Annotated in this window: 70 protein-coding genes (2 of these 70 cut by a window edge); 64 read left to right on the plus strand and 6 right to left on the minus strand. The window is 66.4% G+C overall.

The window, feature by feature from the left end; all coding sequences use genetic code 11:
- From E3O39_RS05930 to E3O39_RS06100, 34 genes are all read left to right on the plus strand, one after another.
- Positions 1-519, plus strand: partial view of a hypothetical protein gene (locus E3O39_RS05930; RefSeq protein WP_134449877.1) — the 3' portion only. It extends 147 nt beyond the left edge of the window; only the last 519 of its 666 coding nucleotides appear in the window; its start codon lies beyond the left edge, outside the window; it ends in the stop codon at positions 517-519.
- Between the two features lie 2 nt (positions 520-521).
- Positions 522-1,250: a hypothetical protein gene (locus E3O39_RS05935; protein ID WP_134449878.1), complete on the plus strand. Its 729-nt coding sequence runs from the start codon at positions 522-524 to the stop codon at positions 1,248-1,250.
- Between the two features lie 119 nt (positions 1,251-1,369).
- Complete coding sequence (locus tag E3O39_RS05940) at positions 1,370-2,311, plus strand: hypothetical protein (protein WP_134449879.1); 942 nt, start codon at positions 1,370-1,372, stop codon at positions 2,309-2,311.
- Positions 2,312-2,388: 77 nt separating this feature from the next.
- The gene (locus E3O39_RS05945; RefSeq protein ID WP_134449880.1) at positions 2,389-2,877 is read left to right on the plus strand and encodes a DUF6121 family protein; all 489 of its coding nucleotides are present in this window, start codon (positions 2,389-2,391) and stop codon (positions 2,875-2,877) included.
- Between the two features lie 50 nt (positions 2,878-2,927).
- Complete coding sequence (locus E3O39_RS05950) at positions 2,928-3,584, plus strand: spermidine/putrescine ABC transporter substrate-binding protein (RefSeq protein ID WP_134449881.1); 657 nt, start codon at positions 2,928-2,930, stop codon at positions 3,582-3,584.
- A gap of 366 nt (positions 3,585-3,950) precedes the next feature.
- Positions 3,951-4,325 (plus strand): 30S ribosomal protein S12, encoded by a 375-nt coding sequence (gene rpsL, locus E3O39_RS05955; RefSeq protein ID WP_055787040.1) that lies wholly within the window; start codon positions 3,951-3,953, stop codon positions 4,323-4,325.
- The gene (gene rpsG, locus E3O39_RS05960; RefSeq protein WP_066597688.1) at positions 4,325-4,795 is read left to right on the plus strand and encodes a 30S ribosomal protein S7; all 471 of its coding nucleotides are present in this window, start codon (positions 4,325-4,327) and stop codon (positions 4,793-4,795) included. Before rpsL ends, rpsG begins: the two co-directional genes overlap by 1 nt.
- Positions 4,796-4,897: 102 nt before the next feature.
- The gene (gene fusA, locus E3O39_RS05965) at positions 4,898-7,012 is read left to right on the plus strand and encodes an elongation factor G (protein ID WP_134449882.1); all 2,115 of its coding nucleotides are present in this window, start codon (positions 4,898-4,900) and stop codon (positions 7,010-7,012) included.
- Positions 7,013-7,156: 144 nt separating this feature from the next.
- Positions 7,157-8,350 carry an elongation factor Tu gene (gene tuf / locus E3O39_RS05970; RefSeq protein ID WP_134449883.1) on the plus strand — a complete coding sequence of 398 codons (1,194 nt, stop codon included), beginning with the start codon at positions 7,157-7,159 and terminating at the stop codon, positions 8,348-8,350.
- A 142-nt stretch (positions 8,351-8,492) separates the two neighbouring features.
- Positions 8,493-8,702, plus strand: a complete 210-nt coding sequence (locus E3O39_RS05975) for an Rv0909 family putative TA system antitoxin (protein WP_174774565.1) — start codon at positions 8,493-8,495, stop codon at positions 8,700-8,702.
- A gap of 1,083 nt (positions 8,703-9,785) precedes the next feature.
- Positions 9,786-10,094: a 30S ribosomal protein S10 gene (gene rpsJ, locus E3O39_RS05985; protein ID WP_035834607.1), complete on the plus strand. Its 309-nt coding sequence runs from the start codon at positions 9,786-9,788 to the stop codon at positions 10,092-10,094.
- An 8-nt stretch (positions 10,095-10,102) separates the two neighbouring features.
- Complete coding sequence (rplC, locus tag E3O39_RS05990) at positions 10,103-10,762, plus strand: 50S ribosomal protein L3 (protein WP_134449885.1); 660 nt, start codon at positions 10,103-10,105, stop codon at positions 10,760-10,762.
- A gap of 4 nt (positions 10,763-10,766) precedes the next feature.
- Positions 10,767-11,417, plus strand: coding sequence for a 50S ribosomal protein L4 (gene rplD, locus E3O39_RS05995; protein ID WP_134449886.1), 651 nt, complete (start codon positions 10,767-10,769; stop codon positions 11,415-11,417).
- Positions 11,417-11,719, plus strand: coding sequence for a 50S ribosomal protein L23 (gene rplW, locus E3O39_RS06000; protein ID WP_104100968.1), 303 nt, complete (start codon positions 11,417-11,419; stop codon positions 11,717-11,719). The genes rplD and rplW overlap by 1 nt, the downstream gene beginning before the upstream one ends.
- Before the next feature lie 25 nt (positions 11,720-11,744).
- The gene (rplB, locus tag E3O39_RS06005; protein WP_134449887.1) at positions 11,745-12,584 is read left to right on the plus strand and encodes a 50S ribosomal protein L2; all 840 of its coding nucleotides are present in this window, start codon (positions 11,745-11,747) and stop codon (positions 12,582-12,584) included.
- A 9-nt stretch (positions 12,585-12,593) separates the two neighbouring features.
- Complete coding sequence (rpsS, locus tag E3O39_RS06010) at positions 12,594-12,875, plus strand: 30S ribosomal protein S19 (protein ID WP_134449888.1); 282 nt, start codon at positions 12,594-12,596, stop codon at positions 12,873-12,875.
- A 26-nt stretch (positions 12,876-12,901) separates the two neighbouring features.
- Entirely contained in the window at positions 12,902-13,267 is a 366-nt protein-coding gene (gene rplV / locus E3O39_RS06015) for a 50S ribosomal protein L22 (RefSeq protein WP_134449889.1), read from the plus strand.
- Entirely contained in the window at positions 13,267-14,028 is a 762-nt protein-coding gene (rpsC, locus tag E3O39_RS06020) for a 30S ribosomal protein S3 (RefSeq protein WP_134449890.1), read from the plus strand. Before rplV ends, rpsC begins: the two co-directional genes overlap by 1 nt.
- A gap of 2 nt (positions 14,029-14,030) precedes the next feature.
- Complete coding sequence (gene rplP, locus E3O39_RS06025; RefSeq protein ID WP_134449891.1) at positions 14,031-14,450, plus strand: 50S ribosomal protein L16; 420 nt, start codon at positions 14,031-14,033, stop codon at positions 14,448-14,450.
- Positions 14,450-14,794 carry a 50S ribosomal protein L29 gene (gene rpmC / locus E3O39_RS19745; protein ID WP_134449892.1) on the plus strand — a complete coding sequence of 115 codons (345 nt, stop codon included), beginning with the start codon at positions 14,450-14,452 and terminating at the stop codon, positions 14,792-14,794. The genes rplP and rpmC overlap by 1 nt, the downstream gene beginning before the upstream one ends.
- A gap of 2 nt (positions 14,795-14,796) precedes the next feature.
- On the plus strand, positions 14,797-15,096 hold the full coding sequence (gene rpsQ, locus E3O39_RS06035) for a 30S ribosomal protein S17 (RefSeq protein WP_134449893.1): 300 nt from the start codon (positions 14,797-14,799) through the stop codon (positions 15,094-15,096).
- 33 nt (positions 15,097-15,129) lie between these two features.
- A complete protein-coding gene (rplN, locus tag E3O39_RS06040) occupies positions 15,130-15,498 on the plus strand; it encodes a 50S ribosomal protein L14 (RefSeq protein WP_134449894.1) in 369 nt (122 codons plus the stop codon).
- Between the two features lie 3 nt (positions 15,499-15,501).
- Entirely contained in the window at positions 15,502-15,861 is a 360-nt protein-coding gene (gene rplX, locus E3O39_RS06045) for a 50S ribosomal protein L24 (protein WP_134449895.1), read from the plus strand.
- On the plus strand, positions 15,861-16,460 hold the full coding sequence (rplE, locus tag E3O39_RS06050; RefSeq protein WP_134449896.1) for a 50S ribosomal protein L5: 600 nt from the start codon (positions 15,861-15,863) through the stop codon (positions 16,458-16,460). Before rplX ends, rplE begins: the two co-directional genes overlap by 1 nt.
- Before the next feature lie 108 nt (positions 16,461-16,568).
- Complete coding sequence (gene rpsH / locus E3O39_RS06055; protein WP_066597609.1) at positions 16,569-16,967, plus strand: 30S ribosomal protein S8; 399 nt, start codon at positions 16,569-16,571, stop codon at positions 16,965-16,967.
- Positions 16,968-16,973: 6 nt separating this feature from the next.
- Positions 16,974-17,510 (plus strand): 50S ribosomal protein L6, encoded by a 537-nt coding sequence (gene rplF / locus E3O39_RS06060; protein WP_134449897.1) that lies wholly within the window; start codon positions 16,974-16,976, stop codon positions 17,508-17,510.
- A 2-nt stretch (positions 17,511-17,512) separates the two neighbouring features.
- A complete protein-coding gene (gene rplR, locus E3O39_RS06065; protein WP_134449898.1) occupies positions 17,513-17,884 on the plus strand; it encodes a 50S ribosomal protein L18 in 372 nt (123 codons plus the stop codon).
- Between the two features lie 35 nt (positions 17,885-17,919).
- Entirely contained in the window at positions 17,920-18,591 is a 672-nt protein-coding gene (gene rpsE, locus E3O39_RS06070; protein WP_104101028.1) for a 30S ribosomal protein S5, read from the plus strand.
- Complete coding sequence (gene rpmD / locus E3O39_RS06075) at positions 18,591-18,773, plus strand: 50S ribosomal protein L30 (protein ID WP_174774564.1); 183 nt, start codon at positions 18,591-18,593, stop codon at positions 18,771-18,773. Before rpsE ends, rpmD begins: the two co-directional genes overlap by 1 nt.
- Positions 18,773-19,318, plus strand: coding sequence for a 50S ribosomal protein L15 (gene rplO, locus E3O39_RS06080; protein WP_134449899.1), 546 nt, complete (start codon positions 18,773-18,775; stop codon positions 19,316-19,318). Before rpmD ends, rplO begins: the two co-directional genes overlap by 1 nt.
- A 94-nt stretch (positions 19,319-19,412) precedes the next feature.
- Positions 19,413-20,735, plus strand: coding sequence for a preprotein translocase subunit SecY (secY, locus tag E3O39_RS06085; RefSeq protein ID WP_134449900.1), 1,323 nt, complete (start codon positions 19,413-19,415; stop codon positions 20,733-20,735).
- A complete protein-coding gene (locus E3O39_RS06090) occupies positions 20,732-21,346 on the plus strand; it encodes an adenylate kinase (protein WP_174774563.1) in 615 nt (204 codons plus the stop codon). The genes secY and E3O39_RS06090 overlap by 4 nt, the downstream gene beginning before the upstream one ends.
- A 22-nt stretch (positions 21,347-21,368) precedes the next feature.
- Complete coding sequence (gene map / locus E3O39_RS06095) at positions 21,369-22,199, plus strand: type I methionyl aminopeptidase (RefSeq protein WP_134449901.1); 831 nt, start codon at positions 21,369-21,371, stop codon at positions 22,197-22,199.
- Positions 22,200-22,397: 198 nt separating this feature from the next.
- Positions 22,398-22,727 carry a PTS sugar transporter subunit IIB gene (locus tag E3O39_RS06100; protein WP_166787418.1) on the plus strand — a complete coding sequence of 110 codons (330 nt, stop codon included), beginning with the start codon at positions 22,398-22,400 and terminating at the stop codon, positions 22,725-22,727.
- A gap of 20 nt (positions 22,728-22,747) precedes the next feature.
- Here the strand turns inward: E3O39_RS06100 and E3O39_RS06105 are convergent, their stop codons facing one another.
- Positions 22,748-24,658, minus strand: a complete 1,911-nt coding sequence (locus E3O39_RS06105; RefSeq protein WP_134449903.1) for a BglG family transcription antiterminator — start codon at positions 24,656-24,658, stop codon at positions 22,748-22,750.
- 154 nt (positions 24,659-24,812) lie between these two features.
- Here E3O39_RS06105 and E3O39_RS06110 point away from each other — a divergent pair, with 154 nt between their 5' ends.
- The 12 genes from E3O39_RS06110 (at position 24,813) to rplQ (ending at position 33,639) form a co-directional block, all read left to right on the plus strand.
- On the plus strand, positions 24,813-25,115 hold the full coding sequence (locus E3O39_RS06110; protein WP_134449904.1) for a PTS sugar transporter subunit IIB: 303 nt from the start codon (positions 24,813-24,815) through the stop codon (positions 25,113-25,115).
- 42 nt (positions 25,116-25,157) lie between these two features.
- The gene (locus tag E3O39_RS06115) at positions 25,158-25,466 is read left to right on the plus strand and encodes an HPr family phosphocarrier protein (RefSeq protein ID WP_134449905.1); all 309 of its coding nucleotides are present in this window, start codon (positions 25,158-25,160) and stop codon (positions 25,464-25,466) included.
- Positions 25,463-27,163 carry a phosphoenolpyruvate--protein phosphotransferase gene (gene ptsP, locus E3O39_RS06120; RefSeq protein ID WP_134449906.1) on the plus strand — a complete coding sequence of 567 codons (1,701 nt, stop codon included), beginning with the start codon at positions 25,463-25,465 and terminating at the stop codon, positions 27,161-27,163. Before E3O39_RS06115 ends, ptsP begins: the two co-directional genes overlap by 4 nt.
- Positions 27,164-27,228: 65 nt before the next feature.
- On the plus strand, positions 27,229-28,719 hold the full coding sequence (locus tag E3O39_RS06125) for a PTS mannitol transporter subunit IICB (RefSeq protein ID WP_134449907.1): 1,491 nt from the start codon (positions 27,229-27,231) through the stop codon (positions 28,717-28,719).
- On the plus strand, positions 28,716-29,156 hold the full coding sequence (locus tag E3O39_RS06130; RefSeq protein WP_134449908.1) for a PTS sugar transporter subunit IIA: 441 nt from the start codon (positions 28,716-28,718) through the stop codon (positions 29,154-29,156). Before E3O39_RS06125 ends, E3O39_RS06130 begins: the two co-directional genes overlap by 4 nt.
- Complete coding sequence (locus tag E3O39_RS06135) at positions 29,153-30,304, plus strand: mannitol-1-phosphate 5-dehydrogenase (RefSeq protein ID WP_134449909.1); 1,152 nt, start codon at positions 29,153-29,155, stop codon at positions 30,302-30,304. The genes E3O39_RS06130 and E3O39_RS06135 overlap by 4 nt, the downstream gene beginning before the upstream one ends.
- A 230-nt stretch (positions 30,305-30,534) precedes the next feature.
- A complete protein-coding gene (gene infA, locus E3O39_RS06140) occupies positions 30,535-30,756 on the plus strand; it encodes a translation initiation factor IF-1 (RefSeq protein ID WP_022883252.1) in 222 nt (73 codons plus the stop codon).
- Between the two features lie 67 nt (positions 30,757-30,823).
- The gene (gene rpmJ / locus E3O39_RS06145) at positions 30,824-30,937 is read left to right on the plus strand and encodes a 50S ribosomal protein L36 (protein WP_035834639.1); all 114 of its coding nucleotides are present in this window, start codon (positions 30,824-30,826) and stop codon (positions 30,935-30,937) included.
- A 160-nt stretch (positions 30,938-31,097) separates the two neighbouring features.
- Positions 31,098-31,472, plus strand: coding sequence for a 30S ribosomal protein S13 (rpsM, locus tag E3O39_RS06150; RefSeq protein ID WP_134449910.1), 375 nt, complete (start codon positions 31,098-31,100; stop codon positions 31,470-31,472).
- Positions 31,473-31,516: 44 nt separating this feature from the next.
- On the plus strand, positions 31,517-31,915 hold the full coding sequence (gene rpsK / locus E3O39_RS06155) for a 30S ribosomal protein S11 (RefSeq protein WP_022883249.1): 399 nt from the start codon (positions 31,517-31,519) through the stop codon (positions 31,913-31,915).
- A 174-nt stretch (positions 31,916-32,089) separates the two neighbouring features.
- A complete protein-coding gene (locus tag E3O39_RS06160) occupies positions 32,090-33,079 on the plus strand; it encodes a DNA-directed RNA polymerase subunit alpha (protein WP_134449911.1) in 990 nt (329 codons plus the stop codon).
- Between the two features lie 47 nt (positions 33,080-33,126).
- The gene (rplQ, locus tag E3O39_RS06165) at positions 33,127-33,639 is read left to right on the plus strand and encodes a 50S ribosomal protein L17 (RefSeq protein ID WP_134449912.1); all 513 of its coding nucleotides are present in this window, start codon (positions 33,127-33,129) and stop codon (positions 33,637-33,639) included.
- A gap of 64 nt (positions 33,640-33,703) precedes the next feature.
- Here the strand turns inward: rplQ and E3O39_RS06170 are convergent, their stop codons facing one another.
- Positions 33,704-35,671, minus strand: coding sequence for an acyltransferase family protein (locus E3O39_RS06170; RefSeq protein WP_134449913.1), 1,968 nt, complete (start codon positions 35,669-35,671; stop codon positions 33,704-33,706).
- A gap of 61 nt (positions 35,672-35,732) precedes the next feature.
- On the opposite strand from E3O39_RS06170, the gene truA reads away from it, so the two are divergent.
- From truA to glmM, 4 genes are all read left to right on the plus strand, one after another.
- Positions 35,733-36,644: a tRNA pseudouridine(38-40) synthase TruA gene (gene truA / locus E3O39_RS06175; protein ID WP_134449914.1), complete on the plus strand. Its 912-nt coding sequence runs from the start codon at positions 35,733-35,735 to the stop codon at positions 36,642-36,644.
- Positions 36,645-36,835: 191 nt separating this feature from the next.
- Positions 36,836-37,282: a 50S ribosomal protein L13 gene (gene rplM, locus E3O39_RS06180; protein WP_134449915.1), complete on the plus strand. Its 447-nt coding sequence runs from the start codon at positions 36,836-36,838 to the stop codon at positions 37,280-37,282.
- Positions 37,283-37,331: 49 nt separating this feature from the next.
- Positions 37,332-37,817, plus strand: coding sequence for a 30S ribosomal protein S9 (gene rpsI, locus E3O39_RS06185; protein WP_134449916.1), 486 nt, complete (start codon positions 37,332-37,334; stop codon positions 37,815-37,817).
- Between the two features lie 19 nt (positions 37,818-37,836).
- Positions 37,837-39,207, plus strand: a complete 1,371-nt coding sequence (glmM, locus tag E3O39_RS06190; RefSeq protein WP_134449917.1) for a phosphoglucosamine mutase — start codon at positions 37,837-37,839, stop codon at positions 39,205-39,207.
- Here glmM and E3O39_RS06195 read toward each other — a convergent pair.
- From E3O39_RS06195 to coaA, 3 genes are all read right to left on the minus strand, one after another.
- Positions 39,204-39,962, minus strand: coding sequence for a membrane protein insertase YidC (locus E3O39_RS06195; RefSeq protein WP_134449918.1), 759 nt, complete (start codon positions 39,960-39,962; stop codon positions 39,204-39,206). The genes glmM and E3O39_RS06195 overlap by 4 nt on opposite strands.
- An 83-nt stretch (positions 39,963-40,045) precedes the next feature.
- On the minus strand, positions 40,046-40,339 hold the full coding sequence (locus tag E3O39_RS06200; protein ID WP_134449919.1) for a DUF6412 domain-containing protein: 294 nt from the start codon (positions 40,337-40,339) through the stop codon (positions 40,046-40,048).
- Positions 40,340-40,512: 173 nt separating this feature from the next.
- Entirely contained in the window at positions 40,513-41,469 is a 957-nt protein-coding gene (gene coaA, locus E3O39_RS06205) for a type I pantothenate kinase (RefSeq protein WP_134449920.1), read from the minus strand.
- A gap of 33 nt (positions 41,470-41,502) precedes the next feature.
- On the opposite strand from coaA, the gene glmS reads away from it, so the two are divergent.
- From glmS to E3O39_RS06255, 10 genes are all read left to right on the plus strand, one after another.
- On the plus strand, positions 41,503-43,353 hold the full coding sequence (gene glmS / locus E3O39_RS06210) for a glutamine--fructose-6-phosphate transaminase (isomerizing) (protein ID WP_134449921.1): 1,851 nt from the start codon (positions 41,503-41,505) through the stop codon (positions 43,351-43,353).
- A 37-nt stretch (positions 43,354-43,390) separates the two neighbouring features.
- Entirely contained in the window at positions 43,391-43,747 is a 357-nt protein-coding gene (locus tag E3O39_RS06215; protein WP_134449922.1) for a holo-ACP synthase, read from the plus strand.
- Positions 43,741-44,904 carry an alanine racemase gene (alr, locus tag E3O39_RS06220; RefSeq protein WP_134449923.1) on the plus strand — a complete coding sequence of 388 codons (1,164 nt, stop codon included), beginning with the start codon at positions 43,741-43,743 and terminating at the stop codon, positions 44,902-44,904. The genes E3O39_RS06215 and alr overlap by 7 nt, the downstream gene beginning before the upstream one ends.
- Entirely contained in the window at positions 44,901-45,443 is a 543-nt protein-coding gene (tsaE, locus tag E3O39_RS06225; protein ID WP_134449924.1) for a tRNA (adenosine(37)-N6)-threonylcarbamoyltransferase complex ATPase subunit type 1 TsaE, read from the plus strand. The genes alr and tsaE overlap by 4 nt, the downstream gene beginning before the upstream one ends.
- A 9-nt stretch (positions 45,444-45,452) precedes the next feature.
- Positions 45,453-46,085 carry a tRNA (adenosine(37)-N6)-threonylcarbamoyltransferase complex dimerization subunit type 1 TsaB gene (tsaB, locus tag E3O39_RS06230; RefSeq protein ID WP_134449925.1) on the plus strand — a complete coding sequence of 211 codons (633 nt, stop codon included), beginning with the start codon at positions 45,453-45,455 and terminating at the stop codon, positions 46,083-46,085.
- A complete protein-coding gene (rimI, locus tag E3O39_RS06235; protein ID WP_166787419.1) occupies positions 46,086-46,625 on the plus strand; it encodes a ribosomal protein S18-alanine N-acetyltransferase in 540 nt (179 codons plus the stop codon).
- Positions 46,622-47,689, plus strand: a complete 1,068-nt coding sequence (gene tsaD, locus E3O39_RS06240) for a tRNA (adenosine(37)-N6)-threonylcarbamoyltransferase complex transferase subunit TsaD (protein WP_134449926.1) — start codon at positions 46,622-46,624, stop codon at positions 47,687-47,689. The genes rimI and tsaD overlap by 4 nt, the downstream gene beginning before the upstream one ends.
- A gap of 143 nt (positions 47,690-47,832) precedes the next feature.
- On the plus strand, positions 47,833-48,306 hold the full coding sequence (locus E3O39_RS06245) for a DUF4190 domain-containing protein (protein WP_134449927.1): 474 nt from the start codon (positions 47,833-47,835) through the stop codon (positions 48,304-48,306).
- 85 nt (positions 48,307-48,391) lie between these two features.
- On the plus strand, positions 48,392-48,979 hold the full coding sequence (locus E3O39_RS06250; RefSeq protein WP_166787420.1) for a hypothetical protein: 588 nt from the start codon (positions 48,392-48,394) through the stop codon (positions 48,977-48,979).
- A 51-nt stretch (positions 48,980-49,030) separates the two neighbouring features.
- Complete coding sequence (locus E3O39_RS06255) at positions 49,031-49,438, plus strand: hypothetical protein (protein WP_134449929.1); 408 nt, start codon at positions 49,031-49,033, stop codon at positions 49,436-49,438.
- 60 nt (positions 49,439-49,498) lie between these two features.
- Here the strand turns inward: E3O39_RS06255 and E3O39_RS06260 are convergent, their stop codons facing one another.
- On the minus strand, positions 49,499-50,713 hold the full coding sequence (locus tag E3O39_RS06260) for a class I SAM-dependent methyltransferase (RefSeq protein ID WP_134449930.1): 1,215 nt from the start codon (positions 50,711-50,713) through the stop codon (positions 49,499-49,501).
- A gap of 150 nt (positions 50,714-50,863) precedes the next feature.
- On the opposite strand from E3O39_RS06260, the gene groES reads away from it, so the two are divergent.
- The 4 genes from groES to E3O39_RS06280 all read left to right on the plus strand — a co-directional run.
- Complete coding sequence (gene groES / locus E3O39_RS06265; protein WP_092339382.1) at positions 50,864-51,160, plus strand: co-chaperone GroES; 297 nt, start codon at positions 50,864-50,866, stop codon at positions 51,158-51,160.
- 161 nt (positions 51,161-51,321) lie between these two features.
- Positions 51,322-52,251, plus strand: coding sequence for an EamA family transporter RarD (rarD, locus tag E3O39_RS06270; RefSeq protein WP_134449931.1), 930 nt, complete (start codon positions 51,322-51,324; stop codon positions 52,249-52,251).
- Between the two features lie 43 nt (positions 52,252-52,294).
- Positions 52,295-53,059, plus strand: a complete 765-nt coding sequence (locus E3O39_RS06275; RefSeq protein ID WP_134449932.1) for a hypothetical protein — start codon at positions 52,295-52,297, stop codon at positions 53,057-53,059.
- A gap of 186 nt (positions 53,060-53,245) precedes the next feature.
- Positions 53,246-54,436, plus strand: the 5' portion of a protein-coding gene (locus tag E3O39_RS06280) for an ABC transporter substrate-binding protein (protein WP_134449933.1). It continues 144 nt past the right edge of the window; only the first 1,191 of its 1,335 coding nucleotides appear in the window; the start codon lies at positions 53,246-53,248; the stop codon falls past the right edge of the window.

Consider the following 54,436-nt stretch of genomic DNA (forward strand, 5'->3'; position numbering starts at 1 on the left):
GCCGTCGGAACCGGCGCCTCGACCGTGCTCGCACTCCAGGCCCAGAGTCAGCTGGCGAACGAACAGGCACGCACCTCGAGTCTCGTCGCCGAGCAAACCAAGTACATCGAAGTTCGATCCGTGCAGGCGAAAGTCACGCTTGTGCAGGCCGCCCAGCAAGTGGGGGTGTCGACGGAAATCGACTGGAAGAAGTACCTCGACAGCGTGCAGGCCACCCTGCCGTCCACCGTTTCGATCGACACGGTGACTCTGGACTTTGCCTCCCCGATATTTGCCTATGCGCAGCCCACTGCGCCGCTTCAGGGCGCCCGCGTCGGTACTGTGAAGTTCACCGCGAAGAGTGCAGTGCTGCCTGACGTCCCCACCTGGCTCAACGCGCTCTCCACTCTGCCGGGATTCGCTGACGCATTGCCCGGGTCTGTGACTCTGGATGCGACCACGAAGACTTACACCGTCGACATCACCATGCACGTCAATGATGCCGCGTACGCCAAGCGCTTCGCGACTGTGGGGAAATGAACATGGACAAGAACAGGATCTGGGTTATCGGGTCAGTCGTCGTCATGGTCGCCGTCCTAGCGATGGGCCTGCTGCTCGGCATCCAACCGCAGCTCGCTGCGGTCGCGACAGCCGATCAGGCGCGCGCCGCCGTGGAGGCGTCGAATGCAGGGCAGGCAGCGGTGCTGGCCAAACTCAAATCCGACTACGCCGGTATCGATGCGCTCAAGGCCGAGCTGGTTCCCCTGCAGGCTTCCGTGCCGAGCGGCACGGAGATGCCGAGTTTTGTCACTCAGCTCGATGCGCTCGCCGGGTCGAAGTCGGTGACTCTGACCGGCATGACCGTGTCCGATGCCGTTCCGTATGCGGCTCCGGCCGCACTCGCTTCAACCGGTACGGATAGCGCCACGACCGGAACGCCCGCGGCCGTCATGCCGGTCACGAACGCGCAGATCACGGCAACGACTTTCGCTTCGCTCGCGGTGTCGATCACGGTCACAGGAAGTTACGCCCATGCCCTCGACTTCATCAGCGGACTTCAGAGCGGTCAGCGGCTCTATTTGGTGACCGGGATCACGACGGCACCTCTCGCCGCGGACTCGACCACCGACTCGAAGACGAGCGCGACAGGGGACATCACGGCCACAATCACCGGCCTCGTCTACGTGCTCGTCCCACCCGCGACTGCGGCGACACCCGCGGCGACTGCGGCCGCGACGCCGACGCCTACCCCGACGCCCGCGGCGAAATAGCCCCGAACGGCCGCCGCACCGAATCACAAATCGCGCGGCCAAGCTCCCGATCGGGGGCCGGGCATGTTGTTATGGTTGCTGCAGAGAGCTACGGCCACCCGGCCCGCGAGGAGTGCAGCATGAGCGACCCGACATCAGACGAGCGCAACACGACCCCCGAGACGGATGCCCCGACGGCCGCGTACGCGCGGTCCGAGACGGACCCGACCGACCAGCCGGCTCCGAGCGAGCCGGCGCACGCCGCCGCAGTGCCCGCTGACGAGTCGGTACCGGCCCCGCTCGCCGAGCCCGCGGCATCCGCCCCCGTCGCCCCTGTCGTCGTCCCCGAGCCGGTCGGCGAGCCGATCTCCTACGAGACCCCCACGGCCGTCTCGGCCGAGGCCGCACATGAGGACGCCCAGGTCGCCACGCAGGACCAGACGGCAGCGGAGCATGCTCCCGTCACCGACTACACCCCCGGCTACACGCCCGCGGTTCCCGTGCAGGCGCCCGCGGGCCCCATCTACATCCAGGCCCCGGCCCCGCCCGTCGACAAGGGCAACCGGGGTGCCGGAGTGCTGCTTGTGCTTCTCGCGACAGTTGTGTACTCCATCGTCTACGCGCTCGTCGCCTTCGGCATCGCCGGGGCCGGCAGCGGCTCGGTCGCCGACGCCGCCGCGAAGTTCACCGACTTCATCGTGCTTCCGGTCTTCTACGTGCCCGCCGTGTTCTTCTTCATCGGGTTCTCCCTGCTCGTGCTGATCGTCAACCGCGGCGGCTGGTGGGCATACGTGCTCTTCGGCTTCCTCGTGGCCGTCATCGTGTACTTCTCCTACATCGGAGCGGCGCTGCTGACCGTGCAGGCCTGGAACTTCACCCCGTCCGAAGCGGTCCGCTTCATCACCGCGCAGTGGCTCAGCCCGTACGCGATCGCCGCCGCCGTCGTCGCCCGCGAGGTGCCGATCTGGTTCGGCGCCTGGATCGCCCGCCGCGGACGCACCGTCACGGCCCGCAACGCCGCCGCCCGCCAGGACTACGACCGCCGCCTCGCCGAAGGGCCGCAGCTCTCCCGTCCGCAGTAATCCCGAACAGTCCGAAGCCGGCCGGCGGAATCGCCGTAGCGGTGCAGCCCCCGCAGCGGGGGAGTGAGGCCTGAGCGATGCGCGACTATCAGCGATACGCGGCCGTCGTCGCCGTGTTCGCGGCCGTGCTCTACGCGGCGCTGCTCGTCGCGGCCTTCGGCATGATCAGCCTGCTCGCCGACATCGAGGTCATCCCGGTGACGGATGCCGGCCCGCTCGTCGGTCCCGGAATGGCGGCGGCGGCCGTGCTGCTGGTTTTCGCTCTCCTGCTGTGGCTCGGGCTGCGGGCATCGCCGCGCCGCCAACGGGTGGCGCTCGGGTACGCGGCCGGAACCGGCATCGCCGCGTTCCTCGGGTTCGTCGCCGCCGGCTCCGTGCTCTATCCCCTGGGAAACGGGCAACTGTTCAGCGGGCTGACCTTCGCCGCGGCGGTGCTGCGCGAGCCGTTCGCGGCGACGACCGGCATCCTCGCCTTCGTCGTCACCCTGCTGTATTCGCTCGTGCTCGCCTCCCGCATCAACGAACACGGCCGTCCGCTGTGGCCCTGGGAACGCCCGGACGAATAGGGCGAAATCTCCCCGCCGAACACCTGCGGCATCGAGTAACCTTAATGTCCATGGATGGTTCCATCGAAGCACGCGTCGGCGATGTCGTCGACGACTGGCTGAGCTGGCTCCCCAAGTGGCGACCCGGCACGCACACCCGCAGGACGCGGCTGTGCCGCACCTGTTTCGGTTCGCCCGTCATCCGCGCCGCCGGCCTCACGACCGATGTCCCGCACGCGGTGCAGCACGCCCTCGCCATGCGCGTGAAGGCTGTGATCGACGGCTCCGTCGACGCGTACACCGAGTCCACCCTCCCGCTGCTCAGCCGGGAGATCCGTGCGAACGAGGAACGCAAGGCCGCCGTGGCGAGCTATCGCCCGGCCGACGGCCTCGACCCCGAGTTCGCCGGCCTCGAGCTCGACCCGCCCGCCGAACGTGAGGCGCCCTACCTCTTCACATTCGCCGAACTCGCCCGCCCCGCCTCCCCGGCCGCGTTCGTCGCCGAACCGGCGCCACTCACCGCGGAGGAGAAGGCGGCAATTCGCGCCGAGCTGCGCCTCGCCGACGAGTACGCGGCCGAGGTCGGCGGCCAGGTCTGCATGGCGTTGTACCGCCATCGTGAGCGGATGCGGGCCGCGGTGAACGAGTTCGTCGAGCCCTGGGTGCAGTCCCTGCTCGCCGATCTCGACAGCACCCTCAACTCCCCGCTCTGGCCTCACGGCCTGTGAGTCGCGGACGAGTGGGGGACAAGCCGCGTGGGCCACGCGCGTGCCCGGCCCGCCGCATCCGCTCGACGGAGGCTCGCCATTTGACCGGGCTACCCGAGGGGAGTTAGTATTTCGGGGTGTGCGCTTCGTCGTGCGCTTGAGTCATGCCATCGCGATCTCGTCGTGCCGCACCTTGGGCGCCCAGACACGGCACGCATGCTGGGTTTGCTCACCGAGCAGCCCCCACGGCATACCCACTGAAACGCGCGGAACTTGTTCCGCGTGCGCCGGCGGGTCCAGATGAACTCGACAAGGACCGGAAACGGAACGAATCGAATGCTAACCATCAATGAGCTGTCACCGTGCAGCAATAACAAGGAGTAATTAGTGCCAACCATTCAGCAGTTGGTCAGGAAGGGCCGCAGCCCCAAGGTCACCAAGACCAAGGCTCCCGCCCTCAAGGCCAACCCGCAGCAGCGCGGCGTGTGCACCCGCGTGTACACCACCACCCCGAAGAAGCCGAACTCGGCTCTCCGCAAGGTCGCCCGCGTCAAGCTGTCGAACGGTACCGAGGTCACCGCCTACATCCCCGGCGAGGGTCACAACCTGCAGGAGCACTCGATGGTGCTCGTGCGTGGCGGTCGCGTGAAGGACCTCCCCGGTGTTCGTTACAAGATCGTTCGCGGCGCACTGGACACCCAGGCTGTCAAGAACCGCAAGCAGGCTCGTAGCCGCTACGGCGCCAAGATGGAGAAGAAGTAATGCCTCGTAAAGGCCCAGCGCCCAAGCGTCCCGTTATCGCTGACCCGGTATACGGCGCCCCCATCGTCTCCCAGCTCGTCAACAAAATCCTCCTCGACGGCAAAAAGGGCCTCGCCGAGCGCATCGTTTACGATGCACTCGAGGGCGTCGTTGCCAAGAACGGTGCGGATGCTGTCGTCACGCTGAAGAAGGCGCTCGACAACGTGCGCCCCACCCTCGAGGTGCGTTCGCGCCGCGTCGGTGGTTCCACCTACCAGGTGCCGGTCGAAGTCAAGCCGCACCGCGCCAACACCCTGGCTCTCCGCTGGTTGACCAGCTACGCCAAGGCCCGTCGCGAGAAGACCATGACCGAGCGCCTCACCAACGAGATCCTCGACGCGTCCAACGGCCTCGGTGCCGCGGTCAAGCGTCGTGAAGACACACACAAGATGGCCGAGGCGAACAAGGCCTTCGCACACTACCGCTGGTAGTCGCGATCCGGTGAGCGAGCGGGGCGGGTCACCCGCCCCGCTCGCCCACCGGCTTGTCTTGTTTCGCCCCACACACCCCCAAAAAACGTCCGGAGGACACCCGTGGCACTTGATGTGCTCACCGACCTGAGCAAGGTCCGCAATATTGGCATCATGGCGCACATTGACGCTGGCAAGACCACCGTCACTGAGCGCATCCTGTACTACACGGGTGTCAACCACAAGATCGGCGAGACCCACGACGGTGCCTCGACCATGGACTGGATGGCGCAGGAGCAGGAACGTGGCATCACGATCACCTCCGCTGCGACGACCTGTTTCTGGGCCGGCAACCAGATCAACATCATCGACACCCCCGGCCACGTGGACTTCACCGTCGAGGTGGAGCGTTCGCTCCGCGTCCTCGACGGCGCGGTTGCCGTGTTCGACGGCAAGGAGGGCGTTGAGCCCCAGTCCGAGACCGTCTGGCGCCAGGCCGACAAGTACGACGTTCCCCGCATCTGCTTCGTCAACAAGATGGACAAGCTCGGCGCGGACTTCTTCTACACCGTCGACACCATCGTCAAGCGCCTCGGCGCGAAGCCGCTCGTCATCCAGCTGCCGATCGGCGCCGAGAACACCTTCGAGGGTGTTGTCGACCTCGTCGAGATGCGTGCACTGACCTGGCGCGGCGACTCCAAGGGTGACGTCGAGATGGGCTCCCACTACGAGATCGAGGTCATCCCGGCCGACCTCGTCGAGCAGGCCGCGGTCTACCGCAAGCTGCTCCTCGAGACCGTCGCCGAGACCGATGACGACCTCATGGAGAAGTACTTCTCCGGCGAAGAGCTCACCGTCTCCGAGATCAAGCACGCGATCCGCAAGCTCACGGTCAACAGCGAGATCTACCCGGTCCTCTGTGGCTCCGCGTTCAAGAACCGCGGCGTCCAGCCGATGCTTGACGCCGTCATCGACTACCTCCCCACCCCGCTCGACGTGCCGGCCATCGAGGCCCACGACGCGCGAGATGAAGAGGTCGTCGTCATGCGTCACTCTGATGCGTCCGAGCCGTTCACGGCCCTCGCGTTCAAGGTCGCGGTGCACCCGTTCTTCGGTCGCCTCACCTACATCCGCGTCTACTCGGGACACCTCGACTCCGGCGGCCAGGTCATCAACTCGACCAAGGGCAAGAAGGAGCGCATCGGCAAGATCTTCCAGATGCACGCCAACAAGGAGAACCCGGTGGCCTTCGTGACCGCCGGTCACATCTACGCGGTCATCGGCCTCAAGGACACCACCACCGGCGACACCCTGTGCGACCCGAACCACCAGGTCGTACTCGAGTCGATGACGTTCCCTGACCCGGTCATCGAGGTTGCGATCGAGCCGAAGACGAAGCAGGACCAGGAAAAGCTGGGTCTCGCGATCCAGAAGCTGGCCGAAGAAGACCCGACCTTCCGTACCGAGCAGAACCAGGAAACTGGCCAGACGGTCATCAAGGGAATGGGTGAACTTCACCTGGACATCCTCGTCGACCGCATGCGTCGCGAGTTCAACGTCGAGGCCAACGTCGGCAAGCCCCAGGTCGCGTACCGCGAGACGATCCGCAAGGCCGTCGAGCGTCACGACTACACCCACAAGAAGCAGACCGGTGGATCCGGCCAGTTCGCGAAGATTCAGATCGCGATCGAGCCGCTTGAAATTACTGCCGAAAAGGGTTACGAGTTCCTGAACAAGGTCACCGGTGGCCGCATCCCCAGGGAATACATCCCCTCGGTCGACGCGGGCATCCAGGACGCCATGCACGTCGGTGTTCTGGCCGGCTACCCGATGGTCGGCGTTCGCGCCAGCCTGCTCGACGGTGCCGCGCACGACGTCGACTCCTCGGAGATGGCGTTCAAGATCGCCGGTTCGATGGGCTTCAAGGAAGCCGTCCGCAAGGCGAACCCTGTTCTTCTCGAGCCGCTCATGAGCGTCGAAGTTCGTACGCCTGAGGAATATATGGGCGACGTCATCGGCGACCTCAACTCCCGCCGTGGTCAGATTCAGACCATGGAAGACGCGAGCGGCGTCAAGGTCATTCGTGCCTTCGTTCCGCTTTCGGAGATGTTCGGTTACATCGGCGACCTGAGGTCCAAGACCTCCGGGCGTGCCGTGTACTCGATGACCTTCGAGAGCTACGCCGAGGTCCCCAAGGCTGTTGCCGAAGAGATCATCCAGAAGAACAAGGGCGAATAGCCTGGGGCCCTCGGGCCTTTTCCGGGCCTTCGGGCCGAATCGCTTCGGCCTCCCGGCCCGAGTAACATAAGTACACAAATCCAGCAGTTTCACCGGCCGCAAACCAGCGGGCGGTGAAGCCGAGAGTCCTGAGGAGGACCCACAGTGGCCAAGGCCAAGTTCGAGCGGACTAAGCCGCACGTAAACATCGGAACGATCGGTCACGTTGACCACGGAAAGACCACGCTGACTGCAGCGATCTCCAAGGTCCTTGCCGACACGTTCCCTTCCAAGACCAACGTTCAGCGCGACTTCGCGTCGATCGACTCGGCTCCGGAAGAACGCCAGCGCGGCATCACGATCAACATCTCCCATGTTGAGTACGAGACCGAAAAGCGTCACTATGCGCACGTCGACGCACCGGGCCACGCTGACTACATCAAGAACATGATCACCGGTGCCGCACAGATGGACGGCGCGATTCTCGTTGTCGCCGCAACTGACGGCCCGATGGCTCAGACCCGTGAGCACGTTCTTCTCGCCAAGCAGGTCGGCGTGCCGTCCCTGCTCGTCGCGCTGAACAAGGCCGACATGGTCGACGACGAAGAGATCCTTGAGCTCGTCGAGCTCGAGGTTCGCGAACTCCTCACCGCCCAGGGCTTTGACGGCGACAACGCTCCTGTTGTCCGCGTGTCGGCGCTCAAGGCGCTGGAAGGCGACCCGAAGTGGGTCGGCAACATCCTGGAGCTCATGCAGGCCGTTGACGACTACTTCCCGGAGCCCGTCCGCGACAAGGACAAGCCCTTCCTCATGCCGATCGAGGACGTCTTCACGATCACCGGTCGTGGCACCGTCGTCACCGGCCGCGCCGAGCGTGGAACCCTCAAGATCAACTCCGAGGTCGAGGTTGTCGGCATCCGCCCGACGATCAAGACCACGGTCACTGGTATCGAGATGTTCCACAAGCAGCTCGACGAGGCATGGGCCGGCGAGAACTGTGGTCTTCTTCTTCGTGGCACCAAGCGCGAAGACGTCGAGCGCGGCCAGGTCGTCGTCAAGCCGGGTTCGGTCACGCCGCACACCGACTTCGAGGGCACCGCGTACATCCTGTCAAAGGAAGAGGGCGGCCGTCACAACCCGTTCTACGCGAACTACCGTCCGCAGTTCTACTTCCGTACCACCGACGTCACCGGCGTCATCACGCTGCCCGAGGGCACCGAGATGGTCATGCCCGGCGACACCACCGACCTGACTGTCGCGCTGATCCAGCCGATCGCCCTGGAAGATGGACTCGGCTTCGCTATCCGTGAAGGTGGCCGCACCGTCGGCGCCGGAACCGTGACGAAGATCATCAAGTAGTTCTTCACCACCTGCACCACTGAAACGGGTCGGTCCTTCGGGGCCGGCCCGTTTTTGCGTCCCCGCGAGACCCTTGTCGTGGGCGTGCCCCGGTTCTATCGTGGGTCGCGGTCGCACTGAAGCGGCCGGACTGGAGTGGATCATGGGACTGGACGACATCACGAAGAAGGCCCAGGAGTTCCTGGGCGACAGCAAGGTCACCGAGGCCCTGCACAGCGAGCAGGCCGAGGACATCAGCGACAAGCTGCTCGACGGCACGGCCGACGCGGTCAACAAGGTCACCGGCAACAAGTTCGAAGACCAGATCGAGCAGGCCCGCGCCGCCGCCGATACTCACGTCGGCACCGACTAGCGCTCGCGCGGCGAGCGTCCGCAGCGAGCGTCCGAGTCGGCCGCGGCGCTCAGGACGCACCACTCGAGCGCGGGTGTTCCGCCGTTCCGCGGGTGCTGTGCCAGGCGCTGAACGGCGGAACACCCGCGCTCGAGTCTGAACGCAGTCCTCCACAGGAGTGGATGTCGTCGGTAACGCACGAATGAAGCCTTCGACCTCCAGATGTGCTCCGTGGGTCACATGCTCTGCAGCATGACTGAACACATTCCACCGGACCACCCTGCGGACCACTTGTTGTCCGTAGCCGACTATCAGCATTGGGGGAGGCTGACGGGAAGATCAAGTACTTCGATCCCGTCATGAGGGACGGGCGTACGCCCGAGGAAGTGCTGTGGGATGAAAAGCGCCGTGAAGATGGGGTGCGTCGGCAGGTGCACGGCTTCACTCGCTGGGGTTTCTCCATTGCGTTGAGCAGGATGCGCTTTGCGCGGGCGTCTGCTGGAGCTTGGGCTGCCTGTTCGGAGACCGGGCCTCCGCACGTGGTGAATGGCGTGTCTGTATCGAGCGCGGGCGTTGCGCCGCTTTGCGGGTGGTTGACCACCCGCGCAACGGCGCAACACCCGCGCTCGACGAAGGGCGGGCCCCGGCAGAGGGAAACGAGCGCGAAACGGGCAGCGAAGCGCTGGAAACGGGGCGAAAGGGGGCCGAAACGCGCGACACGCCGGTCGCGACACGCCCGGGTTGCACAAAGACCTACCCCTGTGGCAGACTCTTCTAGTTCAACACTTTCGACTGCCGCGCTGCACGCGGTGTCGGGATCACTGCCAGGCAGTGCATAACCGGTGTCCACAGGGCGCACGGTTAGGCCGCGGGTAGCAGAACAGAGCTTAAACCAACAGCCGGGAAAGCATGGGAAATCCATGCCTTCCCCCATGCCCCGGTATGGAGAAGCGGTTGGCTCGGTTCAAAGTCGTGCGGCTGGAAGGCTGCGGGACGAGGAATCGAAATTGACAGATGAACAGTGGTGCGACAGCAGCAGTGCTACTACGGCGTCCAATGCAGCCTTCGGGATGTACGAAGCCTTGACAAGAAAGAGAGTTCGACATGGCGGGACAGAAAATCCGCATTCGGCTTAAGTCTTACGACCACGAGGTCATTGACATCTCGGCGCGCAAGATCGTCGACACCGTGACCCGTGCGGGCGCGACAGTCGTCGGCCCCGTGCCGCTTCCGACCGAGAAGAACGTGGTGTGTGTCATCCGTTCCCCTCACAAGTACAAGGACAGCCGGGAGCACTTTGAAATGCGCACCCACAAGCGTCTGATCGACATCATTGACCCCACCCCGAAGGCCGTCGACTCGCTCATGCGTCTCGACCTTCCGGCGGACGTCAACATCGAGATCAAGCTCTAGGGCCCGCGATGTCTTACTCCGATACCAAGACCACCAAGGGTCTCCTCGGCAAGAAGCTCGGCATGACCCAGGTCTGGGACGAGAACAACAAGCTCGTTCCCGTCACCGTCATCGAGATCTCGCCGAACGTTGTCACCCAGATCCGCAGCAAGGAAATCGACGGCTACGCCGGCGTCCAGATCGCTGCAGGCGCCATCGACCCGCGCAAGGTGAACAAGCCTTCCGCCGGACACTTCGAAAAGGCGGGCGTCACGCCTCGCCGTCACCTCACCGAGCTCCGCACCGCGGATGCCGCTGACTACACCCTGGGACAGGAACTCACCGTTGACGGTGTCTTCGTTGCCGGCTCCAAGGTTGACGTCATGGGCACGAGCAAGGGTAAGGGTTTCGCCGGTGTTATGAAGCGTCACAACTTCAAGGGTGTCTCCTCCTCCCACGGTTCCCACCGCAACCACCGCAAGCCCGGTTCCATCGGTGCTTCCTCGACCCCGAGCCGTGTCTTCAAGGGCATGCGCATGGCCGGTCGTATGGGTGGCGAGCGCGTCACCGTGCTGAACCTCAAGGTTCACGCCATTGATGCCGAGAAGGGCCTCATGCTGGTCAAGGGTGCCGTTCCCGGTGCCAAGGGCCGCCTCGTATTCGTCCGCACTGCCGTGAAGGGAGCGTAACCGCATGGCCACCACGCTCGATCTCATCGATGCAACCGGCGCAAAGTCCGGTTCCGTTGAACTGCCCGCCGAAATCTTCGACGTCCAGACCAACATCCCCCTGATCCACCAGGTCGTCGTCGCGCAGCTCGCTGCCGCACGCCAGGGCACGCACAAGACCAAGCGCCGCGGAGAAGTTTCCGGTGCCGGTCGCAAGCCCTTCAAGCAGAAGGGAACCGGTCGCGCTCGTCAGGGCTCGATCCGCGCGCCCCAGATGACCGGCGGTGGCATCGTCCACGGACCGACGCCCCGCAACTACGAACAGCGCACCCCCAAGAAGATGATCGCGGCAGCACTGCGCGGATCGCTTTCCGACCGCGCCCGCGGCGACCGTCTCCACGTCGTCACCGCACTGTTCACTGCAGAGACGCCCAGCACCAAGGGCGCCATCACGCTGCTCACCCAGATCGCCAGCAGCAAGCACGTGCTGGTCGTTCTCGAGCGCACCGATGAGCTGACACTGCGCAGCATCCGCAACCTCCCGACGGTGCACGTGCTGTCCTGGGACCAGCTGAATGCCTACGACGTTCTCGTCAGCGACGACATCGTCTTCACCCTGGGCGCGTTCGACGCGTTCGTGGCGAGCAAGACCAAGAAGGAAGAGGTGTCCGCATAATGGCTACCCCGATCAACAAGGATCCCCGCGACGTCATCATCGCTCCGGTCGTCTCTGAGAAGAGCTACGGCCTGATCGACGAGGGCAAGTACACCTTCATCGTGGACCCGCGCTCGAACAAGACCGAAATCAAGCTCGCGATCGAAAAGATCTTCAAGGTGGAGGTCGCTTCGATCAACACCATGAACCGCATCGGCAAGACGCGTCGCACGAAGTTCGGTCAGGGCAAGCGCAAGGACACCAAGCGTGCCATCGTCACGCTCAAGTCCGGTTCCATCGACATCTTCACGGCCGTCGGCTAAGCGGCGCGGACTAGAGGAATAAGAAATGGCTATTCGTAAGTTCAAGCCCACGACTCCTGGTCGTCGCGGTTCATCTGTTGCGGACTTCGCAGAGATCACCCGTTCGACCCCGGAGAAGTCCCTGCTTCGCCCCCTGTCCAAGACCGGTGGCCGTAACAACCAGGGTCGCATCACCACCCGTCACATCGGTGGTGGACACAAGCGTCAGTACCGTCTCATCGACTTCCGTCGTAACGACAAAGATGGCGTCAACGCCAAGGTCGCTCACATCGAGTACGACCCGAACCGCACGGCGCGCATCGCGCTCCTGCACTTCGTTGACGGCACCAAGCGCTACATCATCGCCCCGAACAAGCTGAACCAGGGCGACATCATCGAGTCGGGTTCGGGTGCTGACATCAAGCCCGGCAACAACCTGCCGTTGAAGAACATCCCCACCGGTACCATCATCCACGCGGTCGAACTGCGTCCGGGCGGCGGTGCCAAGATGGCCCGCTCCGCCGGTTCGTCGGTTCGCCTCGTTGCGAAGGATGGCATCTACGCCCAGCTGCGCCTGCCGTCCGGAGAAATCCGCAACGTCGACGCCCGCTGCCGCGCCACGATCGGCGAGGTCGGCAACGCCGAGCAGTCGAACATCAACTGGGGCAAGGCCGGCCGGATGCGCTGGAAAGGCGTTCGCCCGACCGTTCGTGGTGTTGCCATGAACCCGGTCGACCACCCGCACGGTGGTGGCGAGGGAAAGACGTCCGGTGGACGTCACCCCGTCAGCCCCTGGGGCCAGAAAGAAGGCCGTACCCGGCACCCGAACAAGGAAAGCGACAAGCTCATCGTTCGTCGCCGTACTGTCGGCAAGAAGCGTAAGTAGGAGTAGACGATGCCACGCAGTCTCAAGAAAGGCCCTTTCGTTGACGACCACCTGCTTCGCAAGGTTGTCCGGGCGAATGAAGCCAGCAGCAAGAACGTAATCAAGACCTGGTCGCGCCGTTCGATGATCATCCCCGACATGCTCGGGCACACCATCGCGGTTCACGACGGACGCAAGCACATCCCGGTGTTCGTCACCGAGAGCATGGTCGGGCACAAGCTCGGCGAGTTTGCGCCCACCCGCACCTTCCGTGGTCACGTGAAGGACGACAAGAAGGGCCGTCGCCGCTAACGCGGTGACGTGAAGGAGGAGAAGAAATGGTGGAGTCGATCGCACGCGTGCGTCACATCCGCGTTACCCCCCAGAAGGCTCGTCGCGTCGTCAACTTGATCCGCGGCAAGCAGGCCCACGAGGCCCTGGGAATCCTGAAGTTCGCAGCGCAGGGCGCCAGCGACCCGGTGTACAAGCTGGTGGCCTCGGCCATCGCGAATGCACGAGTCAAGGCCGATGCAGCGAACACATACCTGGACGAGCAGGACCTCTTCGTGAGCCAGGCATTCGTTGATGAGGGTACGACCCTCAAGCGTTTCCAGGCCCGCGCACAGGGTCGCGCATTCCAGATCAAGAAGCGTACGAGCCACATCACTGTTGTGCTCGCCACTCCTGAGGAGGGTACGAAGTAATGGGTCAGAAAGTAAACCCGTATGGCTTCCGTCTGGGAATCACGACCGACCACGTGTCGCGTTGGTTCTCTGACAGCACGAAGCCGGGCCAGCGTTACAGCGACTTCGTCGCTGAAGACGTCAAGATCCGCCGCCTGCTGAGCACGACCCTCGACCGCGCGGGAGTTTCGCGCATCGAGATCGAGCGCACCCGTGACCGCGTTCGCGTCGACATTCACACCGCCCGTCCGGGCATTGTGATCGGTCGTCGTGGCGCCGAGGCCGAGCGGATCCGCTCCGACCTCGAGAAGCTCACGAGCAAGCAGATCCAGCTCAACATCCTCGAGGTCAAGAACCCTGAGGTCGACGCCCAGCTCGTTGCCCAGGGCATCGCAGAGCAGCTCTCCGCTCGTGTGGCTTTCCGCCGCGCGATGCGCAAGGGCCTGCAGGGCGCCCAGCGCGCCGGCGCCAAGGGTGTTCGCATCCAGGTGTCCGGTCGTCTCGGCGGCGCTGAGATGAGCCGCTCGGAGTTCTACCGCGAGGGACGCGTGCCACTGCACACCCTGCGTGCGAACATCGACTACGGCTTCTACGAAGCCAAGACCACCTTCGGCCGCATCGGCGTGAAGGTCTGGATCTACAAGGGCGACATCACCAACAAGGAACTCGCCCGCGAGCAGGCCAACGCTAAGTCGTCCCGCCCCGAGCGTCGTGACGACCGACCCCGCCGTGCGCCCCGCGCAGAGGCCGCGGCGCCGGTTGCAGCAGGAGTTGAGGCATAACCATGTTGATTCCACGCAGAGTCAAGCACCGTAAGCAGCACCACCCGGGCCGTACCGGCCACGCAACCGGTGGCACCGAGCTGTCGTTCGGCGAGTACGGCATCCAGGCCATCACCCCCGCGTATGTGACCAACCGTCAGATCGAGTCCGCTCGTATCGCGATCACCCGTCACATGAAGCGCGGCGGCAAGGTCTGGATCAACATCTATCCTGACCGCCCGCTCACCAAGAAGCCGGCCGAAACCCGCATGGGTTCCGGTAAGGGTTCTGTGGAGTGGTGGGTCGCCAACGTGAAGCCGGGTCGTGTGCTCTTCGAAATCGGCGGTGTCACTGACATCGTCGCCAAGGAAGCGCTCACCCGCGCCATTCACAAACTGCCGTTGAAGGCACGCATCATCAAGCGCGAGGAGGGCGACGCATAATGGCGATCGGATCCAAGGAGCTCGCCTCAGTCGAGCTCGACACTTTTGAAAACGAACGACTGTTCGACGAGCTGAAGAAGGCCAAGGAAGAGCTGTTCAACCTGCGCTTCCAGTCGGCCACCGGTCAGCTTGAAAGCCACGGCCGCCTCCGCGCGGTCAAGCGCGACATCGCTCGTATCTACACGGTTCTCCGTGAGCGCGAGTTGGGCATTCGCCCGACGCCCGCACCGGTCGAAGCGGCCGTCAAGGCCGACAAGGCAGAGAAGAAGCCCAAGAAGGCCCCTAAGGCTGCAGAATCCGAAACGGATGCTGTCGCTGAGGCCGTCGAAACGAAGGAGGCCTAGTCATGGCGAAGACTGACGAAACGGTCGTCGCAGCCGAGGCAGAAGCTCTCGTTCGCGGCTACCGGAAGACGCTGCGCGGCTACGTGACCAGCGACAAGATGGACAAGACCATCGTTGTCGAGGTCGAAGACCGCGTGAAGCACCCGTTGTACGGCAAGGTCATCCGCCGTACGTCCAAGCTGAAGGTCCACGACGAGGCGAACATCGCCGGCGTCGGAGACCTGGTCCTGATCAGTGAGACCCGTCCGCTGAGCGCCACCAAGCGCTTCCGCCTGGTCGAGATCCTCGAGAAGGCCAAGTAAGCCTCGCGCTTACTTGATAGAAGGGTATAAAAAGTGCTTCAGCAAGAATCACGACTCAAGGTTGCCGACAACACGGGTGCCAAGGAACTGTTGACCATCCGCGTCCTCGGTGGCTCCGGTCGTCGTTACGCAGGCCTCGGTGACACCATCGTCGCCACCGTCAAGGACGCGATCCCGGGCGGAAACGTCAAGAAGGGCGACGTCGTCAAGGCCGTCGTCGTTCGCGTCAAGAAGATGACCCGTCGTCCAGACGGTTCGTACATCAAGTTCGATGAGAACGCCGCAGTGATTTTGAAGAACGACGGTGACCCCCGGGGCACCCGAATCTTCGGACCGGTCGGTCGCGAGCTTCGCGACAAGAAGTTCATGAAGATCATCTCGCTGGCACCGGAGGTTATCTAAATCATGGCCAGACTCAAAAAGGGTGACCTCGTACAGGTCATCAGCGGCCGCAGCCAGGCACGCGGCGGCGACCGTGGCAAGCAGGGCAAGGTCATCGCCGTGCTCGTGGAGAAGAACCGTGTCCTCGTCGAGGGCATCAACTTCGTCACGAAGCACGTTCGTGTCGGCCAGACCCAGCGCGGCACCAAGACCGGCGGCATCGAGACCATGGAGGCGCCGATCCACGCGTCCAACGTGGCCATCGTCGACCCGGAGACCAAGAAGCCGACTCGCGTCGGCGTCCGCATCGAAGAGGTAACGAAGGACGGCGTCACCAAGACGGTCCGCATCCGTTACGCCAAGAAGTCAGGGAAGGACCTCTGATGACCGACACGATCGTTGCTGCGGGCGAAGCGCCCGTCAAGACGCTTCCGCGTCTCAAGCAGAAGTACCGCGACGAGATCTCCGCCAAGCTCTCCACCGAGCTCGGTTTCACGAACGTTCACCAGATTCCGAACCTCGTGAAGATCGTCGTCAACATGGGTGTCGGCGAGGCAGCTCGCGACGGCAAGATCATGGATGGCGCCGTCTCCGACCTCACCAAGATCACCGGCCAGAAGCCGCAGGTCACCAAGGCCCGCAAGTCCATCGCGCAGTTCAAACTGCGCGAAGGACAGCCCATCGGAACCCACGTCACCCTCCGCGGCGACCGCATGTGGGAATTCCTGGACCGGCTTCTGAGCCTCGCCCTTCCCCGTATCCGTGACTTCCGCGGCCTCTCGGACAAGCAGTTCGACGGTGCAGGCAACTACACCTTCGGTCTCACCGAGCAGGTCATGTTCCACGAGATCGACCAGGACCGGATCGACCGTCTTCGCGGTATGGACATCACCATCGTGACGACCGCCAAGAACAACGAAGAAGGCCGTGCGCTGCTCAAGGCGCTTGGCTTCCCCTTCCAGACGGCCGAGAACACCAAGTAGTACCGGCTAGTTTTAAACCCTGGGGCTGGACAACCGTCCAGCCCCACCACGACCAAGGTCGTCACCCGTGTAACGGATGAACGAAACCAGGCGAGAAAGGCACCACAAATGACAATGACAGATCCGGTCGCAGACATGCTGACCAGACTGCGCAACGCTAACTCGGCGTACCACGACACAGTGTCGATGCCGCACAGCAAGCTCAAAGCGCACATCGCAGACATCCTCAAGGCGCAGGGTTACATCTCCGCCTGGGATGTCAAGGATGCAGAGGTCGGAAAGACCCTCACGCTGAACCTCAAGTTCGGTCCGAACCGCGAGCGTTCCATCGTCGGCATCAAGCGGGTTTCCAAGCCCGGCCTGCGCGTGTACGCAAAGTCGACCGAAATCCCCACCGTTCTCGGTGGCCTCGGCGTTGCCATCCTGTCCACCTCCAGCGGTTTGCTCACCGACCGTCAGGCCGAGAAGAAGGGCGTAGGCGGAGAAGTTCTCGCCTACGTGTGGTAGTCGACAATGTCACGTATTGGAAGACTCCCCATCCCGATCCCCGCGGATGTCACGGTTGCCACTGAGGGCCGCCTCGTCAGCGTCAAGGGCCCGAAGGGTGAGCTTGCGCTCACCGTCGCCAACCCGATCCAGGTGTCGATCGAAGACGGCCACGTTGTCGTCACCCGTCCGGACGACGAGCGCGCATCGCGTTCGCTGCACGGCCTGACCCGCACCCTGATCGCCAACCAGATCATCGGGGTGACCGTGGGTTACACCAAGGGCCTCGAGATCGTCGGTACCGGTTACCGCGTCGCCCAGAAGGGCACCGCGGTCGAGTTCGCCCTTGGCTTCTCACACCCGGTCCTCATCGAGCCGCCCGTCGGCATCACCCTGACCGTCGAGGGCGTCAACCGCCTCACGGTCGGTGGCATCGACAAGCAGGCCGTCGGCGAGGTCGCCGCCAACATCCGTAAGATTCGCAAGCCTGAGCCCTACAAGGGCAAGGGTGTGCGTTACGCCGGCGAGATTGTTCGCCGCAAGGCCGGAAAGAGTGGTAAGTAACCATGGGTCTCGGAACTAGAGGTAAGAGCAAGGCCGCTGCCCGCGGACGCAGGCACACACGTCTTCGCAAAAAGGTCGTTGGGACGGAGCTTCGTCCCCGTCTCGTCGTCACCCGTTCGGCTCGCCACGTCTTCGTGCAGGTCGTCGACGACAGCAAGGGTTTCACCCTTGCGTCGGCATCCACGCTCGAGACGGACATGCGCACCTTCGATGGTGACAAGACCGCCAAGGCCCGTAAGGTCGGTGAACTCGTCGCCGAGCGCGCGAAGGCCGCCGGTATCGACGCCGTCGTATTTGACCGTGGCGGCAGCAAGTACGCGGGACGCGTCGCTGCCATCGCCGAGGGAGCTCGAGAGGGTGGATTGAACCTGTGACCGCTGAAACCAGTAACACAGCAGCCAAGGAGACCGTGGTGGCCGCTGAGGCACCCGTCGAAACCGCTGCGTCAACCGCTCCGGCACAGAACGAGCCTCGTGAGGCTCGTCGTGGTGGCCGTGAGCGCAACCCGAACAAGGATCGCGGAAGCCGCGACGCCGACAAGAGCCAGTTCCTGGAGCGCGTTGTCACCATCAACCGCGTTTCCAAGGTGGTGAAGGGTGGTCGTCGCTTCAGCTTCACCGCCCTCGTCGTCGTCGGTGACGGAAACGGACTCGTCGGCGTGGGATACGGCAAGGCCCGCGAGGTCCCGACCGCTATCTCCAAGGGCGTCGAGGAAGCGAAGAAGAACTTCTTCCGCGTTCCCCGCGTCGGCCTGACGATCCCGCACCCCGTCCAGGGCGAAGCCGCAGCGGGCGTTGTCCTGTTGCGTCCCGCCGCTGCCGGTACCGGCGTTATCGCCGGTGGCCCCGTCCGCGCCGTGCTCGAATGCGCCGGCATCCACGACGTCCTGAGCAAGTCGCTCGGTTCGTCGAACACCATCAACATCGTCCACGCCACCGTCGAGGCACTGCACCAGCTCGAAGAGCCGCGTGCCGTTGCCGCCCGTCGTGGCCTCGCGTACGAAGACGTGGCCCCGGCCCGTTTCCTGCGCGCCGACGCCGCGGCTGCTGCTGCAGCAGCGGCAGCAAAGGCAGGTGCCTGATGGCTCGCCTCAAAGTGACACAGATCAAGTCCAAAATTAGTGAGAAGCAGAACCAGCGCGACACGCTTCGCAGCCTGGGTCTCAAGCGCATTGGCGCTGTCGTGATCCGCGAGGACAACTCGCAGAACCGCGGCTATGTCAACACGGTTGCTCACCTCGTGAAGGTCGAGGAGATTGACTAATGGCTGACGAGAAGGACGCTGCCGCCAAGGCAGCAACCAAGCCCGCCACCGCAAAGAAGGCTGCCCCCAAGGCTGCCGCCGCGAAGACTGCACCCGCTGAGAAGCGCGAGCAGGTGCTGAAGGTCCACCACCTTCGCCCCGCTCCCGGTTCGAAGAAGGACCGTATGCGCGTCGGCCGCGGTGAAGGATCCAAGGGTAAGACCGCGGGTCGTGGCACCAAGGGCACCAAGGCACGCTACAACGTGCGCATCGGCTTCGAGGGTGGGCAGATGCCTCTGCACATGCGTACCCCGAAGCTGCGCGGGTTCAAGAACCCGTTCCGCGTCGAGTACCAGGTCGTCAACCTCGACCGTCTTGCCGAGCTCTACCCGAACGGTGGCGATGTCACCATCGCCGACCTGGTCGCCAAGGGCGCCGTTCGTGACAACGAAAAAGTCAAGGTGCTCGGTAACGGTGAAATTGCCGTTAAGCTGAACATTGCGGTCGACAAGGTCTCCAGCTCAGCTGAGCAGAAGATCGTCGCCGCGGGTGGCTCAATCAAGTAAGTCCGTAGACGCTGATCGAGCTTGTCGGGCGTCGCCATCGTTCATTCGATAGCGGCCCCGGCAGGCTCGTTTCACGTTAGTAACTGGAGGCCTTTTGTTCAGCGCCATAGCGCGGATCTTCCGCACGCCCGACCTTCGCAAGAAAATCGGATTCAGCCTCGGTATCGTGGCTCTGTTCCGACTGGGCTCGTTCATCCCCTCTCCCTTTGTGGACTTCGGAAACGTGCAAGCGTGTCTCGCGGCGAACCAGGGCACCAGTGGCCTGTACGAACTCGTCAACCTGTTCAGCGGTGGCGCGCTGCTTCAGCTGTCGGTCTTCGCGCTCGGCATCATGCCGTACATCACGGCCTCGATCATCGTGCAGCTCCTGCGCGTGGTCATCCCACACTTCGAGACCCTCTACAAAGAGGGCGCGTCCGGGCAGAGCACGCTCACCCAGTACACGCGCTATCTCACGATCGCCCTCGGCATCCTCCAGTCGACGACGCTCATCACGGTCGCCCGCAGCGGTGCGCTGTTCGGCACCTCCTCCAGCTCCGAGTGCTCGCAGCTCATCACCAACGACGCCTGGTACGCCATCATGCTCATGGTCATCACCATGACGGCAGGCACCGGCGTCATCATGTGGATGGGTGAGCTCATCACCGAGCGCGGCATCGGCAACGGCATGTCGCTCCTCATTTTCACGTCCATCGCGGCCCGCTTCCCGAACTCCCTCGGCTCGATCCTCAACCAGAAGGGCCTCGACACCTTCCTGATCGTGATCGCGGTCGGACTGCTGGTCGTCGCGGCCGTGGTGTTCGTCGAACAGTCGCAACGACGCATCCCGGTGCAGTACGCCAAGCGGATGGTCGGACGACGCACCTACGGCGGCAACAACACGTACATCCCGATCAAGGTCAACATGGCCGGCGTCGTCCCTGTGATCTTCGCGTCCTCGCTGCTGTACCTGCCGGCCCTGATCGCGCAGTTCAACCAGCCGGCTGCCGGACAGGCCCCGGCGGCGTGGGTCTCCTGGGTCACGAACAACCTGACCAAGGGCGACCACCCGCTCTACATGCTGATGTACTTCCTGCTCATCGTCGGGTTCACCTATTTCTACGTCGCGATCACCTTCAACCCGGAAGAGGTCGCCGACAACATGAAGAAGTACGGCGGATTCATCCCCGGCATCCGTGCCGGACGCCCCACGGCCGAGTACCTCGACTTCGTGCTGACCCGGGTGACCCTGCCCGGTGCGCTCTACCTCGGCCTGATCGCCCTGCTGCCGCTGATCGCATTCTCGGTGATCGGAGCCGACCAGAACTTCCCGTTCGGCGGCGCCAGCATCCTGATCATCGTTGGTGTCGGCCTCGAGACGGTCAAGCAGATCGACTCCCAGTTGCAGCAGCGTCACTACGAAGGGCTTCTCCGATGACCCGCTTGCTCGTGATCGGCCCGCCCGGCGCCGGCAAGGGCACCCAGGCGGTTCGCCTGGCCGCTGCCTTCGGTATCCCCGCCGTCTCGACCGGCGACATCTTCCGCTTCAACGTGACGAACCAGACCGAACTCGGCCTCAAAGCCAAGGCGTTCATGGACAAGGGCGCCTACGTGCCCGACTCGCTGACCAATGAGATCGTCGCCGACCGGCTCGCCCAGGCGGATGCCGCTGGCGGTTTCCTCCTGGACGGTTACCCGCGCACGCTCGAACAGGTGCACGAGCTCGACCGCCTGCTCGACGCCGAAGGCACCGCACTCGATGCCGTCGTCCAGATCTCAGCGGACACCGACGAGGTCGTCGCCCGTCTGCTCAAGCGCGCGGCCGAACAGGGCCGAGCGGACGACACGGCCGACGTCATCCGTCACCGTCTCGAGGTTTACTCGGAGCAGACCGCTCCGCTTATCGACGTGTACGGGGCCCGCGGGCTCGTTGTCACCGTTGACGGCCTCGGTGCCGTCGATGCGGTGACCGAGCGCATTCTGAGTGCCCTCGCGGAGCGCGAGCTTCACGCCGTCGACATCAACACGGACGCACCGAGCGCGTCCTGATCCGTTTGCGGGGAACCAGGCAATGAGCCTTCGTCGATCCATCTACAAGTCGCCGGCACAGTTGCGGCTGATGATCGCACCGGGCCTCGCGACCGCCGCGTCCCTCGACGCGGCCCGCGCTCTGATGCGGGCCGGTGTCACGACCCTCGAGCTCGATGCGGCCGCAGAGGCCGCAATTGTGGCTCGCGGCGGCCTGCCGAACTTCAAGCTCGAGCAGGGTTACTTCCACACGGTGTGCGCGAGCGTGAACGAGGACGTCGTCCACGGCATCCCGGGCGCCCGTGTCCTCGCCCCTGGCGACATCGTCTCGATCGACAGCGGCGCGATCCTCGACGGCTGGAACGGTGACGCCGCCTTCAGCTTCGTGATCCCGGACCCGAGCAGGCCTGAGGTCGTGGCCGAACGCCAGAAACTCTCCGACGTCACGGAGCAGTCCCTGTGGCACGGGATCGCCCGCCTCGCTGAGGCGCGGTACCTCAACGAGGTCGGCGACGCCATCGAGGACTACATCGAGTCGCAGGGCAGCTACGGCATCCTGACCGACTACGTCGGCCACGGCATCGGCCGGTCCATGCACGAAGCCCCTCCTGTCTTCAACTACCGGGTGCGCCAGAAGGGACCGGAGGTCAAGCCCGGACTCGTCGTCGCCATCGAGCCGATGGTCGTGCTCGGATCGATCGACACCTTCGTCCGCGACGACGACTGGACCGTCGCGACGAGTGACGGCCTCGCGGCCGCGCACTGGGAGCACAGCGTCGCCGTGCACAAGGACGGCATCTGGGTGCTCACCGCCGAGGACGGCGGCGCAGCCCAGCTCGCCCCCCTCGGCGTCATCCCCGTCCCCATCCCCTAACCACCCCTCCGCCGCCCCAACACGCGCGCGTACCTCCGCGAGAGCGCATTTTTGGCCCTTAAGACCCGGTCTTAAGGGCCAAAAGTGTACTCTCGCGGGCGGGAGACGGCGCGCCGGGGCGCGGCATCCGCTAGCCAAAGGCCCTGATTAGCGGGAAGATGGAAGTGGGCAGAGCCCGCCGAAGAAATGAGCAGGTCAATGAGGATTCTCGTAGTTTGCGGTGCCGGGGCGTCCAGCGCCTTCGTCGCCCATCGCATCCGCCACACAGGTGAGGCCAGGGGTCTCGAACTAACGGTTCACGCCGGCAGCGAATCCGACCTTCCCGGGTCATTGGACCCGATCGACGTCTTGCTCGTCGGCCCGTATCTGGCCCCGCGTTACGAGAAGATCCGCGCGGAGGCGATCAAGCGGGGCGTCGGCGTCGCGCTCCTGCCCGACACCGTGTTCGCCTCCCAGAACGGCGACGAGGCACTCAACCTCGCCATCTACGCGTTCAAATCGCGCGGCTGGGCCGAACTGCGCGCCTGATCCCGGTTTCCCCGTGAGGGCTACTGGTCCATCAGGTGCACGAGCTCGTCGATGAAGGATGCGAAGTCGACCGACCTGCGGACCAGCCGCTGCACGTCGTTGCGGTCGGAGAAGACCTCGACGAACTGGTCGAAGACATCCTGGAAGCTCTTGCGCCCCGCGGCGCTGAACGCCACGAGCGCGACGACGTTGACCCGAGCCTCGCCCCAGTCCATCGGGGTGTCGTTGATCACGATCGCGATCGACGTGCGGTTCGCGGTCATCGACATCGAGTGCGGCACGGCCAGGTTGTCGGTGAACGCCGTCGAACTCATCAGCTCGCGCTCGATCGCGCCGACGATGTACTCCGGCTCGATGATGCCCTGCGCGGCCATCCGGTCGCCGAGCGCGCGGATCATGGCGTTTTCGTCGTTCGCGTAGAAGTTGTGCGAGAACAGCGAGGCGTCGAAGAACTGCAGCAGGTCATCCTTGAGATGCGCGCGCCTGCGCAGCCGGCGCACCCGGCTCGCAGCCTTCCGGACCCGCTCGATGTCGGCTTCGGTCAGGAACGGCTGGATGACGATGATCCCGTCGCCGAGGCTGCCCGGATCGATCGTCGTGAGCACGAGGTCGGCCTCGAGCCCGCTCCAGTCCACGTCGCTCCTCGTGACGACGGAGACGACCTCGAGCTCATCGCCGAGGACACGTTCGATGCGTTCCCGCAGCAGGACGTGCATGTCGTAATAGTTCGGGCAGACGATCGCGCAGCTGACGAGGTCGACCCGGCGGGACTGCTGCTGCAGGTGCGCGCCGACGTGCATCGCGATGTACGCGATCTCGTCGTCGTTGATCACGATCCGCTCCTGGCGCTGCAACTGGCTCGCGATGTACACCGCGAGCTCGTAGATCATCGGGTAGCCCGTCTTGATGGACCGGGTGAGCGGATTGTGTGCGAATGACCGGTCCTGGGCGCGGTTGATCAGGTTCCGAACGTGCAGGGTGAGCCGCACGATGAACGTCTCCTCGGTGAGGTCGACGAGGAATTCCTCGCTCGCCTGCGTCACGATCTGCCTGACCGCGTCGAGGTCCTCCGGGCGCACGAAGTTCTCGATGAGCTTCTTCGCCGGCTGGTCGTGACCCGGCGTGATCACCCGGGTGGTGAGGAGGAGTCCGATGTAGTCGAGGTCCCCGAGCGCGAGCTCGACGTCGAAGTGCCGCTTGATGAGCACGGCGAGGGCCCTGGTCATCTCGTCAGGGGGAGTGGCCTCCGGCTCGGCGGGGAGCGGCGCGGCGCGCTTGGTGACGCGGTCGACGGCGATCGCCACGTGCAGGAGCACGTCGTTGGTGCCGTACTCGTTCACGAAATAGCCCTGGGCGTCGAGCATGGCGATCAGGTCGGTCTTGAACGCGCTGAGGCTCTTCGACGCGAACTCGCGCTGGATGGTCTCGAGGTTGAGCATCCCGCGGTCGGTCTCCTCGCGGAACATCCGGCTGAGCAGCCGGCGCCGGTCCGTCTCCGATCCGGCCAGGGTCACGACGCTGCCGCGCCTCCCGAGCGTGAGCCCGGTCTCGGGCAGCAGCGACCGCACCCGGGCGAGATCGGCCTCGATCGTCGAATCACTCACGAAGAGCTCCGCCGCGAGGCTGTACACGTCGAGGCCGCTGTCCGACTCGGTGAGCCGCCTGACGAGGGCATAGAGCCGGTTCTGCCTGGTGTCCGGCTCGACCGGCTTGCGGCTCGACCGGAACACGGCGTACGCCTCGAGATCCAGCCGGTACCCGGCCGTCCCCGATTCGATCACGTCGAGCGGATGCGCCGCCGCCTTCACGTTCGTCACGTAACTGCGCACGGTCCGAGGGGTCACCCCGAGGTGGTCGGCGAGTTCGCCGGCGGTCACCCAGACCGGCGTCTGCGACAGATACTCCAGCATCCGCGTTTGTTTGTCGCTCATCGCACAAAACTCCACATTGTCGTAGCTAGTCAATCATGCTGCACCCCTCCGGTATTCCCGCGCCGTGTTTCCGGGGGTGCGGAAACAGCTCTACTGGCCGGGGCCAGGCCATCGGACGAAACTGAAAGAGTCGAAACACCGAAAGGCTGAGTCAATGAGGATTCTTGTGATCTGTGGTGCGGGCGCGTCCAGCACCTTCGTCGCGCTGCGGATGCGCCGGACCATTTCCGAGCGTGGCCTGGTCGCCACGGTCGCCGCGGCCAGCGAAACAGAACTCCCCGATGCCCTCGACGGCATCGACGCCCTGCTCGTCGGCCCGCACCTGGCCGCACGATTCCCCGAGATCCGGGCGCAGGCGGCCGAACACGGCGTGGGCTGCGCTCTCCTGGCCGACACGATCTTCGCGGCCCGCGACGGAGCCGAAGCACTCGACGCGGCGCTCGCAGCCGTGGCATGACCCAGTACAGCACTCCACTCTCCACCGGAAGGAACCCCACCGATGATTGAACGCACAGTTCGAATCGGCTCGGCGAACGGCCTGCACGCCCGCCCCGCGAAACTCTTCACCAAGGCGGCAGCCGACTCCGGCGTCAAGGTCACCATCGAAAAGGCCGGCGGCAAGGCGGTCAACGCCGCCAGCATCCTCGCCGTGATCTCCCTCGGCCTCGGCAACGGCGACGAGGTCACCATCGCGACCGTCGACGACGGGGCCAGTGCCACCCTCGACACCCTCGTATCCCTGCTCGCCGCCGACCACGACCTGCCTGCCGCGGACGCGGCGACCTCCGAAACGCGGGTCGCGGTATGAGCCTCGCGACGGCATCCGCCACGTCCGGCACAGACCTGACCGGAACCGGCATCGGCCAGGGCGTGGCCATCGGCCGGGTGCTGCGGATGCCCGAACCGCTCCCGGAACCGACCGACACCCCCAGCGCACTCACCCCGGAGGACGAAGGCGCCCGAGCCGCGGCCGCGCAGCGTTTTGTCGCCGTCGACCTCGAAGGCCGCGCCGAACGCGCAGGCGGAGCGGCCCAGGAAGTCCTCGAAGCCCAGGCCATGATGGCAGAGGACCCCACCCTCGTCGACGACCTCACCGAACGGCTCGCGACCGGCAAGACCGCGGAACGCGCCGTGTTCGAGGCCTTCTCCACTTTCCGCGACCAGCTCACCGAACTCGGCGGGTACCTCGCCGAGCGTGCGGCAGACCTCGACGACGTGTCCCAGCGGGTCATCGCCCAGCTCGGCGGCCGGGCAGCCCCCGGCGTGCCGGAGCAGGAAGAACCGTTCATCCTCGTCGCCCATGACCTCGCCCCCGCCGACACCGCGCTGCTCGACCTCACCCGCGTGCTCGGTCTCGTCACGAGTGACGGCGGCCCGACCTCCCACACCGCGATCCTCGCCCGCGACAAGGCGATTGTCGCGATCGTCGGCGCCACAGGGGCAACCGACCTCGCCGACGGCACCCTCGTGATCGTGGACGCCGCAGCCGGCACCGTGACCGTCTCCCCGACGGAGGCCGAAGTCGAAACGGCCGAAGCCCGCATCCGTGCCCGCGCCCTGCGCGCCCAGGCCCCGACCGGCCCCGGCCGACTCCGGGACGGTACCCCGATCCCGCTCCTCGCGAACCTCGGTTCCGCCGACGGCGCCGCCAGGGCCGTCGAACTGGGCGCGGAAGGTGTCGGCCTGTTCCGCACCGAGTTCCTCTTCCTCGGCTCCCGGAACGCACCGACGATCCTCGAGCAGGCGGAACAGTACGCACGCCTGCTGCATGCCTTCCCCGGCAAGAAGGTCGTGGTGCGTGCGCTCGACGCCGGAAGCGACAAGCCGCTCGCGTTCCTCAACGACGCAGCGGAGGAGAACCCCGCACTCGGCCTCCGCGGCCTCCGGGCCCTGCGCGCCTCCGAAGACATCCTCCGCGAACAGCTGACCGCGCTCGCCGAAGCGGATGCCGCGACCGACGCCGACGTCTGGGTGATGGCGCCCATGGTCGCAACGGTCGAGGAGACCACCTACTTCGTGGAACTCGCCCACAAGCTCGGGCTCAAGACGGCCGGCGTCATGGTCGAGATCCCCTCGGCAGCACTCCTGGCCGACCGCATCCTGCAGCACGCGGACTTCGCGTCGATCGGCACCAACGACCTCACCCAGTACACCCTCGCCGCCGACCGTCTCCTCGGTTCCGTGGCGGGCTACCAGAACCCGTGGCACCCCGCGGTCCTGCGCCTGATCGGAGAGGTCGGCCAAGCAGGCCGCTCCAGCGGCAAACCGGTCGGGGTGTGCGGAGAGGCGGCGGCGGACCCGCTGCTCGCCGTCGTGCTCGTCGGACTGGGGGCCACGAGCCTGTCCATGTCCTCTGCGGCACTCTCCGACGTCCGGGCGGAACTAGCCCGGTTCAGCGCGGAGGAGGCCGGGCAACTCGCCGCGGTCGCCCTCGCGGCAGACGGCGCGGCATCCGCTCGCGCCGCGGCGACGAAGCTCGCCGCCACCTTCTCTCACACGGACTAGTCCGTGCGAGTCGTTTCACCGCTCACCCGCAATCACAACCCGAACACACAACGAAAGGCAGAGAAATGACGACGACGTCAACTGACACGAAGAGCGGAGGCGGAGCGCGCGTCCACGTGCAGCGCTTCGGCACCTTCCTCAGCGGCATGATCATGCCCAATATCGCGGCGTTTATCGCGTGGGGCCTCATCACCGCGTTCTTCATCCCGACCGGCTGGACCCCGAACGAGACCGTCGCCAAGATGGTCGACCCGATGATCTTGTACCTGCTCCCGCTCCTGATCGCCAACACCGGTGGCCGGATGGTCTACGGCGTCCGCGGTGGCGTCATCGCCTCGATCGCCACGATGGGCGTCATCGTCGGCAGCGCGATCCCGATGTTCATCGGTGCGATGATCGTCGGCCCGCTCTCCGCCTGGCTCCTCAAGAAGCTCGACAGCCTGTGGGCGGGCAAGATCCGCCCCGGTTTCGAGATGCTCGTGGACAACTTCTCCTCGGGTATCCTCGGCGCCATCCTCGCCCTGGGCGCGTTCTTCGGAATCGCTCCGGTCGTGACCGGCTTCAGCACCATGCTGGAGGGCGGAGTCAACTGGCTCGTCTCCAACAACCTGCTGCCGCTCGCGAGCATCCTCGTCGAGCCCGGCAAGGTGCTGTTCCTGAACAACGCCATCAACCACGGCGTGTTCACCCCGATCGGCGTGCAGCAGGTTGCTGAATCCGGCAAGTCGCTGCTCTTCCTGATCGAGGCGAACCCCGGCCCCGGCCTCGGCCTGCTCCTCGCGTTCTCCTTCTTCGGGGTCGGACTGGCCAAGGCCAGTGCACCCGGCGCGATCATCATCCAGTTCCTCGGTGGAATCCACGAGATCTACTTCCCCTACGTCCTGATGAAGCCGATCCTCATCCTCGCCACCATCGGCGGCGGCATGACCGGCGTCGCGATCAACGTCGCGTTCCACACCGGTCTCCGCGCCCCGGCCTCGCCCGGCAGCATCTTCGCCGTGCTTCTCCAGACCGCACCGGACAGCTACGTCGGCGTCGTCCTCTCGGTCATCGGCTCCGCGGCCGTGTCGTTCCTGATCGCGTCCGTCATCCTCCGTGCGAGCCGCAAGCGCGACATCGCCGCCGGACTCGACAACGACCTCACCGAGGCCGTCGCGAAGACCGAAGCCCTCAAGGGCAAGTCCTCGAGCGTCCTCGGCAACCTCGCCGCTGCGGGCACCACGGATGCCGCCACCGCGGCCGCCGCAGGCCACCAGCTGAAGAACATCGTCTTCGCGTGCGACGCAGGCATGGGGTCAAGCGCCATGGGCGCCTCCGTCCTGCGGAACAAGATCAAGAAGGCCGGTATCGAAGGAATCACGGTGACCAACCAGGCCATCGCGAACCTCGACGGCACCGCCGACCTGGTCATCACCCACCAGGACCTCACCGCGAGGGCCCAGCAGAAGTCACCGGCATCCGTGCACGTTTCGGTGTCGAACTTCATGAACAGCCCGAAGTACGACGAGGTCGTCGAATTGCTCCAGAGCAAGGCGGACTCAGAGGCCACACTGTGACCGATCAGATCCTCGAGCCCGGCAACGTGGTGGCCGCGGGAACGGCCACCACGAAGAACGACGCCATCAAGGAGGCCGGCGCACTGCTGGTCGCCGCGGGTGCAGTGACCCAGGCGTACGTCGATTCGATGTTCGACAGGGAGGCGAGTGTGTCGACCTACATGGGCAACTTCCTCGCCATCCCGCACGGCACGAACGAGGCGAAGGAGTCGATCCTTCATTCGGCGCTCTCCCTCGTCCGCTATGACACGCCCATCGACTGGGACGGCAACCCGGTCCGGTTCGCAGTCGGGATCGCGGGGCTCAACAACGAGCACCTCGCGATCCTCTCGAAGATCGCCATCGTCTTCTCGGACGAGGACGAAGTACAGAAACTGATCGATGCAGGAAATGCAGGAGAGATTTACGCTCTCCTCGAGGAGGTCAACGCAGAATGAAAGCAATTCACTTCGGTGCAGGCAATATCGGTCGCGGATTCGTCGGCCTCCTGCTTCACGACGCCGGATACGAGGTGGTCTTCGCCGATGTGAATGCTTCCCTGATCGACGCCCTCAAGGCCGCGACGACCTACTCGGTGCATGAGGCGGGGGAGGAGTCGACCACTCGCGTGGTCGACAACTTCCGCGCCATCAACAGCGCGACCGACGAGGCCGCCCTGATCCAGGAGATCGCGACGGCCGACATCGTCACGACCGCCGTCGGCCCGACCGTGCTGCGCTTCGTGGCCCCGGTCATCGCCGCCGGACTCGCGGCCCGCGACGCGTCGCTGCCCCCGCTCGCCGTGATGGCGTGCGAGAACGCGATCAACGCGACCGACGTGCTCGCGGAACAGGTCTGGCTCCACGTGGCAGAGGGAGATCGCGCGGCCATCAACGCCCGCGTCGCCTTCGCCAATACAGCCGTCGACCGGATCGTTCCCGGGCAGGCGGACGGCAGTGGCATCGACGTCACCGTCGAGGCCTTCTACGAGTGGGTCATCGAGCGCGGCGCCTTCAACGGCGCCGTGCCCGTGATCCCCGGTGCGACCTTCGTCGACAACCTCGCGCCCTACATCGAGCGCAAGCTGTTCACGGTCAACACCGGCCACGCAACGGTCGCCTACCTCGGCTCCGTTGCCGGCGTCACGAAGATCTCGGACGCCCTCCTGGTACCCGAGGTGCTTGACGGCGCCCGGCGCGTCCTGGAGGAGACCAGCGCCCTCCTGGTGGCCAAGCACGGGCTCGACGAAGCCGCCCAGCGCGCCTATCGCGAGAAGATCCTGGTTCGGTTCAAGAACCCGGCCCTTCCCGACACCGTGCAGCGCGTCGGACGCCAGCCGCTCCGCAAGCTCAGCAGGCACGAACGCTTCATCGGCCCCGCCGCGGAGATCGCCGAACGCGGCACCCGCCCGACGGCACTGCTCGAGGCGGTCGGCGCAGCCCTCCGCTTCGACGTGGCGGACGACGAGCAGAGCGTCGAACTCCAGGCCAAGCTCCGCAGCCTCACGGCCGCGGGCTTCGTGACGGATGTCTGCGGGCTCGACGCGACGCATCCGCTCTTCTCGGACGTCGTCACCGTCGTCGAAGGCGTGCAGCGCACGCTCTAGGCCCGTCAGGCTCAAAAAAGCACAATCGGCACTGAAGCGACACAACAGCACGATTCCGCACTGAAACGGGCGGCGGCAGCAGCAATTGCCAAGGGATTATAGGGAAGAATTGCCAAAAGGCAACTTCATACCATAGAGTAAATCCTTGGTGTCTGATGCCGTCGCCTGCGGCGTGTCTAGAGCACCATATCCCCGCACGACCAGCAATCAATACCTAGTGATAGTGAGTTATGGCCAAAAAAGACGGTGTCATCGAAATCGAGGGCGCAGTAGTCGAAGCTCTTCCCAATGCGATGTTTCGCGTTGAGTTGACGAACGGCCACAAAGTTCTTGCCCACATTTCGGGCAAGATGCGTCAGCACTACATCCGCATCCTTCCTGAGGACCGCGTGATCGTGGAGCTGAGCCCTTACGATCTGACTCGCGGCCGGATCGTCTACCGCTACAAGTAAGAAGTTGCTGTAAGTAACGGCCCGCGGCATTCCGCGGGTACGAAGACAGCGAATACAAGGACACACCATGAAGGTCAAGCCCAGCGTCAAAAAGATCTGTGACAAGTGCAAGGTCATCCGCCGCAACGGCAACGTGATGGTCATCTGCGAGAACCCGCGTCACAAGCAGCGTCAGGGTTAGCCGGTGGGAGTCTGTCACCCGACAGGCTCACCCTGGTGAACGATTCAACTGAATACAGAAAATAGCAGTGCCAGGAACCCCGCGAGGGGGGACACCATCGGTTGGAGGCCGATGAACGGGCACTGCTACAGACCTCCACTCATATACAGGAGAAGCCATAATGGCACGTCTAGCCGGCGTTGATATTCCCCGCGATAAGCGCGTGGAAGTTGCACTGACTTACATCTTTGGTGTTGGCCGCACGAGGGCACTCAAGACCCTCGCCGACACTGAAATCGATGGAAACATCCGAGTCAAGGACCTGACCGACGAGCAGCTCGTCGCCCTCCGTGACTACATCGAAGGAACCTTCAAGGTTGAGGGTGACCTCCGCCGTGAGGTTGCCGCCGACATCCGCCGCAAGGTCGAGATCGGCAGCTACGAGGGAATCCGCCACCGCAAGGGCCTGCCCGTCCGCGGCCAGCGCACCAAGACCAACGCTCGCACCCGCAAGGGCCCGAAGCGCACCGTAGCCGGCAAGAAGAAGGCGCGCTAGGCCTCGGCCTGGCCCGTCTCGCCTTTAGGATTCAGGAGAAATTCATGGCAGCACCCAAGTCGGCCGTTCGGAAGCCGCGCAAGAAAGAAAAGAAGAACGTCGCCGTGGGCCAGGCCCACATCAAGAGCACGTTCAACAACACCATCGTCTCGATCACCGACACCACCGGTGCGGTCATCAGCTGGGCGTCCTCAGGTGGAGTTGGCTTCAAGGGTTCGCGTAAGTCGACCCCGTTCGCCGCACAGCTGGCAGCCGAGTCGGCCGCCCGCCAGGCGCAGGAGCACGGTATGAAGAAGGTTGACGTGTTCGTCAAGGGACCCGGCTCAGGCCGCGAAACCGCGATCCGCTCCCTTCAGGCCGCCGGCCTCGAGGTTGGCTCGATCAACGACGTGACGCCCCAGGCTCACAACGGTTGCCGTCCGCCGAAGCGTCGCCGCGTCTAAAGCACCCGCACTGGCCGGGTTCGTCCTCGTGACGACCCCGGTCGCCGCGGATCGCCGGGCCTGGACTGCTCCTCACGGAGCGGTCCAGGCCCCGCGCGATTCTTTTTTCTTTCACACTCAACACCTCGCCTCGCAAGTGTCATATAGCGGACACTTTGCCGAAAGGAATCAATAGTGCTTATCGCACAGCGCCCCACGCTCACCGAGGAGAACATCTCGGAGTTCCGGTCCCGGTTCATCATTGAGCCGCTCGAGCCTGGCTTCGGTTACACCCTCGGCAACTCCATGCGCCGCACCCTGCTCTCCTCGATCCCCGGAGCCGCTGTCACCAGCATCCGTATCGACGGCGTGCTGCACGAGTTCAGCACGGTTCCCGGTGTCAAGGAAGACGTCACCGAGATCATCCTGAACATCAAGGGACTCGTCATCTCGAGCGAGCACGACGAGCCGATCACCGCGTACCTGCGCAAGCAGGGTGCCGGCCAGGTCACCGCCGCCGACATTTCGGCTCCGGCCGGCGTCGAGGTGCACAACCCCGAACTGGTCATCGCCACCCTGAACGACAAGGCGAAGTTCGAACTCGAACTGACCATCGAGCGTGGCCGCGGCTACGTGTCGGCCACCCAGAACCGCAACGAGTACTCCGAGGCCGGCCAGATTCCGGTCGACTCGATCTACTCGCCCGTGCTCAAGGTGACCTACCGCGTCGAGGCGACCCGTGCCGGTGAACGTACCGACTTCGACCGCCTCGTCGTCGACGTGGAGACCAAGTCGGCGATCTCGCCTCGCGACGCCATCGCATCCGCCGGTCGCACCCTGACCGAGCTGTTCGGTCTGGCCCGCGAACTGAACACCGCGGCAGAGGGCATCGAAATCGGCCCCGCGCCGGTCGACGCCGTGTTGTCGACCGAACTGTCGATCCCGATCGAAGACCTCGATCTGTCGGTTCGTTCGTACAACTGCCTCAAGCGTGAAGGCATCAACAACGTCAGCGAACTGGTCGCCCTCTCGGAGACCCAGCTGATGAACATCCGCAACTTCGGACAGAAGTCGGTGGATGAGGTCAAGGACAAGCTCGTCGAGCTTGGCCTGTCACTGAAGGACTCGGTGCCCGGATTCGACGGCGCCCACTTCTACAGCGGCTACGACGAAGAAACCATCTAAAAGCAGTCTCCCGACTGACTTTTGACTTTTGATACTGGAGATTACTAATGCCCACGCCCACTAAGGGAGCCCGCCTCGGTGGCGGCCCGGCACACGAGCGCCTCATGCTCGCCAACCTTGCCGCCTCGCTGTTCACCCACAAGTCGATCAAGACGACCGAAACGCGGGCCAAGCGCCTTCGTCCGGTCGCCGAGCGACTGATCACGTTCGCGAAGAAGGGCGACCTGCACGCCCGTCGTCGCGTTCTGGCCACCATCGGCGACAAGACCGTCGTGCACGAGCTCTTCACCGAGATCGCACCCCAGGTCGCCTTGCGCGAGGGCGGCTACACCCGCATCACGAAGCTCGGCTTCCGTAAGGGCGACAACGCTTCGATGGTCCAGATGGAACTCGTCCTCGAGCCCGTCACCCCGAAGGTCAAGTCCGCGAAGACGTCCGCCGCTGCAGCTGCTGCCGTCGCGCCGGTCGTCGTCGAGGCCCCCGCCCAGACCGAGGCCGTCGTCGACGCCCCGGCCGAGGACGAGGTCGTTGCCGAGGCTCCCGTCGAGGAAGCCAAGTAACCCACGCTTCACTCGCTTCACCTGGAAGGGCCCGACTTCGGTCGGGCCCTTCTTTTTTGATCTCCTAGGACACGGGGCGGAGGACGACGGGGTCCTGGCCGAGCCGGTAGGGGTCCCGGCCGTGCAACGGATGCTGGGGGGCGAGCCAGTCCAGCGCGGACGCGATGCAGTCGGCGTAGATCCGCCCTCCCGTGGGACCCGGGTGGATGTTGTCCCCGGCCAGGACGTCGGTGTGCGGCGCGATCGCGTCGTGCCAGCCGGCGATGCCCACGAGTCGGTGGTGGGCGGCGAAGCCGACGAGCGCCTCGTTCACGCCGGCCGTCCAGTCCCGGTCGGCGAAGGCGGTCACGAGCACGAGCTTCCGGTCGGGGCCGATCGCAGCCTCGATCGCGAGCAGCTCATCCGTGGTGATCGGCCCGTTCGTGCCGAGCCCGACGACGACGACCGGACGCAGCGTCCCGGCGGCGGCCTGGGCGGCAAGGATGTCCGGAGCCGCGCGCATGCCCCGGGACACGGCGGCGTCGATCAGGATGCCCGGGAACCGGTCTTCGAGCTCGGGTGCCGAGGCGAGCATCACGGAATCGCCGACGGCCGAGATCAGGTCGCCCGGTGCGACCGGCGCGGGCGCCGCGGTCGGGTCGCTCTTCCGCTCGGCGTCCTCGCGCTTCCGGTCGGCCTGGGCGGCTTCGAGCATGTGCCGGCCGCTCGTGATCCGTGCCTGCGCACTCGTCTCGGCGGGTGCGACGACGACAGCGGCCGTCGTGCCGCCGACGAGGATCAGGCCGACCATCGCTGCGACGCCGACAACCGCGAGCCGGGACCACGACTCGGTCGCGAAACCCGACAGGGAGCGGATGCCGCCGCGCAGCCCCCTGCGCCGCACCGGCTGCTCGAGCCACCGGTACGAGGCTGCGGCCACAAGCACGGCGACGGCGGCGACGAGCAGGTGCACCTCGACGCCGGCGGCCGGCCAGGCGACGCCGGCGAGCACGAAGAGGGGCCAGTGCCAGAGGTAGATGCCGTAGGACCGTTCGCCGATCCACCGGAGCACCGGGGTGTCGAGCCAGCGGCCGAAGCGGGCGCCGCGCACGGCGGCCCAGATCACGACGCAGGACAGCAGGCTGATAGCGGCGAGTCCGCCCCGGTACGCCAACGGGCCCGCGGCGGGCAACCACGCCGAAGCCGCACCGATGCCGAGCAATGCGGCGAGGCCGAGCCAGGGGCGCAGCCGGGCGGGGGAGGCGAGCCGGGAGGCGAACCGGGTGAAGCCCGCTGGGCCGGTGCGGGCGGCACCGGCGTTGGCGTTGCGGGTCGGTGCGCCCAGGCCGTTCGGGCGCCGCAGCAGCAGCGCGAGGGCCGCGCCGGCGAAGAGGCCGAAGCTGTGCGTGTCCGAGCCGTAGTAGACCCGGGTCGGATCGGCGCCCGGCTGGAACAGGAACCCCATCCAGAGAACGGAGAGGACGCCGAGGGTGCACACGACCGCCAGGCGAATCCGGGCGCTCCGGATGAGCAGCACCGCGAGCAGCGCAAACGGCCAGACCAGATAGAACTGCTCCTCGACGGCCAGGGACCAGAGGTTCCGGAACACCTCAGGACTCGTCGCCGAGAAGTAGCTCGCGGAGCCTGCGATCGACACCCAGTTGTAGCCGAACGTGACCGCGCCGAGAACTTGCCAGCCGAGGCCGACGAGCACGTCGCCCCCGAGCATCCACGCCACGGTGCAGCAGAGCAGCACGAGGGGAACGAGCGGCGGCACGAGCCGGCGCACCCGGCGGCTCCAGAACCGGCGCAACGAGATCCGGCGGGACCGGGCATATTCGTCCACGAGGAGACCGGTGATCAGGAACCCGCTGATCACGAAGAACACGTCGACGCCGACGAAGCCGCCGGGCAGCACCTGTGGGAAGAAATGGAAGACGAGCACAACGCTCACGGCGATGCCGCGCAGGCCGTCGAGGCCGGAGAAACGGCGCGAATCCCGAGTCTCAGAGTCCGGGCGCAGGGATGCGGGAGTGCGGTAACTGAGTTTCATAGCGGTGAGCGGAGCCGATCCGGGTTCTACGATACCCGGCCCGGCACTTACACTTACCTCCGTGAATCTTCCTGCCGCCCCTGTTGTCTCCCCGCTCCCGGAGAACACCCGGATCAGGCTGGACATCGCCTACGACGGCACCGATTTTTCGGGATGGGCGATTCAACCAGAGCTCCGCACCGTGCAGGGCCAGATCGAGGCAGGACTCGCCACGATCCTGCAGAGCTACCCGCCGTATCCGTCCCTCATCGTCGCCGGGCGAACGGATGCGGGGGTGCACGCCCTCGGTCAGGTCGCGCACTTCGACCTCACCCCCGACCAGGTCGGGGGCCTGCTCCGACGGGGAAGGGGCCGGACCCCTGCGACGCTCGCGGTGATGGTGCAGCGGAGGCTCGGGGGGATCCTGGTGACCCAGCCGGAGATCGTGATCAAGGCATCCGCCGTCGCACCCCCCGGATTCGACGCTCGGTTCTCGGCGAACTGGCGCCGCTACGAGTACCGGATCGCCGACTCGGTGCTCGGGCACAACCCGCAGGACCGGCTGCGCACGACCTGGCACGGGTTCGCGCTCGACCTGGAACCGATGCAGGTGGCCGCGGCGTCCCTGCTCGGGCTGCATGACTTCGCGACCTATTGCAAACCCCGGCCGGGCGCCACGACGATTCGCACCCTGCAGGAGTTCAGCTGGCGGCGGGACCCGGACGGCGTGCTCGTCGCGACGGTGCAGGCGGACGCCTTCTGCCACAGCATGGTGCGGGCACTCGTCGGGGCCTGCGTCGCGGTCGGAGAGGGACGGCTCGCAGGGGAGCGGCTCGCGACGCTGCGGATCAACCGGGCCCGCACGAGCGAGTTCAAGGTCATGCCGCCGCAGGGCCTCACCCTGCTCGCGGTCGACTATCCCGCCGACGACCAGCTCGCGGCCCGCGCCCTCGAGACCCGTGCCCGGCGCGCCCTCGACGAGGACGAAGAGTAGCGCAGCGCGCCGCCGAATCGCGCAGGCGAATTGCGCCAACGCTCCCGGCGGACTAGCATTGACCCTTGGTGTCTGTGCGTTGCAGCCAGGCACACGAACGTGAGCCCTCCATCGATCGTGTTCCCCGTCGGGGAACACACCCGGAGCGGGATTCACGAACACCTCCGTTCGAACAAGAAAGCAGCACAACAGTGACGCGCACTTATACTCCCAAAGCAAGCGAAGTCCAGCACGACTGGGTCGTCATCGACGCCACAGACATCGTGCTCGGTCGTCTTGCCAGCCACGCCGCCGTTCTCCTCCGGGGGAAGCACAAGGCAACGTTCTCTCCCCACATGGACATGGGAGACTTCGTCATCATCGTCAACGCCGAGAAGATCGCCCTCACCGGCAAGAAGCTCGAACTGAAGATCGCATACCGCCACTCCGGTTACCCGGGCGGCATTTCCGCCCAGAACTACTCGGAGATGCTCGAGAAGCACCCGACGCGTGCGGTTGAGAAGGCGATTCGCGGCATGCTGCCGAAGAACTCGCTCGGTCGCGCCCAGCTCGCGAAGCTCAAGGTCTACGCAGGCCCGGAGCACCCGCACGCTGCGCAGCAGCCCAAGCCGTACACCCTCTCCCAGGTCGCTCAGTAGCGCCGGCCACCAGACTTCTCGACTCTAAGAAAAAAGGATTCACACCATCGTGGCGAAGATCGCAGATCAGATTGACCAGGCTCCGGAGAGCTATTCCACCGAGACCCCGGCCGAAATCGTAACCAAGGCGCCCCGCGCCGTCCTCAACGTTCCCGGCGCAGCCGTGGGCCGTCGCAAGCAGGCCATCGCCCGCGTGCGCATCGTTCCCGGCTCGGGCACCATCACGGTGAACGGTCGCGAATTCGGGGACTACTTCCCGAACAAGCTTCACCAGCAGCTCATCAACGACCCGTTCAAGGTCCTCGACCTGATCGGCAGCTACGACGTCATCGCACGCATCACCGGCGGTGGCCCCTCCGGCCAGGCCGGCGCCCTGCGTCTCGGCATCGCGCGTTCGCTCAACCAGATCGACGAAGAGAACAACCGCGCCATCCTCAAGAAGGCCGGCTTCCTCAACCGTGACGCTCGCGTCAAGGAGCGCAAGAAGGCCGGACTCAAGAAGGCCCGCAAGGCGCCTCAGTTCTCGAAGCGCTAGATCGATAGTCGGCGCCGACATGCCTCGACTTTTCGGCACCGACGGTGTTCGGGGCCTGGCCAACCGTGATCTCACGGCTGGCCTGGCCCTGGGCCTCGCCCAGGCGAGTGCCGCAGTTCTCACCCAGGGTCGCCGCGCTGAATCGCGTCGAGCCGAGGGTCGCCGTCCGGTGGCCGTCCTCGCGCGTGACCCGCGCATTTCCGGCGAATTCCTCGCCTCGGCAGTAGCCGCGGGCCTCGCCAGTTCCGGTGTCGACGTCCTTGACGCCGGCGTCATCCCCACGCCGGCCGCGGCATTCCTGATCGCGGACATCGGTGCGGACTTCGGCGTGATGATTTCCGCCTCGCACAACCCCGCCCCCGACAACGGCATCAAGATCTTTGCCTTCGGTGGCACCAAACTTCCCGACGACGTCGAGGATCGTATCGAGGCCCACCTCGACCACGACAAGCTCACGCCGATCGCCGGCGATGTCGGCCGGATCTCACGCTTCGCGGACGCAGAAGACCGCTATGTCGTGCACCTCCTCGGCACCCTCCCGCACCGCCTCGACGGTATCCACGTCGTCCTGGACTGCGCCAATGGCGCGGCCGCGGGCGTGTCCCCACAGGTCTTCACGGATGCCGGCGCGCAGCTGACCGTCATCGGCGCCAACCCGAACGGGCTCAATATCAACGACGGGGTCGGCTCGACCCACCTCGACAACCTCGCGAAGGCCGTCCTCGAGCACGGTGCCGACGTGGGCATCGCCCACGACGGCGACGCCGACCGCTGCCTCGCCGTCGACCGGCACGGCAACATCGTGGACGGCGACCAGATCATGGCGATCCTCGCCGTCTCGATGGCCGAGCGCGGCGTCCTCAAGGACCGCACGCTCGTTGCCACTGTGATGAGCAACCTCGGCCTCCGGAGGGCCATGGCGGCCAACGACATCCGCATGATCGAGACCAAGGTCGGCGACCGCTACGTGCTCGAAGAGCTCAACGCGAACGGCCTGTCCCTCGGCGGGGAACAGTCCGGACATGTCATCATGACGGACTTCGCGACCACCGGTGACGGTATCCTCACCGGACTCCACCTCGTCGCCGAGATGGCCCGCACCGGCAAGCCGCTCCACGAGCTCGCCGCCGTGATGACCGTGTTCCCGCAGATCCTCGTGAACGTGCGCGGCGTCGATCACCACGCGCTGAAATCCGACGAGGTCATCGCCGCCGCCGTGCGCGAGGCCGAAGCCGAACTCGGAGACACCGGCCGGGTGCTGCTGCGTCCGTCCGGCACCGAGCCGATGGTGCGCGTCATGGTCGAGGCGGCCGACCAGGCCACCGCCGACCGGCTTGCGCACTCCCTCGCCGACGTCGTGCGCCTGCGCCTCGCCCTCGACTCCCTCTAGGACCCGGGCCCGGTCGGAGCGAACGAGCGGTAGAGAATGCCGCGTTCGACGAGCGTCCAGGCCGTGCTCACCGTGAGGTAGAGCGTCGCGGCCAGCGGGACCACGCTCGCGAACACAAGCGTCAGGAACGGGAGCCAGCTGAGGGTTGCGGCGAGCCGTGCTGCAGCGGGCCGGGCTGTCGGCACGACCGGAGAGACGTATCGCGCAGCCAGTCGTCGAGAGAGCCCCGCGGTCAGGGCGATGACGGCGAGGAGCGCTCCGAACAGCATGAGTCCGGGCCAGAAGACCGGGGTGGTGCCCAGAAGCGCAAGGAACGACGTGCCGAGCGGGACGCCGCCGAGCTCCTGAGCGAGGAGCGGATTCGGTTGTCCGTTGATGCTGGCGAGGACGAAGAGCGCGTACACGGTCGACACGATCGGCGCCTGCAGGAGCGTCGGCAGGCATCCGGCCAGGGGCGACGCCTTCTCGGCCGCGTAGAGCTCGGCTGTCCTGCGGTTCAGTAGCTCGGGGTCGGCCCGGTACCGGCGTTGCAGCTCCCGGAGTTTCGGGGCGAGGCGCCTGCGGACGAACTCGGCGCGCACCTGGGCGCGGCCGACCGGTACGAGAACTGCCCGCAACAGGAGCGTGACCAGGACGATGACGAGTGCGGTGCTGCTCGCACCGGAGATGGGTGCGAGCGCGGAGGAGAAGGTGGTGACGGCCGCCGAGGCGGCTTGGAGCAGGGCTGCGACGGGCGCAACGGAATAGAGGTCCACGGAGGATATCCCAACGGTCGGAGGAAGAGGGGCGCGTCTGCGTTCGCGCTGCCTCGCCCTGCGTTGGAGTTGCCGGCTGAGGTCTAGGCGACCGCGAGCGGCCGGGCCGGTGCGCGCGGGCGTGGACGCCCGGCGGTGTTGGGATGACTCGGTGCGGCGAGTTCGCTGAGCACCTCGCGGTGTCGGTGGGAGCGGCGGCCGACTGTGATCTCGAGGGCGTCGGCGGCCGTGAGTCGGCACTGGACCCCGATCACGAGCGCCAGGCCGAGTACGGCGACGCCGGCGAAGAACATCATCCCCGGTTCGGTCGGCACGAGGATGAGCGCGAGCAGCGGACCGGCCAGGTACAGCACCAGCGCGGTGTAGGCGGCTCTCACGATCGCGCCTCCAGGCGGGTCGGCCAGAACGATTGGTGAGTCGACTCTACGCCGCGGAGTGAAGCAATTCGACGGAGATTTTCGGTTCTGAACCGGTCTACCCGGTCTCCCACGTATCGGAAAGCCAAAAACCCCGTCGAATCGGTCAGGGCTGCGGGCGGATGCCGCACCGCTCAGAGCTTGCGGAGCAGCACCTTCGACACGGCGTGGTTCTCGTCCTTGCGGAGCACAAGGGTCGCCCGGGAGCGCGTCGGCAGGATGTTCTGCACCAGGTTGGGCTCGTTGATCTCGTCCCAGATACGGCGGGCCTCCCGGCGGGCCTCGTCCTCGGTCATCGTCGCGTACCGGTGGAAGTACGACTTCGGGTTGCTGAACGCGCCGCGCTGCAGGCGCAGGAACCGGTCGACGTACCAGCGGGCGATGTCCTGGGTGCGGGCATCCACGTAGACGGTGAAATCGAAGAGGTCGCTGACCGTGAGCCCGTGCCCCGTTGTCGGCGGCGCGAGCACGTTGAGGCCTTCGACGATGAGGACGTCCGGCTGGCGCACCACGATCTGCGCGTCGGGAACGATGTCGTAGTTCAGGTGCGAATAGAACGGAGCCCGCACCTCGGCGGCGCCGCCCTTGACGGCGGACACGAATCGGAGCAGGGATCGCCGGTCGTACGACTCTGGAAATCCCTTGCGAGCCATCAGTCCCCGCCGGGCCAGTTCGGCGTTCGGGAAGAGGAACCCGTCGGTCGTCACGAGTTCGACCCGGGGAGTGTCCTCCCAGCGGGCCAGCAGTTCGCGCAGGAGCCGGGCGATCGTCGACTTGCCGACGGCGACGGACCCGGCGACACCGATCACGAACGGGGTGCGCCGGGCACGTTCGCCGAGGAAGTCGCTCGTCGCCCGGTGCAACTGGCTTGCTCCAGCGGCATAGAGGTTGAGCAGGCGGCTGACGGGCAGGTAGACATCGGTCACCTCGCCGAGGTCGAGCGGCTCGCCGAGGCCGCGCAACTGCACGATCTCGGTCTCACGGAGGGGGAGCTGGGTGGTGGGTGCAAGGGCCGCCCAGTCCGCTCGATCCAGCTCGACGAACGGTGTGGTGTGGCCGTTGTTCCAGAGGCTCGCGGCTGGATCGGACATTCCACACAGCTTAGTCGGACTAAAATCGGGGCTATGTGCGGAATCGTGGGTTATGTCGGGGAAGATAAAAGCGTCGAGGTCCTGATGAGGGGGTTGCGGAGACTGGAATACCGGGGGTACGACTCGGCGGGGATCGCGGTCATCGACGATGACGGCGTGCTGAACACCAGGAAACGGGCCGGTAAGCTCGCCATTCTGGCCGGGGACCTCGAAGGCAACCCGATGAACAACGGCCGTACCGGCATCGGCCACACCCGCTGGGCCACCCATGGCGGACCGACCGACGCGAATGCGCATCCGCACCTCGGTGACAACGGCAAGCTCGCCCTTATCCATAACGGCATTATCGAAAACTTCTCCGTTCTCAAGGAGGAGCTCCTCTCCGAGGGCTTCACCTTCGAGAGCGAGACCGACACCGAGGTCGCCGCAGTGCTGCTCGGCCGCGAATACCAGCGCCTCGGCGACCTGAGCGCCGCGTTCCTGAGCGTCGTCGGCCGCCTGGACGGCGCATTCACCCTCCTCGCGGTGCACCAGGACCAGCCCGGTGTCGTCGTCGGCGCCCGTCGCAACTCTCCGCTCGTGATCGGTCTCGGCGACGGGGAGAACTTCCTCGGCTCCGACGTCGCAGCGTTCGTCGAGTTCACCCGCCGGGCCGTCGCCGTCGGCCAGGATCAGATCGTCACGATCACCCCTGAGGTCGTCACCATCACGGACTTCGACGGCAACGCCGTCGAGTTCGAGGAATTCGACATCGCCTGGGACGCCTCCGCCGCCGAAAAGGGCGGTTGGTCCAGCTTCATGGCCAAGGAGGTCTCCGAGCAGCCGGACGCCATCGCCAACACGCTCCTCGGCCGCATCCACGAGGGCCAGGCCGTCGTGCCCGAGCTCGAGGCCTTCGGCGACGACGTGCTCGCCGGCATCCGCCGGATCGTCATCGTCGCCTGCGGTACCGCGGCGAACGCCGGCTACGTCGCCAAGTACGCGATCGAGAAGTGGACCCGCGTGCCCGTCGACGTCGAGCTCAGCCACGAGTTCCGCTACCGCGACCCGGTGCTGAACCCGGAGACCCTGATCATCTCCATCAGCCAGTCCGGCGAGACCATGGACACCCTGATGGCGGTCAAGTTCGCCAGGGAGTCCGGCGCCAAGGCCATCTCGATCTGCAACACCCAGGGTGCGACCATCCCCCGCGAGTCCGACGCCGTGATCTACACGCACGCCGGCCCAGAGGTCGCCGTGGCCTCGACGAAGGGCTTCACCGCCCAGATCGCCGCCCTCTACCTCTTCGCCCTGCACCTCGCCCGCGTGCGCGGCAGCATGACCGAAGCGGATGCCGCGGCCCAGATCGTCGAGCTGCAGGCCATTCCCGCAAAGATCGCGACCACCCTGCTCCAGGAGAGCGCCGTGCACGAACTCGCCGCCTGGATGTCGGACACCCGTGCCGTGCTGTTCCTCGGCCGCCACGTCGGTTTCCCGATCGCCCTCGAGGGTGCGCTCAAGCTCAAGGAACTCGCGTATATCCACGCAGAGGGTTTCGCTGCCGGCGAGCTCAAGCACGGTCCGATCGCGCTGATCGAGCCCGGCCAGCCCGTCTTCGTCGTCGTGCCGAGCCCGCGCGGTTCCGCGCACCTGCACCCCAAGGTCGTCTCGAACATCCAGGAGATCCGCGCCCGCGGCGCTCGCATCATCGCGATCGCCGAAGAGGGCGACGTGGCCGTTCTGCCGTTCGCGGACACCGTACTGCGGATCCCGCTCGCCTCGCCGCTGTTCGAGCCGTTCCTCGCGGTCGTGCCGATGCAGATCTTCGCGATGGAGCTGGCAACGGTCAAGGGCCTCGACGTCGACCAGCCCCGCAACCTCGCGAAGTCGGTCACGGTCGAATAAGCGCGGACGGAGTGGGGACGGGCAGGCGGTCGCGGGCGTGATTCGTGGCATCGGCGTCGACATCGTCGACCTCGACCGGTTCGACCGGCAGGTTCTGCGCACGCCCGGACTCGTTCCCCGGCTGTTCGCGGCCGCAGAACGCGGCCTGCCCACCCACTCCCTCGCGGCGCGGTTCGCGGCCAAGGAAGCACTGATCAAGGCGCTCGGCGACAGCGCGGGCACGAGCTGGCAGGAGATGGAAGTCGTGAGCGACGCGCACGGTAACCCCGGATTCCGGCTGAGCGGGGTCATGGCCGAGGTGCTGCGTGCGCGCGGCGTCGACTCCGTGCACCTCACGATGACCCACGATGCGGGCGTCGCCTGCGCCTTCGTCGTGCTCGAGGGTGCATCGTGAGCGAGTTCCGCGAGGCCGTCATCGACCTCGGTGCGATCGCCGCGAACGTCGCCCACCTGCGCGCCACGATCGGCACCCCGCATTTCATGGCCGTCGTCAAGGCCAATGCGTATGGCCACGGCGCGGTCCCCGTCGCCCGCACCGCCCTCGCCGCGGGGGCCGACTGGCTCGGCGTCGCCGATCTCACCGAAGCGCACGCGCTCAGGGACGCCGGCATCGAGGCCCCGCTCCTCGCCTGGCTGCACGGGCCCGACACGGATTTCGAGGCCGCGATCGCCAGGGACATCGACCTGGGTGTCTCGTCCGCCTGCCAGCTGCGGACCATAGCGGATGCCGCCGGCCGGCTCGGCCGCGTCGCCAATGTCCACCTGAAGCTCGACACCGGCCTCAGCCGCAATGGCCTGAACGGGCCGGACTGGGCCGAGGTCTTCGCGCTCGGCTCCGGCTTCGAACGGGACGGCCTCGTGCACGTCCGCGGCATCTTCAGCCATCTCTCCAACGCCTCCCCGGCCGCGGACGACGAGGCCGTCGCCCGCTTCAGCTCCGGCCTCGACCTCGCCGCAGCGGCAGGACTGACCCCGGAGCTCGCGCACCTCGCGTCGACAGCGGCCGCCCTGCGCCTGCCCGCCGCCCGGTTCTCCATGGTGCGGATCGGCATCGGCCTCTACGGGTTGTCCCCCTTCGACGACGCGAGCCCGCGGGAGCTCGGACTTTCGCCGGCGATGACCCTGCGCGCGAGCGTCGCGGCCGTTCGCCGGGTGCCGGCGGGAGCGGGCGTGTCCTACGACTACCTGTGGCGTGCCCCAGAGGACGGCAATCTGGCCCTCGTCCCGCTCGGTTACGCGGACGGTGTGCCCCGCGCGGCGTCCGGCTCTGCGCGGGTGAACATCAACGGCCGCGGCTATCCGATCGTCGGACGCATCGCGATGGACCAGTTCGTCGTGAGTCTCGGCCAGGACGGTGTCGACGTCGGGGACGAGGTCGTGCTCTTCGGCGACCCCGACGTGCGTGGGGGAGAGCCGGAGCCGGTGCCGAGCGCTGCCGACTGGGCGGATGCCGCCGGCACGATCAACTACGAGATCGTCACCCGGATCGGGCACCGCGTTCCGCGCAGCTACCGGGCTGTCCTCAGCGAGAGCGGGGAGCCCGCGCGATGAACCGCCGGGTGATCCCCGACGCCGCTGCGATGCACTCCTGGGGTGTCCGCGTCGCCGCTGAGCTCCGCGCGGGCGACCTGCTCGTACTGACCGGTCCGCTCGGCGCGGGCAAGACCACCTTCACCCGCGGCCTCGGCGTCGGACTCGGGGTACGCGGCGCGGTGACGAGCCCGACCTTCGTGCTCGCCCGCACACACCCGAGCCTCGTCGGCGGCCCGCCGCTCGTGCACGTCGACGCCTACCGGCTGCAGGGCGCGATGGAACTCGACGACCTCGACATCGACTTCGAGCATTCCGTCGTCGTGGTCGAGTGGGGCCGCGGGCTGCTCGATGGGGTCGCGGACTCGTGGCTCGACATCGAGATCGAGCGGCCGACGGGCGCATTGCAGACCGGGCCGGCGGGCGCGGCCGGCTCCGCCCGGGCATCCGCCGCACCCGGCCTGGACCTCGACGTCGACCTCGACGAGCCGCGCACCGTCACCATCACCGGGTTCGGCCCCCGCTGGGCCGCGTTCGAGGGCGCATGGCCCGGGGAATAGGCTGAACAGGTGCTTCTCGCCATCGATACCTCCGCCGGAACCAGCGTCGCGGTCGTCGACGGGGTCCGCGGCGTGCTCGCGGACATCGACACCGCAGACACCATGCGCCACGCGGAGTTGATCGGCAGACTCATCGCAGAGTGCCTCGACCGGGCGAACGTGCGGGTCGCCGACCTCACCGGTGTCGTCGGCGGCATGGGCCCTGGCCCATTCACCGGTCTCCGCGTCGGCATCGCCGCTGCCCGCGTCTTCGCTCTCGGCGCCGGCCTGCCCTTCCTCCCCGTGATCAGCCACGACGCCATCGCCCTGAGCCGCTTTCGGGCCGGCCACACCGGCGGCCTCGTCGTCGTGACCGACGCCCGCCGGCGCGAGGTGAACTGGTCGGCATACAGCGGGGCGGATGCCGCCGGCCTGCCCGTACGCCTCGCCGCGCCAGGGGTGGCGAAACCGGCCGTCCTGCTCGAGCCCGACTGGGTCTACGCGGGCCTGGTCCGCGCGGACGCCGTGACCGTTCCGGCCGCCGACCTCGGCAGGGTCGCCGAACTGCTGCTGGCCAACGACCGTGCCTTCGCGACCGACGCCGCCTTCTACCTGCGCTCGCCCGACGTCACCCTCTCCAACGGTCCGAAACGGGTGAGCTGAGTGACCTGGCAGCTGCGCCGCGCCCACGCGGGCGACCTCGACGGCATCATGGCCCTCGAGACCCGCCTCTTCGAGAACGACGCCTGGTCCGCGGAGGGCATGCTCCGGGACGTGACCGACCCGGACTGCTACTACCTCGTCGCGGTCCCGCCGGACGAACCCGACCGCATCGAGGCATACGCGGGGCTGCTCGCGCCGCGCGGGGCGCTCGAGGGCGACATCCAGACCATTGCCGTCACCGAGACGGCCCGCCGGCACGGTCTCGGCGGCACCCTCGTGCAGAGCCTCGTCACCGAGGCCCGCAAGCGAGGCATCCGCGAGGTGTTCCTCGAGGTCCGCGCCGACAACCCCGGCGCCCAGCGGGTCTACCTCCGGCTCGGCTTCGAGGAGATCGGTGTGCGCCGCGGCTACTACCAGCCGGACAACGTCGACGCGCTCGTGATGCGACTCGCAGTGCCGCCCGCGGAGGCGGCGCTCGCCGCGCCCGACCCGGTGCAGTCCCCGACCGACCCGACGGATGCCGCGGAGGCGACCGAATGAACCGCGACAACCCCCTGGTGCTCGGCATCGAAACCTCCTGTGACGAAACCGGCATCGGGATCGTCCGCGGAAGCCGGCTGCTCTCCAACACGATCGCCTCATCGATGGATGAGCACGCCCGGTACGGCGGCGTCGTACCCGAGGTCGCGGCGCGCGCCCACCTCGAGGAGCTCGTCCCGATGATCCGGGCGGCGACCGAGGACGCGGGCATCCGCCTCGAGGACGTCGACGCGATCGCCGTCACCTACGGCCCCGGCCTGTCCGGCGCGCTCATGGTCGGCGTCGGCGCCGCGAAAGCACTCGCGATCGCCCTCGGCAAGCCGATCTACGCGGTCAACCACCTCGTCGGCCACGTCGGTGCCGACGTACTCCAGACCGACGCCGATCCGGGCACGGAGCCCCTCGAATACCCGACGATCGCCCTCCTCGTCTCCGGAGGGCACACCTCGCTCCTCCTCGTGCGCGACCTCGTCTCCGACGTCGAACTGCTCGGCGAGACCATCGACGACGCGGCGGGGGAGGCCTTCGACAAGGTCGCCCGCATCCTCGGCCTGCCATACCCCGGCGGCCCGCAGATCGACCGCGTCGCGCTCGGCGGCGATCCGGCGTACATCCGCTTCCCCCGCGGCCTCAGCCATCACAAGGACATGGAACACCACCGCTACGATTTCTCCTTCTCCGGGCTGAAGACCTCGGTCGCCCGCTGGGTCGAGCAGACCCGCGACGCGGGGGAGACCGTGCCGCTCGCGGACGTCGCGGCGAGCTTCCGCGAGGCCGTCATCGACATCCTGCTCACCAAGGCCGTGGCCGCGTGCACCGACCTCGGTGTGCCGCGACTTCTCCTCGGCGGCGGGGTGATCGCGAACGCGCGGCTCCGCGAGCTCGCCGTCGAGCGAACGGATGCAGCAGGCATCGCCCTGCGCATCCCGCCGCTTTCGCTGTGCACCGACAACGGCGCCATGATCGCCGCGCTCGGCGCCCAGCTGATCATGGCGGGTCACGAGCCGTCCACCCTCGACTTCGGTGCGGATTCAACGCTCCCTGCTTCCGTCATCCAGGGCTGAAAACCGCGTCCCATCTCCGGTTCCTATGCATCCGCGATACGCTGGACGCAACAGACATGGCGCGTCATGGGCGTTGACACCCGTTCAATGAGGGTGCAACTATGGCACCGCCAGCTGATCGAAGCCCAAAGGAGCCGTTAGTCATGACCGACCCGAACCAGCCTCCGGTAACCCCGCCCCCGGTGAACCAGCCCCCGATCTACCAGGCGCCCGCCGCGCCCGAATACCAGGCACCCGCCGCGCCGGCGTACCAGGCACCTGCCGCCCCCGCGTATGGCGCACCGGACACGTACGGTCAGCAGCAGTACGGCCAGCAGCAGCAGTACGGCCAGCCGCAGGCGTACGGCCAGCAGGCCTACGGCCAGCCCCTCGCCCAGGACAAGTACAACGTCCTCGCGATCGTGTCGCTCGTGTCGGCGTTCTTCGTCTCTCTCGCCGCGATCATCACCGGCCACATCGCCCTCAGCCAGATCAAGAAGACCGGAGAAAAGGGCCGCGGGCTCGCCATCGCCGGCCTCGTTCTCGGCTACCTGGGCATCGTCGCCGGCATCATCGGCGCGATCCTCTTCATCGTGCTGATCAGCACGGCCTCGACCAACGGGTACTCCAGCTACTGACCCACTGGATCGTCCCTGCCGGCCTGTCGTCACGACTGACCTGCCATCACCGTTGACCCGTCAATGAAGTGGAAAGGAACAGCTCATGAGTGATCTGAACGCCCCTGGTGCCTCGGGAATCCCTCCGGTTCCCGAGGTTCCGCAGGTGCCCGACGTGCCGCACGTGCCCGAGGTTCCCGAGGTCCCGCAGATTCCGCGCGGCGAGTCCACCGTGGCCGCTGCAGGGCCCCCCGGAACGCAGCCCGTGGCATCCGGCGGCGATGGGTTCGCCGGTCCGCCGTTCACGGATCCTCCGACCGCCGGTCCAGCGCCCGGCGGTCCTGCCTCCGCCGGACCGCCGTCGCCGCCGCCCGGTTACGGGTATCCGTACCCGCCCGCCCCGGGGACGCAGGCTTCGACCCACCAGCCGCTGCTCAGCATCCTCTCGCTTGTCGCAGGTGTCGTCGGACTGCTGGGCCTCCCGATCGCCTTCATCCCCTTCGTCGGCGGGGTGCTCACCCTGCTGCTGCCGGCCGCGGCCATCGTGCTCGGGGCGCTCGGTCGCACGAAGGAACCGCGCGCACGTGCCCTGTGGCTCACCGGCCTGATCACGGGCATCGTCGGCGTCGCCCTTTCCCTGCTGAGCATCGTCGTCTGGATCATCGTCTTCGCAAGCATGCCGAGTACCTACTAATATCGCTGAGAGCCCGTTCCCCGGGCGAAGTGAACGGACCGGGAGGCCGCAGTGACGGATGCACGACGTCCCACCGCCGGTGACGACCTCCGCTTCGAACTGACGCGCCCGCCGGAGGAGGTCACCGGCGAACTCGACTACGCGTCGACCGTCACCGCTCCCACCGAATGGGTGCCGTACGTCTACACCGAGTCCGAGCTGCGCGCCCTTGCGCGCAGGCGCGCCCGCTCTCTCGCCTCCCTCTTCTTCGGCGCCGTCGGCCTCGCCGGCGCCGTCTTCGTGGTCTGGACCGCGCCGCTCTCGCTCGCGGCCGTCGTGCTCGCCGTCTGGGCGAGCCGCACCGAACGCGCGGCCGTCGCGATCTGGGCCTGGGGCCTCGGCACCGGTCTCGCGGGCCTCGTCATCGCCGCCGGCTGGATCGTGCTGATCAGCCAGGGCATCAGCCCCATCCCGCACTGAGCTCCCGGCGTTGAGTGCCCGGCGCTGGGTGCCCGGCGCTGGGTGCCCGGCGCTGAGTGCTCAGCGCGGCGGCTGCACCCGCTCCACGAGCAGAGCGAGCCTGTGGCCGCCCGCCCGGGTGAGCACGAGAGTGGCGGACTCGGACCCGTGCAGCTTCAGCCGGGTGCGCAGCACGGCCGGGTCAACGTCCACGCCGCGCTTCTTGATCTCGAGAGTCCCGATCCGACGCTCCTTGAGCGCGAGCCGGAGTTTCTTCTCGTCCACCGGCAGCGACTCGAGCACCCGGAACGCCGTCGCGAACGGGGTCTCGTGCAGCGACTCTGAGCTCAGGTATGCGATGCCCTCCCCGAGCATCAGCGCGTCCATGCTGCGGGCCAGGTCGCCGATCAGCCGCGCCCGGATCACGGCGCCATCCGGCTCATACAGGTAGCTCCCGGGCACGCCCGCCTCTCCGGGCACGGTCTCGACATCCGGACTGTCCGCGGCCGCGGTCAGCTCGTGCCGGCCGTCCCTGCCCAGGAGCAGGGCCGAACGGCGGATGCCCTCGCGAGCGAGAACGCCGAACCAGAGTCCCATCTCCACGAGCTTTCCGTCCACGGACACCCACTGCGCTTCCGCGGCGGCGGGAATGGCGTCACGGTCGTGACCCGGACCGAGCTTCACTCCGATCGGCATCCGCTCGCCCAGTCCGAAGACGAAGTCGAGGTTCGGCGAATAATCCTCCGGGCGGGTCAGCCGGGAGGTATTGCTGTGACCGGCCGTACGGCGGGCCGGGTCGAGCCAGGCAGCGTCGAAGCCGGTGAGGTCGAAGGTCTCCGCGTCGCCGTGCACGACGGCGGCATTGTCGAAGGGGGCGAGGTTGTAGCTCGCGACCGTGGCCGTGACCTCGTCCGTGTCCACGGCGGTCACCTGGATGTCGAGCGCGGCGAGGGCCATCGAGTCGCTGCCGATCCCGCTGCCGAGATCGGCGACCCGGTTCAGTCCGGCAGCGGCGAACCGGCCGGCGTGCAGCGCGGCGACGTTCAGGCGGGTGGCCTGTTCGAGACCGGCCTCAGTGAAGAGCATCCGCCCGGCGAAGTCGCCGAACTTGGCCACGGCCTTCGCCCGCAGCCGCGATTGGCCGAGCACCGCGGTCACGAGTCCCTGAGGATGGCCGGCCTTCCGCAGGTCGCTCACCAGCCGAACCACATCGGAGGCGTTGTCCCAGGGCGGAAGCGAGTCCAGCAGGCGCAGCCCCTCGGGGGACAACAGGTCAACAAGCTCGGAGCGTTCCATTGTCCAAACGATATCAAGCCATGGCCGCCGCGCCCGGAACGCCCGAGTCTGGCACTCACGTTGCGTGAGTGCCAGAAGCGCCCTAAACTCGCTGTTAGCACTCTCGCTGTGAGTCTGCCAACCAAGTCTTAGCTAAGAAAGAGGTCAACCGTGTCGGTCTCCATCAAGCCGCTCGAGGATCGCATCGTCATCAAGCAGGTCGACGCCGAGCAGACCACCGCATCAGGTCTGGTCATCCCTGACACTGCCAAGGAAAAGCCCCAGGAGGGCGAAGTTGTCGCCGTCGGCCCCGGCCGCATCGACGACAACGGCAACCGCATCCCGCTCGACATTGCCGTGGGCGACAAGGTCATCTACTCCAAGTACGGCGGAACCGAGGTCAAGTTCGGTGGCGACGACCTCCTCGTCCTCTCCGCACGCGACGTGCTCGCCGTCGTCGTCCGCTAGGGATTCGTTCCAGGCGCCACGCACGACCGCAGTACACGTACGAACAACACAAAATCCCGGATGGCCTGATCATCCGGGATTTTGTGTTGCCAGGTCCGCCCGAGCGCGGCCCGCACCACCCAACACGTCCAGGCAGGGCACGCCCGCGAAGGGGAATCGTTGTGAGCAGGACACGGAGCCAGTCGGCCGAACCGACCAGCGGACTCGCCTTCGCGATCTCCGCGTACGGCCTCTGGGGCCTGCTCCCGCTCTTCTTCCTGCTGCTGCACCCGACGGGACCCTTCGAGGTCGTGGCCTGGCGCGTGCTCTTCTCCCTGGTCTTCTGCCTCGCCCTAATCACCGTCACCCGTGGCTGGCCCGCCCTGCTCACAGTCCTCCGCCGCCCGAAGACGGTCTGGGTGATGGGCCTGGCCGGCCTCCTGATCTTCGTCAACTGGCAGACCTACGTCTTCGCGACGCTGACCGGGCACGTGGTCGAGGCCGCCCTGGGCTACTTCATGAACCCGATCGTCACGGTGCTGCTGGGCGTCTTCGTTCTGCACGAGCGGTTGCGGCGCATCCAGTGGATCGCGGTCGCGATCAGCGCGGCCGCTGTGCTCGTGCTGACGCTCGGCTACGGGGCACTCCCGTGGATCTCGCTCGTCCTCGCCCTGTCCTTCGGGTTCTACGGGCTGATCAAGAAGAACGTCGGACCCGGCGTCGGCGCGCTCACCGGCCTCACCCTCGAGACCGCCTGGCTGATGCCGATCGCGGTCGCGGAACTCCTCATCGTGGGCGCCGTCACCGGGCTCACCTTCGGCACCGTGTCGCCGTGGCACACCGTCGGCCTCGTCTCAACGGGCGTCGTGACGGCCGTCCCGCTGCTGTTCTTCGCAGCCGCCGCCCGCCGCCTGCCGCTCAGCCTGCTCGGCCTCGTGCAGTTCGTCGCACCGGTGCTGCAGTTCCTCGTCGGGGTCTTCATCCTCGGCGAGCCGATGCCGCCGGAGCGCTGGGTCGGCTTCGGGCTCGTCTGGGTCGCGCTCGTGATCCTCACGGCCGACATGGTCGTCACCGGACGCGCCCCGCGGCGAGCATCCCCCGAACCCCTCTGACCGGCGATACGCTCGGAGCATCCCACCTGTGAAAGGACCACGGATGCCCTTTCCAGCTCTGAACGTCACCTCGCGACCCCGGGGGCTCACGTCTGCCGGTCTCGCGCTCACCGTCGTCGCCGCCGCGCTGCTGCTTTCCGGGTGCACCGCAGGGGACGCCCCCGTCGTCGTGACCAGCACTCCGACCGTCGCCGCGACGGTCGCGCCGACCGGCGACGGCACGCTCCTGATCGGCACGCTGTTCCCGATGACCGGGGAAGCGGGAGCCGCCGTGACCGGCGCCGCTCAGGTCGCCGGCACCGAGCTGGCCGCCCGCGAGATCCTTGAGCAGGCCGTGCCCGGCACTCTGCCGATCCAGCTCGTGCATCGGAACTCGACGGGGAACGTCGCGGCCGCGGTTGCCGACCTGGTGGCGCGACACGTTGACCTCGTTCTCTGGGACGCGACGAGTGCGGTGCCCGCTGATGTCACGGCATCCGTCGCCGCAGCGGGCATCGCCCTGCTGCCTCTGAACGACTTCACGAACGGCGGCACTCCGCTCGCAGCAGACGAGGCCTTCGCAGTGCGCCTGCGCACCTCGGACCCCGGGCTCGCCGACACCGCCGGAGGCGGGGAAGCCTTCGACGGGGTGGTGCTCGCGGCCCTCGCCGCGAGGGAGGCAGGCGACGACGGCGGGCCCTCGATCGCCCCGGCGCTCGACCGGGTCAGCCACGGCGACGCGGTGTGCGCATCCTGGGCATCCTGCATCACCGCCCTCGGTGAGAAGAAGCAGATCGCATACCAGGGCGTGACCGGGCGACGCTCCTAGTACAGCACCTCGTCCGACGGCGTCCCCCAGAGCAGGTGCCGGTGGTGTCACGAATCGCTAACGATGTTCTCTTTGCGCGGCAAGAAAACATCCTCGAAACAAAGTGATCCTAGGTTGGAGCCTAATAACGCGAGTGGGCCTCACCCGGAGGCGTACTTACGCGTGCAAGATGAAAGGGTACCCAGGATGATTAAATCCAAGCACGCCCTCCGGACCGCCATCGTGGCGGGAGCAGGCGTCATCGCCGTCATGCTCTCCGGTTGTGCATCCGGCGGCGGTTCAACCGCTACCACGACCTCGGCTGCGGCCGCGTCCTCGTACACCGACGCAGCTTGTGCGAGCGGAGCGTCCACGGACAAGTCGCTGGTCGTCGGCTCGATCCTCCCGATCACCGGTAGCCTCGCCTATCTCAACCCGCCGGAACTCGCCGGCGTCGGCCTCGCCGTCTCCGACATCAACGCCGCCGGCGGCGTCGACGGCAAGGACGCCTGCGTCCTGGCCACCGACTCCGGTGACAGCACGGACCTGACGATCTCGACCGCGTCCGCCCAGAAGCTCATCGCGGCCAAGGTATCCGTCGCGATCGGCGCCGCGTCCTCGAGCGTTTCGCTCAACGTCGTCGACTCCTTCGCCTCCGCCAAGATCGTCCAGATCTCCCCGGCCAACACCTCGGCCAAGCTCAGCGGCTACGGTCCGTTCTACTTCCGTACCGCACCGCCGGACTCGGTCCAGGGTTCCGCGCTCGGCCAGCTCATCACGGGTGACGGCAACGCCAAGGTCGCCTTCCTCGTCTTCAACGACTCCTACGGCACCGGCCTCCGCGACTTCACGCAGGCCAGCGTCGAAGCCTCCGGCGGAACCGTCGTCTATGGCGGCAAGGGCAACGGCCAGGAATTCCCCCCCGGCCAGACCACGTTCTCGTCCGAGGTGACCGCTGCGAAGGCGACCAACCCTGACGCGATCGTCATCCTCGCCTTCGACGAGACCAAGTCGATCATCCCCGAGCTCAAGGCCCAGGGCGTCGACCTCTCCAAGGTCTACCTGTCCGACGGCAACACCGCCGACTACAGCAAGGACTTCGAAGCCGGCACGCTGACCAGCGCACAGGGCACGATCCCCGGCGCATACCCGGCTGATGACTTCAAGGCCAAGCTCGTCTCCTGGTACAAGGACACCCAGAACGCAGCTCTCGGAGACTTCTCCTACGCTCCTGAGGCCTACGACGCGACCACCCTCTCCGCCCTCGCGGCGCTGAAGGCCAAGTCCACCGTCTCCGCCGACATCCAGGCGCAGCTCGCGGCCGTTTCCGGCGCGAGTGGCAAGGGCACCAAGTGCAAGAGCTACGCCGAGTGTGCACCGCTCGTCACCGCCGGAACG

Source organism: Cryobacterium sp. MDB2-A-1 (assembly GCF_004402675.1).
GTDB lineage: Bacteria > Actinomycetota > Actinomycetes > Actinomycetales > Microbacteriaceae > Cryobacterium > Cryobacterium glucosi.

Excerpts from the sequence above, each read along its gene's own strand:
- rplF (WP_134449897.1), top strand. The coding sequence starts at position 16,974 with ATGTCACGTATTGGAAGACTCCCCATCCCGATCCCCGCGGATGTCACG.
- rpmJ (WP_035834639.1), top strand. The coding sequence starts at position 30,824 with ATGAAGGTCAAGCCCAGCGTCAAAAAGATCTGTGACAAGTGCAAGGTC.
- E3O39_RS06090 (WP_174774563.1), top strand. The coding sequence starts at position 20,732 with ATGACCCGCTTGCTCGTGATCGGCCCGCCCGGCGCCGGCAAGGGCACC.
- rpsG (WP_066597688.1), top strand. The coding sequence starts at position 4,325 with ATGCCTCGTAAAGGCCCAGCGCCCAAGCGTCCCGTTATCGCTGACCCG.
- E3O39_RS05975 (WP_174774565.1), top strand. The coding sequence starts at position 8,493 with ATGGGACTGGACGACATCACGAAGAAGGCCCAGGAGTTCCTGGGCGAC.
- rplX (WP_134449895.1), top strand. The coding sequence starts at position 15,502 with ATGGCCAGACTCAAAAAGGGTGACCTCGTACAGGTCATCAGCGGCCGC.
- E3O39_RS05945 (WP_134449880.1), top strand. The coding sequence starts at position 2,389 with ATGCGCGACTATCAGCGATACGCGGCCGTCGTCGCCGTGTTCGCGGCC.
- rpsC (WP_134449890.1), top strand. The coding sequence starts at position 13,267 with ATGGGTCAGAAAGTAAACCCGTATGGCTTCCGTCTGGGAATCACGACC.
- E3O39_RS06110 (WP_134449904.1), top strand. The coding sequence starts at position 24,813 with ATGAGGATTCTTGTGATCTGTGGTGCGGGCGCGTCCAGCACCTTCGTC.
- E3O39_RS06100 (WP_166787418.1), top strand. The coding sequence starts at position 22,398 with ATGAGGATTCTCGTAGTTTGCGGTGCCGGGGCGTCCAGCGCCTTCGTC.
- rplP (WP_134449891.1), top strand. The coding sequence starts at position 14,031 with ATGTTGATTCCACGCAGAGTCAAGCACCGTAAGCAGCACCACCCGGGC.
- rplQ (WP_134449912.1), top strand. The coding sequence starts at position 33,127 with ATGCCCACGCCCACTAAGGGAGCCCGCCTCGGTGGCGGCCCGGCACAC.
- rplV (WP_134449889.1), top strand. The coding sequence starts at position 12,902 with ATGGTGGAGTCGATCGCACGCGTGCGTCACATCCGCGTTACCCCCCAG.
- rpsH (WP_066597609.1), top strand. The coding sequence starts at position 16,569 with ATGACAATGACAGATCCGGTCGCAGACATGCTGACCAGACTGCGCAAC.
- coaA (WP_134449920.1), bottom strand. The coding sequence starts at position 41,469 with ATGTCCGATCCAGCCGCGAGCCTCTGGAACAACGGCCACACCACACCG.
- rpsM (WP_134449910.1), top strand. The coding sequence starts at position 31,098 with ATGGCACGTCTAGCCGGCGTTGATATTCCCCGCGATAAGCGCGTGGAA.
- rplR (WP_134449898.1), top strand. The coding sequence starts at position 17,513 with ATGGGTCTCGGAACTAGAGGTAAGAGCAAGGCCGCTGCCCGCGGACGC.
- tsaE (WP_134449924.1), top strand. The coding sequence starts at position 44,901 with ATGAACCGCCGGGTGATCCCCGACGCCGCTGCGATGCACTCCTGGGGT.
- glmM (WP_134449917.1), top strand. The coding sequence starts at position 37,837 with ATGCCTCGACTTTTCGGCACCGACGGTGTTCGGGGCCTGGCCAACCGT.
- E3O39_RS06275 (WP_134449932.1), top strand. The coding sequence starts at position 52,295 with ATGCCCTTTCCAGCTCTGAACGTCACCTCGCGACCCCGGGGGCTCACG.
- E3O39_RS06115 (WP_134449905.1), top strand. The coding sequence starts at position 25,158 with ATGATTGAACGCACAGTTCGAATCGGCTCGGCGAACGGCCTGCACGCC.
- rpmD (WP_174774564.1), top strand. The coding sequence starts at position 18,591 with ATGGCTCGCCTCAAAGTGACACAGATCAAGTCCAAAATTAGTGAGAAG.
- rplW (WP_104100968.1), top strand. The coding sequence starts at position 11,417 with ATGGCTACCCCGATCAACAAGGATCCCCGCGACGTCATCATCGCTCCG.
- E3O39_RS06260 (WP_134449930.1), bottom strand. The coding sequence starts at position 50,713 with ATGGAACGCTCCGAGCTTGTTGACCTGTTGTCCCCCGAGGGGCTGCGC.
- rpsJ (WP_035834607.1), top strand. The coding sequence starts at position 9,786 with ATGGCGGGACAGAAAATCCGCATTCGGCTTAAGTCTTACGACCACGAG.
- tsaD (WP_134449926.1), top strand. The coding sequence starts at position 46,622 with ATGAACCGCGACAACCCCCTGGTGCTCGGCATCGAAACCTCCTGTGAC.
- E3O39_RS06135 (WP_134449909.1), top strand. The coding sequence starts at position 29,153 with ATGAAAGCAATTCACTTCGGTGCAGGCAATATCGGTCGCGGATTCGTC.
- rplD (WP_134449886.1), top strand. The coding sequence starts at position 10,767 with ATGGCCACCACGCTCGATCTCATCGATGCAACCGGCGCAAAGTCCGGT.
- rpmC (WP_134449892.1), top strand. The coding sequence starts at position 14,450 with ATGGCGATCGGATCCAAGGAGCTCGCCTCAGTCGAGCTCGACACTTTT.
- rplB (WP_134449887.1), top strand. The coding sequence starts at position 11,745 with ATGGCTATTCGTAAGTTCAAGCCCACGACTCCTGGTCGTCGCGGTTCA.
- map (WP_134449901.1), top strand. The coding sequence starts at position 21,369 with ATGAGCCTTCGTCGATCCATCTACAAGTCGCCGGCACAGTTGCGGCTG.
- E3O39_RS06245 (WP_134449927.1), top strand. The coding sequence starts at position 47,833 with ATGACCGACCCGAACCAGCCTCCGGTAACCCCGCCCCCGGTGAACCAG.
- E3O39_RS06250 (WP_166787420.1), top strand. The coding sequence starts at position 48,392 with ATGAGTGATCTGAACGCCCCTGGTGCCTCGGGAATCCCTCCGGTTCCC.
- E3O39_RS05935 (WP_134449878.1), top strand. The coding sequence starts at position 522 with ATGGACAAGAACAGGATCTGGGTTATCGGGTCAGTCGTCGTCATGGTC.
- E3O39_RS05950 (WP_134449881.1), top strand. The coding sequence starts at position 2,928 with ATGGATGGTTCCATCGAAGCACGCGTCGGCGATGTCGTCGACGACTGG.
- glmS (WP_134449921.1), top strand. The coding sequence starts at position 41,503 with ATGTGCGGAATCGTGGGTTATGTCGGGGAAGATAAAAGCGTCGAGGTC.
- rplC (WP_134449885.1), top strand. The coding sequence starts at position 10,103 with ATGTCTTACTCCGATACCAAGACCACCAAGGGTCTCCTCGGCAAGAAG.
- rplE (WP_134449896.1), top strand. The coding sequence starts at position 15,861 with ATGACCGACACGATCGTTGCTGCGGGCGAAGCGCCCGTCAAGACGCTT.
- infA (WP_022883252.1), top strand. The coding sequence starts at position 30,535 with ATGGCCAAAAAAGACGGTGTCATCGAAATCGAGGGCGCAGTAGTCGAA.
- E3O39_RS06125 (WP_134449907.1), top strand. The coding sequence starts at position 27,229 with ATGACGACGACGTCAACTGACACGAAGAGCGGAGGCGGAGCGCGCGTC.
- E3O39_RS05940 (WP_134449879.1), top strand. The coding sequence starts at position 1,370 with ATGAGCGACCCGACATCAGACGAGCGCAACACGACCCCCGAGACGGAT.
- rpsS (WP_134449888.1), top strand. The coding sequence starts at position 12,594 with ATGCCACGCAGTCTCAAGAAAGGCCCTTTCGTTGACGACCACCTGCTT.
- E3O39_RS06105 (WP_134449903.1), bottom strand. The coding sequence starts at position 24,658 with ATGAGCGACAAACAAACGCGGATGCTGGAGTATCTGTCGCAGACGCCG.
- rplO (WP_134449899.1), top strand. The coding sequence starts at position 18,773 with ATGGCTGACGAGAAGGACGCTGCCGCCAAGGCAGCAACCAAGCCCGCC.
- E3O39_RS06170 (WP_134449913.1), bottom strand. The coding sequence starts at position 35,671 with ATGAAACTCAGTTACCGCACTCCCGCATCCCTGCGCCCGGACTCTGAG.
- rpsQ (WP_134449893.1), top strand. The coding sequence starts at position 14,797 with ATGGCGAAGACTGACGAAACGGTCGTCGCAGCCGAGGCAGAAGCTCTC.
- rpsK (WP_022883249.1), top strand. The coding sequence starts at position 31,517 with ATGGCAGCACCCAAGTCGGCCGTTCGGAAGCCGCGCAAGAAAGAAAAG.
- ptsP (WP_134449906.1), top strand. The coding sequence starts at position 25,463 with ATGAGCCTCGCGACGGCATCCGCCACGTCCGGCACAGACCTGACCGGA.